General features: G+C 40.8%; 46 protein-coding genes and 3 tRNA genes (2 of these 49 running past the window's edge). 34 read left to right on the forward strand and 15 right to left on the reverse strand.

Going from position 1 to position 57,671, the window contains the following annotated elements; all coding sequences use genetic code 11:
* The 15 genes from B4G94_RS21165 to B4G94_RS21235 all read left to right on the forward strand — a co-directional run.
* Positions 1 to 158 carry the 3' end of a SusD/RagB family nutrient-binding outer membrane lipoprotein gene (locus B4G94_RS21165; protein ID WP_286861762.1) on the forward strand. 1,480 nt of this gene lie to the left of the window's left edge, so 158 of the gene's 1,638 nt are visible here — the last part of the coding sequence; its start codon lies beyond the left edge, outside the window; the stop codon is at positions 156 to 158.
* A gap of 96 nt (positions 159 to 254) precedes the next feature.
* Complete coding sequence (locus B4G94_RS21170; RefSeq protein ID WP_286861763.1) at positions 255 to 905, forward strand: N-acetylmuramoyl-L-alanine amidase; 651 nt, start codon at positions 255 to 257, stop codon at positions 903 to 905.
* A 434-nt stretch (positions 906 to 1,339) separates the two neighbouring features.
* On the forward strand, positions 1,340 to 2,584 hold the full coding sequence (locus B4G94_RS21175; protein WP_286861764.1) for an exo-beta-N-acetylmuramidase NamZ family protein: 1,245 nt from the start codon (positions 1,340 to 1,342) through the stop codon (positions 2,582 to 2,584).
* Between the two features lie 52 nt (positions 2,585 to 2,636).
* Positions 2,637 to 6,098 carry a SusC/RagA family TonB-linked outer membrane protein gene (locus B4G94_RS21180; RefSeq protein ID WP_286861765.1) on the forward strand — a complete coding sequence of 1,154 codons (3,462 nt, stop codon included), beginning with the start codon at positions 2,637 to 2,639 and terminating at the stop codon, positions 6,096 to 6,098.
* 11 nt (positions 6,099 to 6,109) lie between these two features.
* The gene (locus B4G94_RS21185; protein ID WP_286861767.1) at positions 6,110 to 7,966 is read left to right on the forward strand and encodes a RagB/SusD family nutrient uptake outer membrane protein; all 1,857 of its coding nucleotides are present in this window, start codon (positions 6,110 to 6,112) and stop codon (positions 7,964 to 7,966) included.
* Between the two features lie 155 nt (positions 7,967 to 8,121).
* Entirely contained in the window at positions 8,122 to 9,978 is a 1,857-nt protein-coding gene (locus tag B4G94_RS21190; RefSeq protein ID WP_286861769.1) for a PQQ-binding-like beta-propeller repeat protein, read from the forward strand.
* A 42-nt stretch (positions 9,979 to 10,020) separates the two neighbouring features.
* Positions 10,021 to 11,847, forward strand: a complete 1,827-nt coding sequence (locus tag B4G94_RS21195) for a glycoside hydrolase family 9 protein (RefSeq protein WP_286861770.1) — start codon at positions 10,021 to 10,023, stop codon at positions 11,845 to 11,847.
* A gap of 41 nt (positions 11,848 to 11,888) precedes the next feature.
* Positions 11,889 to 12,542 carry a polysaccharide deacetylase family protein gene (locus tag B4G94_RS21200; RefSeq protein ID WP_286861771.1) on the forward strand — a complete coding sequence of 218 codons (654 nt, stop codon included), beginning with the start codon at positions 11,889 to 11,891 and terminating at the stop codon, positions 12,540 to 12,542.
* Between the two features lie 21 nt (positions 12,543 to 12,563).
* Positions 12,564 to 13,376: an N-acetylmuramic acid 6-phosphate etherase gene (murQ, locus tag B4G94_RS21205; RefSeq protein ID WP_108634754.1), complete on the forward strand. Its 813-nt coding sequence runs from the start codon at positions 12,564 to 12,566 to the stop codon at positions 13,374 to 13,376.
* Between the two features lie 37 nt (positions 13,377 to 13,413).
* Positions 13,414 to 14,904, forward strand: coding sequence for a sodium:solute symporter (locus B4G94_RS21210; RefSeq protein WP_108634755.1), 1,491 nt, complete (start codon positions 13,414 to 13,416; stop codon positions 14,902 to 14,904).
* Positions 14,905 to 14,973: 69 nt separating this feature from the next.
* On the forward strand, positions 14,974 to 15,789 hold the full coding sequence (locus tag B4G94_RS21215) for a purine-nucleoside phosphorylase (RefSeq protein ID WP_286861775.1): 816 nt from the start codon (positions 14,974 to 14,976) through the stop codon (positions 15,787 to 15,789).
* Positions 15,790 to 15,812: 23 nt separating this feature from the next.
* Complete coding sequence (locus B4G94_RS21220) at positions 15,813 to 17,882, forward strand: putative porin (RefSeq protein ID WP_108634757.1); 2,070 nt, start codon at positions 15,813 to 15,815, stop codon at positions 17,880 to 17,882.
* Positions 17,883 to 18,021: 139 nt separating this feature from the next.
* Positions 18,022 to 18,099 (forward strand) — tRNA-Val (locus B4G94_RS21225).
* 9 nt (positions 18,100 to 18,108) lie between these two features.
* Positions 18,109 to 18,186, forward strand: a tRNA-Val gene (locus B4G94_RS21230).
* Positions 18,187 to 18,195: 9 nt separating this feature from the next.
* A tRNA-Val gene (locus tag B4G94_RS21235) sits at positions 18,196 to 18,270 on the forward strand.
* 103 nt (positions 18,271 to 18,373) lie between these two features.
* Here the strand turns inward: B4G94_RS21235 and B4G94_RS21240 are convergent.
* Positions 18,374 to 19,570 (reverse strand): acyloxyacyl hydrolase, encoded by a 1,197-nt coding sequence (locus B4G94_RS21240; protein ID WP_286861777.1) that lies wholly within the window; start codon positions 19,568 to 19,570, stop codon positions 18,374 to 18,376.
* Between the two features lie 231 nt (positions 19,571 to 19,801).
* On the opposite strand from B4G94_RS21240, the gene B4G94_RS21245 reads away from it, so the two are divergent.
* Positions 19,802 to 22,747, forward strand: a complete 2,946-nt coding sequence (locus B4G94_RS21245) for a M16 family metallopeptidase (RefSeq protein ID WP_286861779.1) — start codon at positions 19,802 to 19,804, stop codon at positions 22,745 to 22,747.
* Between the two features lie 191 nt (positions 22,748 to 22,938).
* Here B4G94_RS21245 and B4G94_RS21250 read toward each other — a convergent pair whose 3' ends face one another.
* On the reverse strand, positions 22,939 to 23,460 hold the full coding sequence (locus B4G94_RS21250; RefSeq protein ID WP_108634760.1) for an NADPH-dependent FMN reductase: 522 nt from the start codon (positions 23,458 to 23,460) through the stop codon (positions 22,939 to 22,941).
* A gap of 227 nt (positions 23,461 to 23,687) precedes the next feature.
* On the opposite strand from B4G94_RS21250, the gene B4G94_RS21255 reads away from it, so the two are divergent.
* From B4G94_RS21255 to lepB, 5 genes are all read left to right on the forward strand, one after another.
* Positions 23,688 to 24,485, forward strand: a complete 798-nt coding sequence (locus B4G94_RS21255) for a ParA family protein (RefSeq protein WP_108634761.1) — start codon at positions 23,688 to 23,690, stop codon at positions 24,483 to 24,485.
* A 1-nt stretch (position 24,486) separates the two neighbouring features.
* Positions 24,487 to 25,422: a ParB/RepB/Spo0J family partition protein gene (locus B4G94_RS21260; protein ID WP_165309293.1), complete on the forward strand. Its 936-nt coding sequence runs from the start codon at positions 24,487 to 24,489 to the stop codon at positions 25,420 to 25,422.
* Between the two features lies 1 nt (position 25,423).
* Positions 25,424 to 26,146 carry a DUF5683 domain-containing protein gene (locus tag B4G94_RS21265; RefSeq protein ID WP_286861784.1) on the forward strand — a complete coding sequence of 241 codons (723 nt, stop codon included), beginning with the start codon at positions 25,424 to 25,426 and terminating at the stop codon, positions 26,144 to 26,146.
* A gap of 172 nt (positions 26,147 to 26,318) precedes the next feature.
* The gene (gene dapB, locus B4G94_RS21270) at positions 26,319 to 27,062 is read left to right on the forward strand and encodes a 4-hydroxy-tetrahydrodipicolinate reductase (protein WP_108634764.1); all 744 of its coding nucleotides are present in this window, start codon (positions 26,319 to 26,321) and stop codon (positions 27,060 to 27,062) included.
* 16 nt (positions 27,063 to 27,078) lie between these two features.
* A complete protein-coding gene (gene lepB / locus B4G94_RS21275) occupies positions 27,079 to 28,647 on the forward strand; it encodes a signal peptidase I (protein ID WP_108634765.1) in 1,569 nt (522 codons plus the stop codon).
* Between the two features lie 286 nt (positions 28,648 to 28,933).
* Here the strand turns inward: lepB and B4G94_RS21280 are convergent, their stop codons facing one another.
* The gene (locus tag B4G94_RS21280) at positions 28,934 to 29,650 is read right to left on the reverse strand and encodes a pyridoxine 5'-phosphate synthase (protein ID WP_108634767.1); all 717 of its coding nucleotides are present in this window, start codon (positions 29,648 to 29,650) and stop codon (positions 28,934 to 28,936) included.
* 61 nt (positions 29,651 to 29,711) lie between these two features.
* Between B4G94_RS21280 and cdaA the strand changes: the two genes are divergently transcribed.
* Positions 29,712 to 30,506, forward strand: a complete 795-nt coding sequence (cdaA, locus tag B4G94_RS21285; RefSeq protein ID WP_181390572.1) for a diadenylate cyclase CdaA — start codon at positions 29,712 to 29,714, stop codon at positions 30,504 to 30,506.
* A gap of 138 nt (positions 30,507 to 30,644) precedes the next feature.
* Here cdaA and B4G94_RS21290 read toward each other — a convergent pair whose 3' ends face one another.
* The 5 genes from B4G94_RS21290 to B4G94_RS21310 all read right to left on the reverse strand — a co-directional run bounded on the left by B4G94_RS21290 (position 30,645) and on the right by B4G94_RS21310 (position 35,435).
* Complete coding sequence (locus B4G94_RS21290; protein ID WP_286861789.1) at positions 30,645 to 31,490, reverse strand: DUF2911 domain-containing protein; 846 nt, start codon at positions 31,488 to 31,490, stop codon at positions 30,645 to 30,647.
* Positions 31,491 to 31,711: 221 nt separating this feature from the next.
* Entirely contained in the window at positions 31,712 to 33,004 is a 1,293-nt protein-coding gene (gene gluP, locus B4G94_RS21295) for a glucose/galactose MFS transporter (protein ID WP_108634769.1), read from the reverse strand.
* Positions 33,005 to 33,285: 281 nt separating this feature from the next.
* Complete coding sequence (locus B4G94_RS21300) at positions 33,286 to 33,711, reverse strand: hotdog fold thioesterase (RefSeq protein WP_108634770.1); 426 nt, start codon at positions 33,709 to 33,711, stop codon at positions 33,286 to 33,288.
* Positions 33,677 to 34,225 carry a DinB family protein gene (locus B4G94_RS21305; protein ID WP_104383679.1) on the reverse strand — a complete coding sequence of 183 codons (549 nt, stop codon included), beginning with the start codon at positions 34,223 to 34,225 and terminating at the stop codon, positions 33,677 to 33,679. Before B4G94_RS21305 ends, B4G94_RS21300 begins: the two co-directional genes overlap by 35 nt.
* A complete protein-coding gene (locus tag B4G94_RS21310; RefSeq protein WP_286861793.1) occupies positions 34,206 to 35,435 on the reverse strand; it encodes a sensor histidine kinase in 1,230 nt (409 codons plus the stop codon). Before B4G94_RS21310 ends, B4G94_RS21305 begins: the two co-directional genes overlap by 20 nt.
* Before the next feature lie 119 nt (positions 35,436 to 35,554).
* Between B4G94_RS21310 and gltX the strand changes: the two genes are divergently transcribed.
* Entirely contained in the window at positions 35,555 to 37,075 is a 1,521-nt protein-coding gene (gene gltX / locus B4G94_RS21315; protein WP_286861794.1) for a glutamate--tRNA ligase, read from the forward strand.
* Between the two features lie 57 nt (positions 37,076 to 37,132).
* Here the strand turns inward: gltX and B4G94_RS21320 are convergent, their stop codons facing one another.
* From B4G94_RS21320 to B4G94_RS21330, 3 genes are read right to left on the reverse strand one after another with little or no spacing between them, the layout of a single operon-like run.
* On the reverse strand, positions 37,133 to 38,710 hold the full coding sequence (locus tag B4G94_RS21320; RefSeq protein WP_286861795.1) for an MFS transporter: 1,578 nt from the start codon (positions 38,708 to 38,710) through the stop codon (positions 37,133 to 37,135).
* Positions 38,711 to 38,716: 6 nt separating this feature from the next.
* Entirely contained in the window at positions 38,717 to 39,766 is a 1,050-nt protein-coding gene (locus B4G94_RS21325) for an HlyD family secretion protein (RefSeq protein WP_286861797.1), read from the reverse strand.
* 8 nt (positions 39,767 to 39,774) lie between these two features.
* Positions 39,775 to 40,002, reverse strand: coding sequence for a hypothetical protein (locus tag B4G94_RS21330; protein WP_286861799.1), 228 nt, complete (start codon positions 40,000 to 40,002; stop codon positions 39,775 to 39,777).
* 36 nt (positions 40,003 to 40,038) lie between these two features.
* On the opposite strand from B4G94_RS21330, the gene B4G94_RS21335 reads away from it, so the two are divergent.
* A complete protein-coding gene (locus B4G94_RS21335) occupies positions 40,039 to 40,848 on the forward strand; it encodes a helix-turn-helix transcriptional regulator (protein ID WP_286861801.1) in 810 nt (269 codons plus the stop codon).
* 10 nt (positions 40,849 to 40,858) lie between these two features.
* Here the strand turns inward: B4G94_RS21335 and B4G94_RS21340 are convergent, their stop codons facing one another.
* Together B4G94_RS21340 and dapF are read right to left on the reverse strand one after the other, a co-directional pair.
* Entirely contained in the window at positions 40,859 to 43,744 is a 2,886-nt protein-coding gene (locus B4G94_RS21340) for a DEAD/DEAH box helicase (protein ID WP_286861803.1), read from the reverse strand.
* 184 nt (positions 43,745 to 43,928) lie between these two features.
* Positions 43,929 to 44,708, reverse strand: coding sequence for a diaminopimelate epimerase (dapF, locus tag B4G94_RS21345; RefSeq protein ID WP_286861805.1), 780 nt, complete (start codon positions 44,706 to 44,708; stop codon positions 43,929 to 43,931).
* A 230-nt stretch (positions 44,709 to 44,938) separates the two neighbouring features.
* Here dapF and B4G94_RS21350 point away from each other — a divergent pair, with 230 nt between their 5' ends.
* From B4G94_RS21350 to B4G94_RS21370, 5 genes are all read left to right on the forward strand, one after another.
* Positions 44,939 to 46,495, forward strand: a complete 1,557-nt coding sequence (locus B4G94_RS21350) for a Do family serine endopeptidase (RefSeq protein ID WP_108634778.1) — start codon at positions 44,939 to 44,941, stop codon at positions 46,493 to 46,495.
* 449 nt (positions 46,496 to 46,944) lie between these two features.
* Positions 46,945 to 47,391 carry a low molecular weight protein-tyrosine-phosphatase gene (locus tag B4G94_RS21355; RefSeq protein WP_286861808.1) on the forward strand — a complete coding sequence of 149 codons (447 nt, stop codon included), beginning with the start codon at positions 46,945 to 46,947 and terminating at the stop codon, positions 47,389 to 47,391.
* A 122-nt stretch (positions 47,392 to 47,513) separates the two neighbouring features.
* Positions 47,514 to 47,861: a hypothetical protein gene (locus B4G94_RS21360; protein WP_121120779.1), complete on the forward strand. Its 348-nt coding sequence runs from the start codon at positions 47,514 to 47,516 to the stop codon at positions 47,859 to 47,861.
* Between the two features lie 3 nt (positions 47,862 to 47,864).
* The gene (locus tag B4G94_RS21365) at positions 47,865 to 48,623 is read left to right on the forward strand and encodes a peptidylprolyl isomerase (RefSeq protein WP_108634781.1); all 759 of its coding nucleotides are present in this window, start codon (positions 47,865 to 47,867) and stop codon (positions 48,621 to 48,623) included.
* 155 nt (positions 48,624 to 48,778) lie between these two features.
* A complete protein-coding gene (locus B4G94_RS21370) occupies positions 48,779 to 49,546 on the forward strand; it encodes an exodeoxyribonuclease III (protein ID WP_286861812.1) in 768 nt (255 codons plus the stop codon).
* Between the two features lie 143 nt (positions 49,547 to 49,689).
* Here the strand turns inward: B4G94_RS21370 and B4G94_RS21375 are convergent, their stop codons facing one another.
* Positions 49,690 to 50,751 (reverse strand): Mrp/NBP35 family ATP-binding protein, encoded by a 1,062-nt coding sequence (locus tag B4G94_RS21375; RefSeq protein ID WP_286861814.1) that lies wholly within the window; start codon positions 50,749 to 50,751, stop codon positions 49,690 to 49,692.
* A gap of 352 nt (positions 50,752 to 51,103) precedes the next feature.
* Between B4G94_RS21375 and B4G94_RS21380 the strand changes: the two genes are divergently transcribed.
* Both B4G94_RS21380 and B4G94_RS21385 read left to right on the forward strand, forming a co-directional pair.
* Complete coding sequence (locus B4G94_RS21380; protein ID WP_286861816.1) at positions 51,104 to 53,308, forward strand: transglycosylase domain-containing protein; 2,205 nt, start codon at positions 51,104 to 51,106, stop codon at positions 53,306 to 53,308.
* Between the two features lie 151 nt (positions 53,309 to 53,459).
* Entirely contained in the window at positions 53,460 to 53,999 is a 540-nt protein-coding gene (locus tag B4G94_RS21385; protein ID WP_108634784.1) for a phosphoribosyltransferase, read from the forward strand.
* A gap of 158 nt (positions 54,000 to 54,157) precedes the next feature.
* Here B4G94_RS21385 and B4G94_RS21390 read toward each other — a convergent pair whose 3' ends face one another.
* Positions 54,158 to 54,724, reverse strand: a complete 567-nt coding sequence (locus B4G94_RS21390) for a DNA-3-methyladenine glycosylase I (RefSeq protein WP_165309274.1) — start codon at positions 54,722 to 54,724, stop codon at positions 54,158 to 54,160.
* 120 nt (positions 54,725 to 54,844) lie between these two features.
* Here B4G94_RS21390 and B4G94_RS21395 point away from each other — a divergent pair, with 120 nt between their 5' ends.
* From B4G94_RS21395 to B4G94_RS21405, 3 genes are all read left to right on the forward strand, one after another.
* Positions 54,845 to 55,816 carry a DUF4271 domain-containing protein gene (locus B4G94_RS21395; RefSeq protein ID WP_286861819.1) on the forward strand — a complete coding sequence of 324 codons (972 nt, stop codon included), beginning with the start codon at positions 54,845 to 54,847 and terminating at the stop codon, positions 55,814 to 55,816.
* An 11-nt stretch (positions 55,817 to 55,827) separates the two neighbouring features.
* Entirely contained in the window at positions 55,828 to 56,598 is a 771-nt protein-coding gene (locus B4G94_RS21400) for a uroporphyrinogen-III synthase (protein WP_181390574.1), read from the forward strand.
* A gap of 437 nt (positions 56,599 to 57,035) precedes the next feature.
* Positions 57,036 to 57,671, forward strand: partial view of a cupin-like domain-containing protein gene (locus B4G94_RS21405; protein ID WP_108634787.1) — the 5' portion only. 234 nt of this gene lie beyond the right edge of the window; only the first 636 of its 870 coding nucleotides appear in the window; it begins with the start codon at positions 57,036 to 57,038; its stop codon lies beyond the right edge, outside the window.

The following is a 57,671-nucleotide window of genomic DNA, read 5'->3' on the forward strand; positions in this document are numbered from 1 at the left end:
TGTATACTCAATCTTATCCAAATCCAACAGATTGGCCGCGCCGTTTCGCTATGGCTAGTTATGAACTGAATTTTAATAAAGCTCAGTTGATAAAAGCTGCGCCTACTGCTGAACTTCCTACTTATTTGAACGAACCTATTTGGTGGGACAAAAAGTAACAAAATTTAGATCTTTTTAAAGGCTTGAAGGTTTTCTTCAAGCCTTTTTACTGGTGTTGTGGTTGTCCGCTTAAATTTTAAAATTATTAGATTTGTATGATGAGATCATTTTTGTTATTCTTTTACTGTCTGTTTGCGACAGTTTTGTTTGCTCAATCGCCCAAAATAGTTCAAAAGCCGATCACTTGGAATCAGGAGCGTATACAATTATCCCTGGATTATTTGAAAAATAGGCATGGTTTAAACCAGTCTGCACCGACAATACAGCCAAAAATGGTTGTCGTTCACTGGACTGCAAACAATAGTGTGAAAGCAACATTCAACACGTTCAATCCGGTGAAACTGCCGGGAAGACCCGAACTGACAAAAGCCAGTGCCCTAAATGTCTCTTCCCAATATGTCATTGACCGTGATGGAACGATCTATCAATTTTTGCCCGACACAATTTTTGCCCGACATACTATTGGACTCAACTACTGTGCGATCGGTATCGAGAATATAGGTAGCCGTCAGAATCCCTTGACTGATGCCCAATTAAAAGCAAATGAAGAACTTATTCGTTACCTCAGTAAGATGTATCCCATTGAATATGTGATCGGTCATCATGAGTACCAGCGTTTTAAAAAGACTTCCTGGTGGAAAGAAACTGATCCAAAATATATCACTGGAAAAGATGATCCGGGGGATAAGTTTATGCAGCGATTGAGAAAACATCTTGCTAACCTGAAATTAAACCCTCTGCCTTAATTTGACTTTCTCTTATAAAATCGGATTTTATAAGCTGTTTGCTTTTTTTTGCGCAAACAGTGAGGGCATGTGCTTAATGTGACAGCCTTATTATATACTTTGCAGGTTTGCCGTGTCATGCTGTATTGTTAAAGAGTTGTTAAATATAAATCTTGCTATTTTTTTCTGTTGTTTTATATATAGATAATTAAATAATGTATTGCTTTTAATTATCTGTATATAAGGCTTATGTGTCTTTAAGATTGATTTTTTTTTGCTTTCCAAGTTGCGGATTTAACACTCCTTTTTTTTATTATTTGTAAGTGTTCACTTACTTTCTTTTGCGTTTTTATAAGGAATTTTGTTTTAAAAACGAAAACTTCTACTTACTTTTATTCTGATTTTCAATTATTCATGCATAAAACTGCATTTATGTATGAGCAAATAGTCTATTTATGATGAAATATACCTTACTAATGTTAACCTGTGTGGTCTCTCTTCTTTCTCTAGCCTCTTGTGGTCAAACACGAAGATCTGTTCAGGTGGGCGATAAGAATGCGATTGGCACTGTGAACGATATTGCTGGTGTTGCTGTTACTCCCGGAGCTGATCAATTATCGTCTTATTTACCGCAGCTAAAAGGTAAGAAAGTTGGTATTATGGGGAATCAAACTTCCATCGTGGGGGTGGATAAAAGGCACTTAGTGGATATTCTGCTTGAAAATAAAGTGGATCTGAAGTTTGCCTTTGCTCCAGAGCATGGTTTTCGTGGTAATGTTGAACGTGGAGAGAAATTTGGTAATGATGTGGATCAAAAAACTGGATTGCCTTTGTTTACCCTGTATGGAGGAAATAAAAAACAAGATTCAATTGTCAATTCCATTGATGTGATGATTTTTGATTTACAAGACGTCGGTGCACGTTTCTATACGTATATTACTTCCTTGCACCGTGTTATGGAGTTGTGCGCAAAGCACAATAAGAAGTTGATTGTGCTGGATCGTCCCAATCCAAACGGTGATCAGGTAGATGGTCCTGTGCGGCACGACGATAAATTTAAGTCTGACGTTTCCTGGCATAAAATTGCTATGATCCACGGTTTGACCATTGGTGAACTCGCGCAGATGATCAATGGGGAAAAATGGTTGGAGAATGGGCGTCAGGCTGACCTAGAGATCATAAAAGTTCAAAACTGGGACCATAAGAAGATGTATGACTTGCCTGTAATTCCATCTCCGAGTTTACCTAATCAGCTTTCCGTGCGTCTGTATCTGTCTTTATGCTTGTTTGAAGGTACGGATATCTCTGTAGGCCGTGGTACGGACTGGCCCTTCCAAGTGCTGGGCTATACAAATCCAGTCTATGGGTCTTTCACTTTTACTCCAGGAGAGCGACATGGTATGTCGAAGCATGTGGAAGGAAAAGGCGCGACAAACTACGGTATAGATCTGCGTGATCTGAATCCTGATAATCAAAAATTTACACTAAAATATCTTTTAGACTTCTATCAGAAAACACCAGACAAGTCCACTTTTTTTGCGAGACCTGAGTTTTTTGACAAGCTGGCTGGCACAGATCAACTGCGCAAGCAAATTATTGCGGGGGAGTCCGAGGTGCAGATCCGGGATTCTTGGGCTACTGACTTGAAGGTTTACAAAGAAATGCGTAAAAAGTACTTGCTGTACAACGATTTTGAATAACGAATAACTAACAATATTAACTAAAATCATTTATTTTAAAACTCTATAATCAATGAGAAAATTTGTACTATTTTCTGTTGCTCTTGGATTGAGTTTTCCTTCTGAATCCTATTCTTTCGTAAAGAAAGAAGGCGCTTTGAGTAGCTCTAACTTATCGAGCGCTCTTCTTCGCTCTTCATCGAAGACTACGGTTCAAAATACAGTGCAAGGTACTGTAACGGATGGAAAAGGCCCAGTCTCAGAAGTAAGCGTTTCTGTCATTGGCGGAAGTGCGTCTACTAAAACCGATGCGCAGGGGCATTTCAAGATTACGGCTGCTGTGGGGAGTAAATTGCGTTTTTCATCCGTAGGGTATATTTCACAGGATGTCACTGTGACTTCGACTACGCTTAATGTGACCTTGCTTGATGACAATCAATCCTTGGAAGAGGTCGTTGTTGTTGGTTATGGTACACAAAAGAAAGGTAATCTGACCGGAGCTGTATCTACAATTAGTGTGAAAGATAATCTTCAAGGCCGTGCTATTGCGGATGTTGGGCGTGGTATTCAAGGTACAACACCCGGGTTGACTGTGGTGGTGCCAAGTGGAGAAGTCGGTTCCGATCCGGTAATGAAAATTCGTGGTCAAATGGGATCTATTGCAGGTGGGTCTAGTCCTCTTATTTTGCTTGACAATGTAGAGATCCCTAGTATTCAGCTTGTTAACCCTGCTGATGTAGAGTCTATTTCAGTTTTAAAGGATGCTGCTGCAGCATCTATTTATGGTGCTAAGGCCGCGTTTGGTGTTGTGTTGATTACAACGAAGAAAGGAGCCCAAGGTGGAGATACGTTTAATATCAACTATTCTAATAATTTTTCCTTCCAGAATTCGGCGGTGGATTATAATATGGGGGATGTTAATGCTTTAAAATATTCTTTGGAGGCTGCGGAGCGTGTTGGAGAATCTGAAACGGGTGCTTTTTATAAAATTAATCGCGAAAGCTACCAGCGTGCTTTAGATTGGAAACAAAAATATGGCGGATCCATCGGGGCAAATGATCCGACCGTTTATGGTCGTGACTGGTATGTAAATCCTGCCGAGCCTACGAAAAAATATGGTGTGCGTACATATAATGTAGAAGATTATATGATTCGCAAAGCTGCTCCTACCTCGCAGCACGACTTGAGTATTTCGGGAACATCTGGAAAGACCCAGTATAATCTGAGTATGGGTTTGTTGAGTCAGTCCGGTATGATGAAAACAACAGATCATGATAAATTCAATCGGACTAATGCGGCATTGCGTTTATCTTCTGAGATCAATAAATATTTGACAGTCCGCGGTGGTGCTATGGTGTCGCGTCGTAAAAAAGAATACCCTTATACGACCAATTCAACTACTGCAGATCCGTGGTTGTATCTTTACCGCTGGAGTTCTTTATATCCAATGGGTTATGATGAAAATGGTCGAATGATTCGTAGTCCATGGAGTGAGACTTCGTCTGCAAATACGGCAAGTTTTCAAAATAATTATATCAATTTGAATTTGGGGGCTACAGTAAACATCATGAAAAACTGGAAAGTGGATTTTGATTATACCTTCTCTAATCAGGAGGAAATCACGACGCAGCCAGGTACACGTTTTACTGCCGCGGATTCTTGGGTCGCTGGTGTAGCAAGAAAAGATGCTTCGGGGAACCCGATTTACGTAAATTCAGATGGTCAGTTGGTTGCAGCGGGGGTGAATGGAGCGATGCCCGCTTATGATTTGAATTATTATACTTATACAGCTAATGGAGCAAATCCGGATCATTATTTAAGGGCATCTGGTGCTCGTCGTAATAATACGATCAATGCATTTACAACATATAATCTAAATTTGGATGATGATCATGAATTCAAATTTATAGGTGGTATTAACCGTGTGACTTTGGATTATAACATGAACTCTTCGCAGACATTTAATCTATTGGATATTCAAAACCCTCAATTAGGTTTCGGGGTTAATACGTCTGCACAATTGGCTAAGGGTGATGCTGCTTGGGAGGCTCAATTGGGTTATTTTGGCCGTGTGAATTATGCTTATAAAAACAAGTATTTGGTTGAAGCAAATATTCGTTACGATGGGTCGTCTAAATTTCCGAAGGATTTGAAATGGCAATGGTTTCCGTCTTTCTCCGCAGGTTGGGTAGCATCGGAGGAAAATTTTATGGAATGGGCAAAGCCTGCACTGAATCAGTTGAAATTTAGGGGGTCATGGGGTTCAATTGGTGATCAGACGGTATTGCCAAGCTTATATACTTCAACTATGATTCCGGGAGATATAGCCTGGTTGGGGGCAGATGGTAGCCGTTATTATAGTATTGGGACACCTTCTGCTGTAAGAAGCTCGTTGAGGTGGCAGCGTATTGAGACCACGGACGTGGGGGTAGATATGCGCATGTTCAAAAATAAATTTGGTTTGGTTTTCGACTGGTATAGACGTGATACCAAAAATATGATCGTTCCAAGTGGGGATGTGAGTGCTACGTTTGGTGCGCCGGCTCCACAAAGTAACTTTGGCGCATTGCGTACGCAGGGATGGGAATTGGCGTTGGATTTTAATCACCGTTTTGAAAATGGGCTTGGTTTTAATCTAAGAGGAACATTGTCGGATGCAAAAACAAGTATTTTGCAATATACAAACACAAGGGTCATCTCTGGATATTATAACGGTAAAGATGTTGGTGAAATTTGGGGCTATCGTACAGATAGATTGTACCAGGCATCAGATTTCGTATATGGTTCCGATGGTAAGCTCGTTACGACTGACGTTTCCGGAAAAATAATGAATAAGCTTTCTGATCCAAATGGAGCATATAATACGTTTCCTACAAGTAGCAACTTTAAGTTTGGTCCGGGTGATGTGAAATTTGTTGATCTGAATGGTGATCGACAAATCAATTCCGGGGCAGGAACAGTTGAAGATCACGGTGACATGGAGATTATCGGTAATGAAACTCCGCGCTATGAGTATGGTTTCCGCCTAGGCTTAGATTTTAAGGGCTTTGACTTTTCAGCATTCATGCAGGGGGTTGGTAAGCGCCAGATCTGGGGCAATGGTTTCTTGACAATTCCTGGTTATAATGCGTCGGATGGTGCTATGCCTTCTGCGATTGCGGATAACTTCTGGTCAGCCGATAATATAAATGCATTTTATCCTCGTGCTTATAATAATGCGGCTAGTAATGATGCAAATAATATGGTGAAACAATCGCGTTATTTGTTGGATATGTCGTACTTGCGTGTTAAAAACATTACGCTGGGCTATACATTGCCAGCTTCATTGACAAGAAAAGCATTTATCAAAACGGCGCGCGTATATACATCGTTGGAGAACTTCTTTACGTTTGATAAGTTAAATGGTCTTCCGGTGGACCCAGAGGCCATCAATGGTTTTTCAATCTTCAATGAAACCAATTATAACTCGGGGCGAACTGGTGTAGGTACGCCTATGTTTAAGTCGGTGTCATTTGGTGTTCAAGTTAATTTTTAAAATTTACAACAATGAAATTTACAAAGAAAATAGCATTTCTGGCGCTTGGAGCTGCTTTGGTGTTATCATCCTGTAATAAAGATGTCCTTAATCGTGATCAGCAAACAAGTTTGGAGGACGAAAAAGGTTGGGGGAATGAGTTGGCGTTAAGGTTGTACGCAAATGGATTTTATCCCAACTATTTTACAGGTTATAATACGGGTTTTGCTACAGCTTATGCCCCAGTGACGGGTTATAATTTCGCGGATGATTTAACCAAGAAAAATATTCAAGATAATTTTGAGAATACGGTGCCTACTTCAAGGAGAGCAACCGGGTCAACTATTGCAGCTTTAGAACTGCCTGATATGTTGCGTCAGTATTCTGGTCCAACGTGGAATTTTGCATACGTGCGAAAAGCAAATATTTTTATTGATCGGATCGAAAGTAAAACCAAGCCCAATATTAATGATGAAACTTATCGTCATTGGATGGCTGTGGCTCGTTTCTTTAGAGGGTTTGAATATAGTCGCCTAGTTGAAGTGTTTGGTGATGTGCCTTACTATGACAAGGAGTTAAAAGATACCGAATTAGATCTGATGTATAAAGATCGTGATAGCCGGACCGTGGTGATGGATCATGTGTATGATGATTTTCAATACGTATTGGATAATATGCGTACAAACGACGGTAAGCAATATCTTAATAAATATATTGCCGCTTCTTTTATCTCTCGTCTGATGTTGTTTGAAGGGTCGTTTCTGTATTATCATAATCTGGATAAGGATCGGGCGAAGAAATATCTGGAAATGGCACAGAAGGCTGCTGAGGTTGTTATGAATTCTGGAGCGTATAGTTTTACGAGCGATTTTAAGAGTTTATTTGCGTCAGATGATCTGAGTGCTAATAAGGAAGTTATTATGTATCGCGCTTATGATGCAACCAAAAGTACCACACATAGTGTGGGTTCGTATAGTAATGGTACAGAGGGGCAAGGAAATGCGGCGAATTTGGTTCTGATAAAATCTTTTATATGTAATGATGGTAAGCCTTGGCAGGCGTCTTCAACTGCGAATGCCAGTAGTTTTACAATTAAAGACCTTGCTGTGAGCCGTGACCCGCGCTTCGAAGCAACGTTTTACGAAAAGCCATTGACTTCTTCAGCAACGCTATTCTATGCGTTTAAGTTTGCTTCTCGCGAAGCGTTGACTTATCTCGGCAAAACATATCCTGCTGCCTGGGGGTCGAATACAAATACTTCGGACGCTCCTGTGATTCGTTTGGCGGAAGTGGCTTTGAACTGGGTAGAGGCAAAGCAAATTCTAGCAGAGGGTTTTGGGGGTGCTGCGGTAACTCAGGCAGATATTGATAAGTCTATTAATGCCATTCGCAATCGCCCATTAGATGCAGCTGCTTTAGCAAAAGGGGTATCAAAAACGGCTCCTTTACAGGTTGGTTCAATTGCTAACGATGTTGCCAGAGATGCGGATGTCTCACCGCTAATGTGGGAAATACGACGTGAGCGTCGTATGGAGTTTGTGTTTGAAGGCTTACGTTTATTGGATATTAAACGGTGGAAAAAATTGAACTACATGGATTTTAGTAAAAATGGCGATTATTTCTTGGGACCGTGGATTAATGTGAAGCAGGATATGCCTGCTTTATTGGTCGATAGTAAAAAGGGATTATTGAAAGTTGTGGATATTCATGGTGATGTCATTGCTTATGATGGTACAAATGGCGATAAGCTAGTTGGTTACTATCGTGTTGAAGATGTGCAAAATCGGGAGCCGTTTACTGAGCGTTCTTATATTTCACCAGTGGGTTTGGAGCAGGTGAACGAGTATTCAGCTAAAGGATATAAATTGACCCAAACGAAGGGTTGGTAATTTGATTCCAAATAATAAAAAGCCTTGTCNNGACAAGGCTTTTTATTATTTGGTTCAATAGATAATCATTTTTTGTATCAAAATTATCATGCATAAAAATGCGTTAATATTTTTATTTTATGCATAAAAACGCTATTTTTAAGAAAACTTAATCCATGAAACCGAAGTTTACTGCTGTTATTATTGCATTATTATGCATTTTCAACTTCTCCTTTGCGCAATCCTTTAAATTTGCCCATGTGACGGATACCCACGTCGGTGGTGCAACAGGAGCGGAAGATCTGCGACGTACTGTAAAGGATCTTAATACATTGAAAGACATTGATTTTGTTATTCTCTCCGGAGATATCACCGAATTTGGTGCTGATCAAGAACTTAAACTAGCAAAACGGATTTTGGATAGTTTGCAGCTGCCCTGGTATGTAATCCCGGGCAATCATGATGGAAACTGGTCCGAAAATGGCGCCAATACCTTTCGTACGGTCTTTGGTGGGGAGACTTTTTTCTTCAAACACAAAGGCTATGAATTTATTGGGACTAATTCGGGGCCAAATATGCGGATGAGTCCCGGTCAGATCCCGCGTGAAAATCTAGTATGGATGGATTCTATCTTTGCCGCGAACCCGGACCGACAAACACCATTAATTTATATTAACCATTATCCACAGGATTCCTCGCTGAACAATTGGTTTGATGCATTAAAACGTGTCAAGACACGAAATGTTCAATTGGCGTTCTGTGGGCATGGGCATTCGAATAAGGCTTACGACTGGGAGGGTATTCCTGGCGTGATGGGAAGATCAAATCTACGGGCAAATAAACCTGTCGGCGGCTATAATATTGTTACTATAGGTGATGGTAAGGCTATTTATCAGGAGCGTAATCCAGGTGTAGGGACGCAAGAAAAACCTTGGCTGGAGGTACCTTTATTCGATCATCATTATGATAAAGAAACGGCTGTTTATCCACGGCCAAGTTATGCTGTCAATGAAAAATATGCGGGTGCTGTTCGTGTAAACTGGACGTTCGAAGATGCAAGCGACATAGGTGCTGGACTGACCATTGATAAAAACAAAGTAATTACTTCAAATACTGCTGGGGATATTTTTGCGCTGGATCTTAGATCTGGTAAAAAACTTTGGTCTTACAGGACTGGAGGGAAAGTTTACTCCACACCAGCAGTTTGGAAGGGTATTGTTGTAGCCGGTTCTTCGGATCACTTTATATATGCTGTCAATGCGGAAAATGGAAAACTCCTCTGGAAGGTGCAAACAGATAAAGCTGTCTTGGGGTCACCCTTAATTCAGGATGGTGTTGCTTTTATCGGAGGCTCAGATGGTAAATTTAGGGCCTTGGATGTAAAGACTGGGGAGTTAAAATGGAGTTTTGATGAGGTCAAGGGTTTTGTGTCTACTTTGCCAACGTATTATTTGGGTAATGTGATCTTTGGCTCCTGGGGGAATGGGTTTTATGCATTGAATGCAAAAACTGGAACATTATCCTGGGAATGGAATAACGGACACGCGAATCGGATGTTTTCAGCTGCTGCCTGTAATCCTGTCGGGGTGAATAACCGTGTTTTTGTCGTTGCGCCTGATCGCTTTATGACTGCTTTGGATGCAAAGAATGGTGCTGTTATCTGGCGCGAAAAGAAAGATACCATCCGTGTGCGGGAGTCTATGGGATTAGCGGTGAATAAAAAGCAGGTGTACGTAAAGACAATGGACGGCGATCTGTTGGGGATTTCTTCTTCAGATGATAAAATGGACGTAATTTGGAAAGCAAAACTAAAATTGCCTTATGAATTGACGCCTTCGGCAATTAAAACAAACCGTAAATTGGTGTTTGTGCCGAGTCATTCGGGTTTGCTTTCGGCTGTAGATGCAAAAACAGGCGCGGTTACCTGGCAGTATAAAATTTCCAATGGTATGGTCAATCCTGTTGCCATACATGGTAATAATGAGGTTGTTGCGAGTACGATGGATGGGAAAATAGTTTCTTTGCGATTCTAAACAACCGTTTGAGTTGATTTTATTAAAAATAAATGCCTTATTATGATAAAAGAATGTCTAAACTTCTTAAATTTACGTCAAGCTTTTTTGCTTGTTTTTGCATGTTTTGTTTGTAACTTTGCGGAAGCACAGCAAAATGCTTGGATTCGAATAAACCAATTAGGCTATACTCCGACAGGAAAAAAGGTCGCGGTATGGGGCGGGAAATCAATCAGGCAGCTTCGTTCTTTTGAAGTTAAAAATGCACAGACAGGTAAAACGGTATATATTCATCCAGTAGGGAAGGATTTTGGTGCCTATGGCCCTTTTGTTCAGAGTTTTCGATTTGATTTCTCGGCCATGCAGGATACCGGACGCTTTTTCATCCAGGTCGGGGAGGTTAAATCTCCTGACTTTAGAGTTGCGCCTGATATTTATAGGGGGGCGGCAGATTTTGTGTTGCGCTACATGCGTCAACAACGGACATTGTTCAATCCTTTTTTGAAGGATAGCTGTCATACGCACGATGGTTTTACGCTGTATGCTGGTAAGGTGGGGATTGCGGATAGTTCACGTATTGATGCTGGTGGAGGATGGCATGACGCTTCCGACTATTTGCAGTATGCAACCACCTCGGCAAATGCGACGTTTCATCTACTGGCGGCCTATCGGGACTTTCCACAGGTATTTGCGGATCAAAAGCAGGCCAATGGCTTAGATGGAAAGAACGGTCGTGCTGATGTGTTGGATGAGGCTAAATGGGGACTGGACTGGTTGTTGAAAATGCATCCAAAGGCGAATCAGATGTACAATCAGATCGCGGATGACAGGGATCATGCCAGTATGCGTATGCCTAAAGAAGATCCGTATTATGGCCGTGGATTTGAACGCCCGGTGTATTTTATAGATGGCGAACCGCAACAAAGGGGCAAGTTTATGAATAACACCACAGGGACAAGTTCTACAGCTGGGAAGTTTAGCAGTGCTTTCCGTTTGGGATCTGTGCTTTTTGGGAAAGAGGATAAAAAATATGCAAAATTGCTGTCACAGAAAGCGGAGACAGCTTATGCATATGCAAATATAAAACCTGGGGTGACACAGACGGTTTCGGTCAAATCACCCTATATCTATGCGGAAGACAATTGGGTGGATGATATACAGCTGGCGGCAGCAATGGGATTTTCGGCAACAAAGAAAAACAAGTTTGCCGAGGAGGCCATGCAGTATGCCAGGCAGGAAAAAATAACACCCTGGATGATAACAGATACAGCTGCACATTATCAGTGGTATCCTTTTATCAACTTGGGACATTATGAATTAGCAAAAAAATTAAAAGGACAGGATCGCGAGGAGATTGTTTCATATTATAGGCAAGGTATTGAAGAGGTTAATAAACGTGCGGAGCAAAATGCATTTTTGAGAGGGGTTCCTTTTATCTGGTGCAGTAACAATCTAACTGTTTCGTTCGCCATGCAATGCCTTTGGTATAAAGAGCTGACAGGAGATAATCAGTTTGATGAACTGGAACAGGCAAACTTTGACTGGCTCTTTGGTGCGAATCCATGGGGGACAAGCATGGTATACGGACTTCCCTCCCGGGGTGATACTCCGGTTGATCCGCATTCTGCTTTTACCTATCTGGGTAAGCACCCGATTGACGGTGGACTGGTGGATGGCCCGATCATGGCATCTACTTATCGGAACCTGATCGGTATAAAGCTGAATAATCCCGATAGTTATGCTGAATTTCAGAGTGACCTTGCCGTCTATCATGACGATTATGGTGACTACAGCACCAATGAGCCTACTATGGATGGAACGGCTTCATTGATCTACTTGCTAGCGGCTAAAGAAGGGAAGGCATTGGAGGAGCCTGTGGGAAAAAAGTAAACAGGGATGTATTCGGGGCTATTGTCCGCGGCGATTCTACAGTGAAAAAAGTGGCCCTACTTTTTACGGGGCACGATTTATCGGAGGGGACGGATGCGGTTTTGAATAGTTTAAAGCGGCATCATGTGAAAGGGAACTTTTTCCTTACGGGGGACTACCTGCGGAATGCAGTTTTCAAGCCTTATGTTCGAAGGATGTTAAAAGATGGGCATGTGGTGTCAGGGCATTCTGATAAGCATCTCCTGATCAGTGATTGGGGGAGTCGGGATGAATTGCTGGTCAGCCGGGATTCGTTTCTGCGGGATTTGAAGACCAATGTGGATGAGCTGGCACTTTCGGGGATTGATACATGTCAACTGCATTATTATATTCCTTCTTATGAATGGTATAATAGCCAGACGGTAGCATGGGCAAAGGAAATAGGGTTATCTTCAATCAATTACACGCCCGGAATACGGACTGCCGCAGATTATAGCTATCCAGAAATGGGTGAACGTTATCTGTCCTCCATTGCGATTTTGGAGGGACTTTGGTCGTATGAAGAGAAGTTCGGCCTGAATGGTTTTATGATTTTGGTCCATATGGGGACGGATGAAAGACGGAAAGATAAATTGTATCATCATTTGGATGATATGATCAATATATTAAAAAAGAGAGGTTATCAAATAGTGGATATACCCGGTTTATTGAATTAAGAAATACAATATATATTAAGAATGGTTAATACAACGGAGAAAGATTCGAATTATCAGGATTTGGACAAGATGTCTGTACATGAATTATTGACTAATATCAATAACGAGGATAAATCTGTGCCGCTAGCTGTTGAAAGGTCTATTCCTCAGATCGAAGCATTGGTTAAGGTTACTGTGGAGAAAATGAAGGCTGGTGGTCGGACTTTTTATATTGGAGCTGGTACAAGTGGTCGACTGGGAGTCTTAGATGCATCTGAATTGCCTCCGACTTATGGTGTGCCATTTGAGTGGATTATCGGGTTAATTGCAGGCGGGGATACTGCGATCCGCAAAGCCGTGGAATTTGCGGAAGATGATCTGGAACAGGCTTGGAAGGATATGGAAGCATATGATATAGACGAAAATGATGTCGTTATCGGTATTGCTGCGTCGGGTACCACACCTTATGTCATCGGTGGTCTGAAGACCGCAAACGAGAGGGGGCTGGTAACAGGATGTATTGTCTGTAACGGTGGTTCTCCGATTGCTGAAATTGCACAGTATCCTGTTGAGGTTATTGTGGGGCCTGAATTTGTGACGGGTTCTACCCGTATGAAATCTGGTACCGCACAAAAGCTTGTATTAAATATGTTTAGCACGGCGGTCATGATTCAGCTTGGGCGTGTGAAGGGAAATAAAATGGTCGATATGCAACTATCAAACCATAAATTGGTCGGTCGTGGCGTGCGGATCATCATGGATCAGACAGGAGCTACAGAAGAAGATGCGGCGGTTTTGCTGGAACAATTTGGCAATGTAAGGCAAGCGATCGAAGCTTATCAGGCGACACATTAAAATCATCAGCTATCAAATCACCTATTAAAAACAAACTATGTCACCAGTTATATTATTATCCTTTATTGTGATCTATTTTGCGGTCTTACTCGCAGTAGCGCACTTCACCTCAAAAGGATCTTCGGATAATTCCACCTTTTTTGTTGCCAACCGAAATTCGAAATGGTATATGGTGGCTTTTGGGATGATCGGTACCGCACTCTCCGGTGTGACCTTTATCTCAGTGCCGGGTGCCGTGGGGGCATCTGAATTCAGCTATTTTCAATTTGTTCTTGGAAATGCAGTTGGCTTCGTCATTATCGCTTATGTATTGCTTCCGTTGTACTATAGAATGAACCTGACCTCCATCTACACCTATCTGGAAGAACGTTTTGGACATACGACTTATAAAACCGGTGCGGCGATCTTCTTGGTTTCCCGTACCATCGGTTCGGCCTTTCGCTTATACCTGGTCGCAATTGTCTTGCAACACTTTATTTTTGATGCCTGGAATGTGCCTTTCGCAGTTACTGTAATAATCTGTCTGGTGCTTATTTGGCTATATACCAATAAAGGAGGCTTAAAGACGATTATTGTCACAGATACCCTACAGACGACCTTTTTAGTGACTGCCGTTATTCTTTCGATCTATTTTATGGCCAAAGGATTGGATTTTGGAATTGTGGATACGTTCGAAGCAGTCAAAGAAAGCAGCTATTCCAAAATCTTCTTCTGGGATGATTTTGTGGGCAGTAAGGCCAATTTTTGGAAGCAATTCCTGGGCGGAATTTTTGTTACCATTGCCATGACAGGGCTTGATCAGGATCTGATGCAAAAGAATCTGTCAATGGGAACGATCAAAGAAGCGCAGAAGAATATGATTACATTCACAAGTGTATTTGTGGTGATCAATATTTTCTTTTTGGCTGTGGGCGCTTTATTATATATCTACGCCGCAAAAAATGGTATTGATGTCTCGCAATTAGCGACCCGTGATTACCTGTACCCGGAGATTGCGTTGAACCACCTGGCGATTGTTCCGGCGATCATCTTTATGATGGGACTGACAGCGGCAACTTTTGCAACAACCGATAGCGCGCTTACGGCGTTGACAACATCGTTCTGTGTGGATTTTCTGAACTTTAATAAAAAGGAAAATCCAAATGATCCGGCTCTTGTCAAACAGCGTAACTATGTCCACTTTGCTTTTTCGATTGTTATGTTGCTTGTTATTCTCGTATTTAAGCTGATCAATGATGATTCTGTAGTAAATGCAATATTTACTGCGGCAAGCTACACCTATGGGCCACTATTGGGGCTGTTTGTTTTCGGAATCTTCACAAAATCTGCTGTGCGGGATAAGGCGGTGCCTTATATCTGTGTGCTTTCGCCTACGGTATTGTATTTATTGAAAACTTATGTGATTGAAGTATATACACCTTATGTGATCGGGCTCGACTTGATTATCATCAATGGTTTTATCACTTTCTTGATGCTTTTGATCAGCTCTCCAGGTAAAGCGGACGAAAAGGCGCTTTCTCATAACTAAGCTGCTATATTTGATTTGTGCGTACAAAAAAATTAAGTTAAGTTTGAGATACTTAGTTTTTTTGTACGTATGTATCATAGCATAAATGAAACGACGGAGTTTATCCGTAGAAAAATTGGAGATTTTACTCCAGAATTCGGTATCATCCTTGGTACTGGTTTGGGTAAATTGGTTGATGAGATTGAAGTCGAGTATCAGCTGATGTATTCCAATATCCCTAACTTTCCCATCTCTACAGTCGAATTTCACTCCGGTAAATTGATTTTTGGAAAATTGAATGGTAGAAATGTGGTTGCCATGCAAGGAAGACTTCATTATTATGAAGGCTATGATATGCAGCAGATTACTTTCCCCATCCGGATCATGAAAGTGCTGGGTGTCAAAAAGCTCTTTGTGTCAAACGCTGCCGGATCGCTGAATCCGGAGGTCAGAAATGGAGATCTGGGTATTATTGAGGACCATATCAATCTGTTGCCCGATAATCCATTGCGTGGGCAGAACCTAGGTGAATTCGGACCTCGTTTTCCGGATATGAGCGAACCTTATAACCGTGCGATGATTGAACAGGCGCTTGAAATCGCGTCAAATCACGGAATTACCGCACGAAAGGTTGTGTATGTCTCCTCGCAGGGACCAAATCTGGAAACAAAAGCTGAATACCGTTTCATGCGAATTATTGGGGGGGATGTAGTCGGTATGAGTACAGTACCAGAGGTAATTGTTGCCAATCATATGGCTCTTCCGGTGTTCGCGATTTCTGTTGTTACGGATGAGGGCTTTCACGATGTGTTAAAACCTGTCTCTTTGCAGGAAATCGTCGCTGTTGCAGAGAAAGCGGAACCTAAGATGACATTAATTTTGAAAGAATTGATAGCTTTGCAGTAAATTTAGACTATATACAATTTTAGATGAAGTTGATCGTACGCGTATTAGCCGCACTGTGTGTCTTACTTGTTTGTTCCATGGATGTTATTGCGCAAAGCAAGGAGGAGTGGAGCAGCGCATTGGATTCGGCGAGAGCCAAAGAAGATGGTAAAAAAGATTCGGTTATCCTGTCAGCAAAGTATATTCGTTATGCGACATTGGATATGCTGAAAAAAGGAACTTATACAAGGCAAATAGATACTTCACACCGTAATTATCAATATTATAATCCCCAAAATACGCCCTGGAATCCCAGTATAAATCTAGGGTCTTATGGTCTTGCCACACGCGACTTATTATTTCAGCCCAAAAAGACAATCGGATTTCAGTCTGGATTCACGGCCTTGGAGCGTTATCTATTGAACCCGGATTCTGTTCAATATTTTAGGGCAAGGGCTCGCTATTCGGAACTGTCGGCTGTGGGATTCTTTTTCAATGATCAGGTCTTTCGGGCCCGGGTGGCGCAAAATATCAATTCGCAATGGAATATGAATGTTGATTTCCATTCAACGAAAACAGATGGATTTTATCTAGGTCAGAGCTATGCTGATTTGAAAGCATCTATTGCCTCTTGGTATGAGTCGAAAAATAACCGGTATAATCTCTTAATTAATGCTGTATTCAATCGTTTGGATGCAATGGAAAATGGGTCTATCATCGAAGACCGGCCATTTGCTCCTGAAAATAGACAGGCTCCGGATCGGTTTATTCCTAAGTTTTATGACGCAGGTAGAACCGGGATACCACGATCAAAATGGTGGGATAATTCGCTGTTTCTGCGGCAGTCGCTCTATGTTGGTCGTATTGATACAGTAGATAAGGGGAAGCCTACCCAGCAGATTTATCCGACAAACAGCATGGCGCACAATACAAGGATCCGGAAGCAGACGTATAACTTCTTTAAAAATATGAATGACCAAAATGCTGCGTTACCTTACAATAATCAGGCATTAAGCTTGAATAATGATAAAACAGGCATTACTAACGTTTCCAATGAGTTTGAGTATAACTTTTTTCTTCGGGGCAAATCGATTTTTAAAAATGAAGCTAAGCTAAATCTGGCTTTCCAGCATGATATGAATTGGGTAGAGCAAAGTCAGGTAGACTCCCTGCGTTACTATACCAATCAGGCCGCTTACCCTGAGCCATTGAAAAAATTGCCGGATAGTACAACATTTGATCGTTTCTATCAGAATGGAATCGTTAAGGGGGAACTGGGCTACAAATTTTCGGATCGACTGGATTTTAGCCTGAAGGCCAATCAAATTGTTTTCGGACATAATATTGGTGATTTTCTCTATGAAGCAAAGGCGGATATTTCCATGGGAGATAAAATCGGAAAGGTGACACTTTCGGCTTATTCACAAAATAAATCACCCGAAATGGTGTTCGAAAACCTGAATTATACCTATGCAAAATGGAATGATCTGGATCTAAAAAAGACTAAAATTCAGAATGTGGCCTTTCAATACCGCAACCCGACATTGGGGTTCAATGGAAAGGTCGAATATTTTCGGATGAATAATTATACTTATTTTGAGGAATTATCGAATCCACAGAATGACCGGAAGAAAGATAAGTGGATCAATCCTGCGCAATTGGATAACGCTAATTTGCTGAAGGTAAGTGTGGGGCAGAAGTTTAAGCTTAATCATTTTACCCTGGACAATCTGGTGGTTTATCAAAAGACGGATCAGCAGAATATACTGGCGGTTCCCGAACTTTATACTTGGCACAGTCTTTACTACAGTAATCTCTTTTATAAAGTGATTGACTATAGTATTGGTATTGATGCTAAATTTAATACGCCTTATGCCAATCCGAATTATTCGATAGGGACGGGACAGTTTTATAACGCTTATCAGCAGATCGAATTTTCGACTTATCCGATTATGGACTTATGGATCACTGCAAATATACAGCGGGTCAATATGTTTTTAAGTTATAATTTCCTAAACCAAAATTTTTATCCGAATGGCTATTATACTGTTAGACGTTATCCGATGAATACAGCAAACTTTAGATTTGGTATTTCGTGGAAGTTTTATGATTAATTTCTGTGAAAATTATATGGGTGTTTCTTAGCTTGTTGCGGTTTTTGATGTAGAAAATCTTCGAAAATAATTTTGAGAATAGAATTTTTAAGCTATATTTGCACACGCAATTAGGGAACGGCGTTCTTTAAAAAAGTATGGAGGCTTAGCTCAGCTGGTTCAGAGCATCTGCCTTACAAGCAGAGGGTCACTGGTTCGAATCCAGTAGCCTCCACCATACAAAGACGGAGAATTAGCTCAGCTGGTTCAGAGCATCTGCCTTACAAGCAGAGGGTCACTGGTTCGAATCCAGTATTCTCCACCAATCCAAAACGGAGGCTTAGCTCAGCTGGTTTAGAGCACTACCTCGACAAGGTAGGGGTCACTGGTTCGAACCCAGTAATCCCCACAATAAAAAAAGCGTTCTTATGAACGCTTTTTTTATGCAATCTAAGGGATATTTACAATGTCCTTTATTTTTTTAACACGTTGTCAGTTTCCTTTAACAACTGTTAATTGCTGGCTGGATTTGCCCGTTTCTTACCCAGCTTAAATCCATACCCTGTTGTCCATTCGATAAAATCTGCTTTACCGCCATGTGCTTTAATGGAAACTCCAGCAAAGAAATCTTTGTACACTTTATAGCGTACACCTGCCCTTAGATAGACAGGTGTGCTTTCACCATTGAATTTATTACGGTGTAAATATACACCGACATTTCCATTGATATATAGCCTGGAATTTAACACATGGTCAATGTAGAACGCAGGGCCATAGGAAAACAATGCTCCAAAGCTCCCTGCTTTGTCACCTGCGATTTTCTCGTCGTTTCCGCTTGCTGAATAAAAAGCATCCATTCCAGCGCCAAGACGCCATTTGTATCCCAAATGCCTGCTATAATAAGCTCCCAAGGTTGATTTAAAATATTGACTGTCATGCTCCCGATCGATCTGTTTGAATCCAAAAGCGTAATTGAAATGTAGTTCTTCTGTTTCTTCCATTTTTGGAACACTAGTTTTCCTGTAGTCGAAAGGCCTGCTTGTTGGTGTATACGAAACAGAAAGACTTAAAGGGAGCAGGTTTATGCCTGTATTCGGCAGTGCTAGGGCGCCATTGCTGAAATGATGGAACGCAATACCTGCACCAACTTGGAATTTTTGACTTAGACGGTAATTGGCCTGAAGTCCTAAGTCAATAAATACATTGTTTTTACTTCCTATTAATAGATTGAAAGGGTTGTCCTCTTCATTATATGGATTGAACCGTCCGGAGAGGCCTAGTGCGATCCGATAGTTGAAGTTCCACTTGCTATTGACTTTCGGTTTTATAGGGATCGCGACAAAGCCATAGAATGCGAAAGGCCGGCCAAGATGTTCCTGGCCAAAAGTACTGCTATAAATTCCTACCCCATAAATGGGGTAATTGTATATCTCGTTGTAAATGCTCTTCAATGAATCTTGGAACTGTGTCTGGAAGCCAACCCGAAAGTTAAGTCCGCTATAGTAAGAATCTGCAAGGGTCTCTTTGGAGCGTTCATTGAATTTGAGTTCACCACCACTTTCATGTTCAAGCTGAAATATTAGTCTAGTTTTTGCCGGTGTACGGCTATTTAATGTGTCTTTCTGATTTTCTATTCTGGGGGTGACCTGCGCATTTGTACGAAAGGAAAGAAGCGCGAAGATCACAAAAACAAGTATGCTTGATCTCATGAATTAAAACGTTAGCGTTTTTTAAAATTTTTGCAAAAGTAAGAATGATAAATCATTGTAGCAATTTTCCTTTAACAGTTGGTTAAATTACGGAGTATAAATTGACGCTTCTCAGCGACAAAGAAACACGTACAACAACAGCGGAGCGTAATAATTGTTTTTAGATGTTCGTGATAATATTGCATATCCACAGCAATTTATCTAAGTTTGAGTTGAAAAGAAAAAGGAAATATGATTAAAAATCTATTTAAAATTACCGCTGTAACGTTTGCTCTTACAACAGCGGGGGGAGCTCTGTTTGCCCAAAATGCCAAATTTGAATGGAAAGAAGCTTCTGAGGGTGGGTACGCCTACAAGTATGTGACCAATGACCCCACTCATTCAAGATTCTATAAACTTAAAAATGGCCTAACCGTTATTCTAAGTCCGACCAAAAAGGAGCCACGTATCCAGACCTACATCGCTACAAAAGCAGGAAGTAAAACCGATCCCAAGGATCATACTGGTTTGGCGCATTATTTGGAGCATATGCTCTTCAAGGGGACAGATAAATTTGGATCCAAAGATTGGGCGAAAGAAAAGCCTTTATTGGATGAGATTGACGCGCTCTATGAAAAGTACAACGGTACGACTGATGAGACACAGCGGAAAGCAATATACAAGGAAATTGACCGCGTGTCCGGTGAAGCTGCAAAGTATGCAATCGCAAATGAGTACGATAAGCTGATGGCATCCATGGGGGCCGAAGGAACAAATGCGTTTACCTCATTTGAACAGACGGTATACCAGGAGCAGATTCCAAGTAATGTAATGAATAAATATCTTGCTGTACAGGCTGAACGTTTTAGAAACCCGATACTGCGTCTGTTCCATACGGAGCTCGAGGCAGTATATGAAGAGAAAAATATCGGATTGGATAAAGATAGCCGAAAGGCTGTTGAGGCTATGTTTGAAGCCGCATTCCCAAATAATAACTACGGAAAGCAGACTACCATCGGTACTGTGGAACATCTGAAAAACCCCTCATTAAAAGCAATCCGTGAATATTTTAATACCTATTATGTGCCCAATAATATGGGGGTGATCATGTCCGGTGATTTTGAGCCTACAGAGGTCGTCAAAAAGGTCGATAAGAGTTTTGCTTTTATGCAGCCAAAAGAAGTACCGCCATATACTTTTGATCCTGAGAAACCTATTTTAAGCCCGATTGTTCGCGAGGTCAAAGGGCCGGATGCGGAATTTATGTTTATGGGATTCCGTTTCCCCGGGGCGGCGACCAAAGATGCACAACTATTAAATCTGATGAGTCAGATTCTGACGAACGGTTCCGCCGGTCTGATCGATCTGGATTTGGTAAAGAACCAGAAATTATTGGGCGCGGGGGCCTTTCCTTATGTATTAAAAGATTATTCCTTATTGATCCTTCAGGGGAATCCAAGTCAGGGACAGCGCCTGGAGGAGGTGCAGCAGTTATTGCTTAAAGAACTGGACAAATTGCGAAAAGGTGAGTTTTCGGATGACCTGATAGGTGCGATTGTCAATAATGCAAAAAAAGATGAGATCAAACAGCATGAAAGTTACGGTGACCGTGCTGAAGCTTTGATGGATGCTTTCACATCAGGTCAGGACTGGGCGTCGGTAGTTAGTTATTCTGACGGACTAAATAAGATTACAAAACAGGATATCGTCGATTTTGCCAATAAATATCTAAACGATAATAATTATGTTGTTGTTTATAAACGCAAAGGGGTAGACAATAATGTCGTTAAGGTTGTGAAGCCGGAAATTACACCAGTCACTGTCAATCGTGACGATCAATCTGATTTTCTGAAGGCAGTGGAAGCAATGCCTGAGGATAAAATCCAGCCGGTATGGGTAGACTATAATAAAGATGTTCAGAAAGCTACCGCAAATGGCCTGCCTGTGCTTGCGGTGAAGAATAATGATAACGAACTATTCTCGCTGTCCTATCGTTTTGATGTAGGTAAATGGAATAATAAATTACTTTCGCTGGCAGCAGGTTACCTGGAGTTTTTGGGTACAAAAGATAAATCCAGTGAGCAATTCAGTAAGGATTTTTATCAATTGGCGTCTGATTTTTCGGTGTCTGCCGGAAACGAGGAGACATTGGTTTCAATTTCGGGTTTAAACTCGAATTTTATCGCTACACAATCTTTAATTCAGGACTTATTGCGCAATTGTGTTTCTGATCAGGAAGCTTTCAAAATGTATATTACGCGTCTTAAGAAGTCCAGAGCCAATGCAAAGGAAAATAAAGGGGCTATCATGGAGGGGTTAAAATCGTATGCAAAATACGGAGCCAAAAATCCGTTCAATAATGTGTTTACAGATGCGGAACTGGATGCGTTGAAGGCGGAAGATTTGGTGAACGCACTGCATGATCTGGCCAATATGAAGCACACCATGCTTTATTTCGGGCCGTTGAGCGCCAGTGAATTTGTGGCAAAGGCAAAACCATTGAAACAGGGCACGGGTGACTACGTGAAGGGTGCAAAAGGTTTGGTGTTTACTGAGCTGCCAACGACTAAAAATCAGGTGCTATTTGCTGATTTTGATATGAAGCAAGCCGAAGTATTCTGGTATAGAACATCCGGCCAGTATTCGAACCCATTAACACCAACAGTGTCGTTGTTCAATAATTATTTTGGAGGTGGCATGGGAAGTATTGTCTTTCAGACCATTCGTGAATCAAAAGCGCTGGCCTATTCTACTTACGCATTCTATGGACAGCCCTATAAAAAAGAAAATCATTATACAGTAGGTGCTTATGTAGGGACACAGGCCGATAAATTCAATGAAGCGATCAAAGGTATGAATGAATTATTGGATGTGCTGCCTGAAAGTGCGAAAGGGCTGGATATTGCTAAAGTGAGTTTACAGAAGTCCATCGCCAGTGAGCGGGTGCTGAACGCATCTATTTTAAGTAGCTATCTGGCGGCTCAACGCTTGGGTAATACAACAGATATCCGTAAAGCTGTCTATGAACAGGCGCCTAAGCTGACTTATGGCGACTTAAGTATGTTCCACAAGAATGAAATGAGCCAAAAACCTTACGTATACTGTATTGTAGCGAAAGAAGATAGCCTTAAATCGGAAGATCTTGCCAAATTGGGCGAAGTAAAAAAACTTGACTTAAAAGAATTGTTTGGGTATTAGTTTTTTTAGCTATTCCTATTTTAGATAGGGGATTTGAAGCCTTCGCTGTGTCGAAGGCTTCTTTTTTTGCGATTCGGTTACCTGTATATTCTTGTCTTGGCAGATGGTCCGAATTGTTGCACGTAAGATATATGAAAAGCTCCAATGTGCCTGTTGGGGTACTCTCCACGGCGAATACCTGCAATGATGGATTAAAACCGTATAATTTCCTCAATCTGTTCGTTGATAAACTGGAGTGTGTCTTCTTTAAATAATTCCCCGTTTTCGTTCAGTTCCTGCTGCACATTGGGGAGGAATATCTTGAGCGGGAGGACATGCATTCTGAGGTAGTGACATATTCCGGTGAGATGATCTATCCCGCGTAGGTTGCCATATCTTCCGGAAGATAATCCTACCAACGCAACTTTTTTGTGGTAAAAACTGATCGGGAAAGTGCAGCAGTCAATAAAAAGTTTGAGCGCACCGGGGATGCTTCCGTTGTATTCAGGGGCGACAAAAATAAACATATCGGCTTGGCTGACCTTTTGCTGGATCGGTTCAAAAGCGGAACTTCTTTTTCCGTAAAGGTCTGTTTCTAAAATATTTGCAGGGAGATCTGATAGCGAAAGGATCTCGTTTTCAACGGATTTACGATGAAGTAGCCGTTGGTAGCATTTTGCTATTTTTAACGTCTTACTATGAGGACGGTTTGTTCCGGATATTATTAAAATCATTGTGTTGTTGATACTTATAAAAAGCACTATTTCAAAGTGGATACATATCTTGATTTTTTGTATCTTAGCATCCTGAGGATATGTGCTTTTGATCAATCAAAAGTACGAAATATGCTGAATTTGTTAGGCTAATTTAAATTTAGCGTAAATATTTGGACAAATTGATCTTCAGGAAAGTGAAATGTAGTGTAAAATGACATTTTAATAAAGAAAGGTTTTCATTCAAGATGGGAAAAGTAATCGCAATCGCAAACCAAAAGGGTGGGGTCGGAAAAACCACAACGTCAATTAACTTGGCGGCTAGTTTGGCGGTTTTAGAATATAAAACATTGTTGGTGGATGCGGATCCTCAAGCAAACTCTACTTCTGGGATTGGTTTTGACCCTCGTACGATCAATGAAAGTATATATGAATGTTTGGTCAATGATCTGAACCCAAGAGACGCTATTCAGTCTACTGAAACGCCTAATCTTGATCTTTTACCGGCTCATATTGACCTGGTAGGTGCGGAGATTGAAATGATCAATATGCACGAGCGGGAGTACAAGATGAAAAAGATCTTGGATCAGGTAAAAAATGATTATGATTTTGTTATCATTGACTGCTCACCTTCATTGGGATTAATTACCATTAATGCCCTGTCAGCATCCGATTCAGTAATCATACCGGTTCAATGTGAGTATTTTGCATTGGAGGGGCTGGGAAAATTGCTGAACACAATTAAAATTGTTCAGAACCGTTTAAATACTAGTTTGGAGATTGAGGGTATCTTATTGACGATGTATGATGTGCGTTTAAGGCTTTCCAATCAAGTTGTTGAAGAAGTGAAAACGCATTTTACGGATTTAGTTTTTGATACCATCATTCAACGTAATACCCGTTTAAGTGAAGCTCCTAGTTTCGGTATTTCTGTTATCATGCACGACGCTTCCTGTAAAGGTGCGATCAACTATTTGAATCTGGCGCGTGAAATATTGCAGAAAAACGGGCATTTTAATGAAATGAATACAACAGTAACCGCATAATATGGCAGCACATCAGCGTAAAACAGGACTGGGAAGAGGTTTAGGTGCGCTATTAAATGATAGTGTAGAAGCTCCTGCTAAAAATAATCAGCAAGTAGAGGAGGCTCCTCTAGTGACGCCCTCTACAGCAAATACAACAAAAGAAAATGGCAGTATCAGCCACGTCCGGGTAGAGGAGATATCGGTGAACCCGTTTCAACCTCGTACGGAATTTGACCCGGTCGCGTTACAGGAATTAGCTGAATCCATTACCTTACAAGGGTTAATCCAGCCGATTACCGTACGAAAGATTTCGGACGGAAACTACCAGTTGATCTCTGGGGAACGGCGTCTTCGGGCGTCAAGACTGGCGGGCATAACTGAGATTCCTGCCTATATCCGTACGGCCAATGATCAGCAGATGTTGGAAATGGCTTTGATCGAGAACATCCAACGTGAAAACTTAAATGCTATCGAAGTGGCTTTAAGCTTCCAGCGCATGATCGAGGAATGTAATTTGAAGCAGGAGGAATTGGGCGAGCGTGTCAGCAAAAACCGCTCGACAGTAACGAATTATTTGCGCTTATTAAAACTTCCACCGGTCATTCAAGCTGCCATACGTGATGGCGCTCTGACTATGGGGCATGCACGCGCGTTGATCAATATTGCAGAAGTAGATAAGCAGCTCTATATCTTTAAATTGATCATCGACCAAGGTCTTTCGGTTAGAAAAGCTGAAGAGCTGGTTCGTGAGCTTCAAAAAGGGGGCAAGAAAAAAGCGGGTAAGGACAAAACTCCAATGTCCTTTCAGTTACAGAAAATTGAAGATGATCTGGCTTCGAAATTTTCGTCAAGAGTCAAATTGAATTTAAAGAGCACCAAAGGCAAGGGGGCTATTGAGATTCCTTTTGAATCCGAGGACGACCTGAGCCGTATTCTTGAACTTTTAGATTGGTAATATGACCAAGTTAATAAGTTTGTTCTTTGCCTTATTTGCTGTACTCATCGTGCATGGACAGACTGTCGATACAATTTCCAAAAAACCGGTTCAAACGCTCAAAACAGAAAGTTTGAAACCAAAGTCAGCGCAGGATACAGTAAAAAAGGAATCCCGAAAAGAACGTAAAAAGCGTGAAAAGGAGGAAGCCAAAGCGAAGGAGAAGGTCGTATTTAAAGATTCTACGCGTTTAGCGATTGAAGCAAAGAATAAACAGGCCTGGAAGCGTTCTTTGGTACTTCCCGGTTGGGGGCAGTATACCAACGGTGGTGTATGGTGGATAAAAGTTCCTGCGATCTATGGCGGATTGGCGACTACAGTGCTCGTCTTCGATTTTAATAATAAATATTACAAAGAACTTCTGGGGGTGCTAAAAGCGAGGGAAGACGGATCGGCGGAGGATCCCTTTTATCAGGGCCGTCCAACAGAAACAATTATTCGTGCAAAGGATAATGCAAGGCGAGACCGGGATCTGATGGTATTACTCACTCTCGGTGTGTATGGATTGAACGTCGCCGAAGCTTATATCGATTCGATGCTAAAATATCGCTGGAGCATCGGCGATGATAAGCCCAAAAAGACGGCTTTTTCCATTGGACCTACATTAATGGATGCGAGTCTTGCATCTGGTTCGTTTACTTTTAAACCTACTGTTGGATTAAAGTTGTCCATGAAATTCAATTAAAACTGCGGGCCGCAGTCCGTATGAAGCGCCGTTGGATGGCAATTTAATGTCTTTATTGGTCTTTGAATAGGGACACTTTTAATAAAAAATCGTTGTTAACCACGGTTTTGTGTCTGTTTTTCACTGGAATTTTTTAATTTTAAAAATAAACTATACTTTATTTTCTAGATATATGAACATCATTCTCTTGGGATATGGCAAAATGGGGCAGATTATCGAAAGGTATGCACTGAAAAGAGGCCATCAGATTTTTTTAGTTGTGGATGAAAATAATCGTCCCAGCCTGACAGTTGATGATATTAAGGGAGCTGATGTAGCGATCGACTTTAGTGTGCCATCTGCTGCTCTGGATAATATGAATCTTTGTCTGGAAGCTGGTGTGCCGATTGTCGTAGGGACAACGGGCTGGTACGATCAACTGGAAAGTGTCAGAGAAAAATGTTTGGACTTAGATGGAACTATTTTATATGGTTCAAATTTTTCGATCGGCGTGAATGTATTTTTCCATATTAACCGTATGTTGGCACAGGCTTTACAGCCTTATAAACAATATGATGTTCAGGTTGAAGAAATTCACCATATCCACAAATTGGATGCACCGAGTGGTACAGCGATTACCATAGCAGAAGGTATCTTGGACCACAGTGATGTGAAGACAAACTGGGTCAACACCGTTGTGGGGGAGCAGGATGAAATTATTCCTAAACCACAAGAACTTCTCATAGAGAGCCATCGCATTGAAGAAGTCCCGGGTACACATACCGTATTGTACAGTTCCGAAGTCGATCAAATAGAATTTAAGCACACTGCACATAGCCGTGACGGCTTTGCTTTGGGAGCAGTAGTTGCTGCTGAGTGGCTGAACGGTAAAAAGGGATTTTATCAAGTGACGGAAATTTTCGATTTTAATAAATAGTACTAATTAATAGATTATGTGGTTAATTATCTTTGCGGTTTTAACGGCAATAGCAGGATATGGATTGTGGCAATTGTTTGTTAAAGCTGGCAGAAAAGGCTGGGAAGCAATCGTACCTTTTTATAGTCAATATATTCAAGCCAAATTAACGGGGCGCCCAACCTGGTGGGTGATCTTATTGCTGATTCCGATTGTTAATATTTTTGTTTTCTATAACCTGTACCTCGACTTTATCCATTGTTTTGGCAAGCGTCGTTTCTGGGAAAATGCGGCAGCTGTTTTGGTGCCGTTTATTGTACTGCCAATGTGGGCAAAAGATAATAACGTACGTTTTCTAAATGGCTTGTATGCGAAAAATCTGAAGACCGCCGCACAGGAAGGTGTTGAATTGACTGAGGAAAAGCGCGCAGAAATTGAGCAGGAGTCCTATAGGGAATACAAGATTAAATATCCGTATAAAAAATCTATGGTACGTGAATGGGCTGACGCCATTGTGTTTGCAACTGTTGCCGCATCGCTTATTCGTGGATTTTTAATTGAAGCTTACATGATCCCTACCGGATCAATGGAACGTACTTTATTGATCGGTGATTTTCTATTTGTGAGTAAATTGAACTATGGACCTCGTGTACCTAATACGCCAATAGCATTTCCTTTTGCGCATCATACCATGCCAATAACTGGCGGTAAAGCCTACTCTGAGCTTATCGAGCTGCCTTACAAACGTCTGCCGGGTTTTCAAAAGATCGAACGAAATGATGTTGTTGTCTTTAATTTCCCTGCAGGGGACACAGTGGCCCTAGAAAATCAGAATGCCAGTTACTATGACCTGGTAAGGGCATATGGCTGGCAAACAGTGAATGCGCAATTTACGATTCAGGCCCGCCCAATAGACAAACGTGAAAATTATATCAAACGTTGTGTGGGTTTGCCGGGAGATAAGATCTCAATGAAGGATGCAAAACTCTTTGTCAATGACCAACCTGGATTTGATCCGCCTGAAAGTCAATTGGATTATCTGGTGCTGACCGACGGAACTCCATTGAACATGGATCGTCTACGGGAATTGAGAATAGAGGCCGTAGGCTCGGATCAACAGCCCGGGGTTTATCAACTGTTTATGACAAAGGACGAGCTGGCATTGGTGAAATCCTGGTCAAATGTAAAAGAAATCAGAAGAAGTCCAGTTGGGGAAGGTGCCTATCCATATGACCCTCAGTATAAGTGGGATTTTGATAACTTCGGTCCAATACTCATTCCTAAAAAAGGCTGGACGGTTGCGCTGAACGCGCAAACACTACCAATTTATGAACGTGCAATTCACGTTTATGAAAATAATAAATTGGAGAAACGGGCTGACGGGATTTATATCAATGATGTCAAAGCGGATAGCTACACTTTTAAAATGGATTATTTCTGGATGATGGGGGATAACCGCCACAATTCTCTGGATTCAAGAGGATGGGGCTTTGTTCCTGAAGACCATATTGTGGGTAAGGCATTATTCACCTGGATGAGCTGGGATGAAATCGGTTCGGGCTTTTCTAAAATTCGCTGGAACCGTATATTTAAGGGAATTCATTAATCCTTTCATAAGAAGTTCATCTTCTTTTGATGGTGGATTTAAAACAAATAGAAAAAGGCTTTNNAAAGCCTTTTTCTATTTGTTTTTTCCTTATTCTGGAACCCCTCTTTAGTCTTGTTTTTTGCGAGGAGATGCAACTGTGGCTTACGGTACCCGGCTGTTTGGACAAAATCCTGGCGCTAACCGGAACGCTCCCCCCAGTAGAGATGTACTTATTTATCAGGTACCTTTAGCGACATGTACTTTAGCTGTGCTTAAACAGTGTAGCCAGCCTTCCTCGTATCGTTTATTTTAAGCAGGCCAGATAGCGTTTGATTGTTTCTTCAAGTCCGAGGTATAGCGCGTCTGAAATTAAGGCATGGCCAATGCTGACTTCCAGTAATTCGGGTATATGCTGATTAAAATACTGGAGGTTGTTTAAATCCAGGTCATGACCGGCATTCAGACCTAATCCAACTTCACGTGCTTTCAGTGCAGCTCTGAAATAGGGGCTGATGGCCGCATCTTTATCAAAACCATATTCGCTGGCGAAGCCTTCTGTGTATAATTCGATACGATCCGTACCTGTTTCAGCTGCTGCCTCGACCATCTCCTCAACTGGGTCCACAAAGATCGAAACACGTATACCGGCATCTTTGAACAATTGGCACATATCCTTTAAGTAGGCTTTGTTTTTGATCGTATCCCAACCATGATTGGAGGTCAACTGTCCTTCAGCATCCGGCACCAAGGTGACTTGTGCGGGCTTATTGGCGAGGACAAGATCAATGAATTTCTGTTCCTGGCAATTGCCTTCGATATTGAGTTCGGTCTGAATTTCAGCTTTTAAGTCAAATACATCCTGATAGCGGATATGCCTTTCGTCCGGTCTTGGGTGGACAGTGATGCCCTGCGCTCCAAAACGTTCGCAGGCTAATGCAGCAGCCACAAGATTAGGATTATTGCCTCCTCTTGAATTTCTGAGTGTTGCGATTTTATTGATATTTACTGAAAGTCTAGTCATTTTTACTATATGTTATAGGGTAAAAATACGAATAATATCTATTTTTTTTTAACTTGCATATATGGATGGAATCGATTATAGCTTGTTTAGTGGCTTTCGCCTATTGGACGTTATCGATATTATATTGGTCGCGATTATTATCTACTATATCTATAGTCTGATTCGGGGTACCATTGCGGTGAATATTTTGATCGGGGTGGCCTTATTTTATGGGGTTTATATTGTCGTCAAACAGATGCACATGCGTCTATTGACCGAAATATTCGGGGGATTTATATCTGTAGGTTCCATTGCGCTTATCGTGGTATTCCAGCAGGAAATCAGGCGCTTTTTGCTCCATGTGGGCAAGAATATATCGATGAAACGAAAGAAGGTTTTCTGGTCTTTTTTAGGAAATAAAAAAGCTATACAGAAGGATCTGACCGAGGATTTAAGGCCAGTTGTGGAGGCTTGTAGAAGCATGTCGCGTACACGCACCGGGGCGCTATTGGTTTTCTCAAAATATTTTGATGAGGAATATTACCAGAGCAGCGGCGAATATATTGACGCTCATATTTCGAAACGACTAATCGAGAGCATCTTCCATAAAAATAGCCCCTTGCATGATGGTGCAGTAGTGATTGTCGATTTTAAAATTATGACGGCTTCCTGTGTATTGCCACTTTCGGATAGTGAGGATTTACCGCTACAATTTGGGTTGCGGCATCGTGCGGCGATCGGGGTGACAGAAATTTCCGACGCCATAGCGGTCATTGTCTCCGAAGAAACCGGAGAGATATCTTTTGCAAAGGACGGCAATGTGAATATGAATGTTTCGCCTGAGGAATTGGAACAACTGCTGAAAGATGAGTTATAAAAATGAAGTTGGCCAAGAGTAAAGCGAACTCGCTGCCGATTGAATAAAGGGAGAGGCTGGGGGACACGAATGAAATTAACAAAAAGCGGGGGTATCCAATCTTTTGGATCCCCCCGCTTTGCTTCTGGTTATCACTGCTTATTTTTTTGCCGCATTGATAATCTGCGTATTCAATTTGATGTATTCGCTATTTTTACCCTCCGTAGCGACTTCAACTCCTTTCGTAGCCGTTTCTATGGCACCTTTCTTATCGCCGGCTTTGAGCTGCGCTTTCGCCTTCCAGTACAATACATGGGCTGCTTTAGGCTGTGCTTTCGCGGCTTCGTCAAACCAAGCTAATGCTTTCTTCTCGTCTATATTATTGTTGAAATAATATTGGGCAGCAGCGAAATAAGGTTTTTTCTCACCTTTCATTGCTTCCTCTATGGAGGCGATGATTTTTGCCTGTTGATTGACTTTAAGCGCTACTTTTATTGCTGTTTTCTCCCATGCAAGACTTAATATGGCATCTGTTGGTGTGACATTGTCGAAAGAGATCGTAAATGTTTCAACCGGACTACTTAAATTCTGTGGCTTAACATTGAAACGAAGTGCATCTTCGGACTGATTATAAGTGTAGGCACCCCATTGTTTGATATTCTTGCTGATAATTACAGTCCACTCGTTCTTGTTAGGGATGGTGAATAATGCATAGGTTCCTGCAGCGAGTTTATTTCCGTTGATTGTAACATCACCTTCAAAGGTCAAGGTTGTATTGGTATTGGCACCTGTACGCCATACCTCATTGTAAGGTACAAGGTCACCAAAGATCTTACGGCCGTTCATGCTCGGACGGCTGTAGTTAAGGGTTACATTTTCAATCCCTAATCCCTGTGTAACTGTTTGGGCACTACTTGCTGCCGGAAATTTTAACTGGGCATAGGATTCATTGGCAGTAAACATTAAGGCTGCTGCAAATGCAATGGCAAAGAATTTCTTTTTCATTTGTTCGATAATTACTTTTTGGGCCAATTAGCCCGGTGATTTATGAATATAGAATTTTGCTAATTAATGGCTAATGCTTTTTTAGTTCGTATAAAGCATGTCGCATAGTCTGTAATCGAGTAAATCCGTGCTGCAACTGAACTTGGATTTATCTTTTAAAAATAGGAAGAATTTCACAAAAAAGGGCNNGCCCTTTTTTGTGAAATTCTTCGGTACTTTTCTTACGCTTTTTTTCCAATTTTATGACCTGCTATTGAAAAGTACATGATATATAAATATCCGGGAATCATGGCATAAAGAAATGCATGTTGAAAATCAATATGCAAATGATCTTTTAAATAACCATAGACTAATGGCCAAATCGCACCACCTGCGATTCCCATGATCATGATGGCCGATCCGGTTTTTGTGAATTTTCCTAGCCCTTTGATTCCTAATGGGAAAATTGCTGGCCACATTAAAGAGTTTGCAATTCCTAATAAAGCAACAAAGACAAATGATGTGGTTCCGGTTGTAAAAACAGATATAAGCGTAAATGTAATTCCTATAATGGTACAGATTCGTAGTGCCATCTGTTGAGATACATATTTAGGAATCGAGATGATACCGATAATGTACCCGATCAGCATACACGAAAGTGTAAAAGCTGTGGCGTATGTTGTAAAGAACGGATCTACTTTTAGCTCCCGTGCGTAGACACCAATGATATCCCCTGCCATTACTTCAACCGCAACACAGAAGAAAATGGCCAGTGCTCCTAAGAAGAGGTGTGGAAATTGAAAGATCGACGTTTTTTTCGCTATGACATTGCCATTTTCTTCTCCACTTTCTTCTTCTGCATCAACGTCGACTTCTGGAAGATGTGTGAATTTCAAGAAAATTGCGAATGCAACAAAGATTACAGCCAGGGAGATGTAAGGCGTGTGAACGCGTTGGAGGAGGTCATCCAAAATGGCATTTTTTTGCACTAGATCTACTGTAGCTTCTAATTTAGCCGTTACATTTTGTGCGTCTTTCAAAAATAGTGTTCCAAATAATATCGGTACAATAATTCCTGCGGATTTATTAAAGAATCCTGCTATCGAGATCCGTTGTGCAGCACTATCTATTGGGCCAATAATACTCAAATAAGGATTAACAGCAGTTTGAAGTAGGGCCATACCCGATCCCTGAATAAATATCCCCGTTAAAAATAACCCATAACTTCTGCTATCGGCCGCAGGGATGAAAATCAAGGATCCCAAACCTAATATAACAAGACTGACTACTAAGCCATTTTGGAAGCCTATTTTTTTTATAATAACTGAACTTGGAAGTGCCAGAAAAAAATAAGCAATATAGGATGCGAAGGTTACAAAAAATGCCTGTAAATCTGTTTCTAAATTACAAGCAATCTTTAAGAACGGAATTAACGTTCCGTTTGCCCAGGTAATAAAACCGAGGATAAAAAATAATCCACAGCAAATGGCCATAGGGCGAAAAGCTGTTTTACCAACGTTAGGATTAGTGGTCATGTTTTATTTTATATATTTAGTTAAGTTATCGTTCACGGATTTGTCAATCAGTACAAAATAGCTTTAGGCAAACGATTGCATGCTATTTTTGTTGATTTTTAAAATATCCATCTTACAAGACTACTTAATTTTCTTGAATATCGGAAATAAATAAAGCGGGATTTTGATAATTATTTGGCAAAAAAAAGAAGAATAAATTGTTAAAATTATTCTTCTTTGCTTGTTAATATTGTTGATTTCGAATTACATGGTGCTAATAAATCGAGTTAGCAAACTCGGTCTTATTTGGGCACGATAGCTACTGTAAGTCTTGAGATACAATTCAGCTTATCGAAGCGATCATACATTTTTATCTCCCAGATATGTGTCGATCGACCAATGTGAATTGGGCTGCATTTTGCCGTAATGATTCCGCTGCTTACCGGCCGGATATGATTTGCATTGACTTCGAGCCCTACACCGCGATATTTATCTGGGTCGACGACTAAATTAGATGCAATGCTGCCTAACGATTCTGCGAGTACCACCGATGCACCACCATGTAGGATACCATGAGGTTGTTTCACATTATCTGTGACGGGCATGGTTGCCGTAATGCTGTTGTCATCAATTTCGGTCGCGCTGATTTCCAATAAACCGGATAGGTATTTATTGAAAAAGACATTTATTTCCTCAATGTTGTAAGGCTGAAACCAAATTTTTGACATCGTCTGAGTTTAAATAACGTTCCTGAATTATAATGCGGTGATGGTTAAGATGTCCAGCAATCACATATAATAATGCTTTGACACTGGTCAGTCGCTCTGAGGCCATGCCTTTGCGTTCTAACTCAGCATCGTTGAAACTGTTGAACAGCATGAGGTTGGCCTTACGCAGATAAGTAAACTCTTTGCTTAGGCTTTCCAATGTACGGTCATTGTAACGGGAGTGTTGAATAAAGTAGTCCTGATCATAACCGGCCAGCTCTTTCAGATCGTTGCGTGAAAATCGCAAGGCACGGTAAGCCATGATGCGCTCATTGTCAATAACATGACCGACTACTTCTTTAATTGTCCATTTGTCTTCGGCATATTTGAAATTACCTCTTTCTTCTGGAATGGTATCCAGAAATGCCGGAAAAGAGAGCGTTTGTTCTTCCAATACATCTAATACATTATCGACTACAGTCTCAATATAAGGAGCATATACTGCCGGATATTCGTCAGATTTGAGTGGCTTCATATTTTAAGTTGCTTTTTAAGATTATTCGAAAAGTTGTTCCTTTACCTATTTCAGATTCTTTAACAAAGATTTGTCCTTGATGATACCGCACCATTCGTTTGGTTAAGCTAAGGCCAAGTCCCCAACCTCTTTTACGTGTTGTAAAACCCGGCTGGAAGACAGATTCAAAATTTGATCTTGGAATTCCTTTGCCCGTATCACTAATGTCTATAAAAATTTCTTCTTTCGCAATATTTTCTGAAATATTAACAGTTATCTTTCCTTCTGTGCCAATTGCATTTACGCCGTTTTTCAATAAATTTTCGATAATCCAGTCAAAAAGTGGAATATTAAGTTTGGCTTCTACATGGGTATCTCCCGTTAATTCGAATGTAATTTTATTACTGGTCCGTATCCGGAAATAATCCACGTAATTTTTGATGACCTCATAGAGGTTGTGATTGGTCAGCACAGGTGTTGAACCTATTTTTGAAAAACGATCGGCGACGATCTCCAATCGTTTAATATCATTTTCCATTTCATTCAGCGTATCGTCTTCCTCAGCGTCAAATTTGATGCGAATCAGCTCCAGCCAGCCCATTAATGAAGATATGGGGGTTCCCAATTGATGGGCGGCTTCTTTTGTTAGCCCTACCCAGACAAGGTTTTGCTCGGATTTTCGAATGGAATTGAAAACGGTATAAGCAATAATCAGGAAGAGGGCAATAAGTGATAACTGAACATAGGGGAATACACGCAATTGCTGTAAAAACCAAGAGTCTTTATAGTAAACATGCCATTTTTGACCATTTTCCAATTCCAAAGTAATGGGCGGATGACTCTTTTTCATAAAGGCAAGCTGTTTATGGAAATAATTTGGGTCATATTCCAGCTGCTTTGTAACACTGTCATTATGGATTGGCTTGATATTGGTCTTGGTGGAATCCAGATTGCGCCAAAAAATAATATCGTCTTTATCGTCGGTGATGATTGCAGGTAGATTTAAACTATCTCTGACAGCATAGATGAATGTAATGAATTCATCGTCCACATCGGGCATGGTCATGATATTTTTGGTGCTCATTGCCCATACCTCGGCTTTGGAACGTTCGGCATGGGCGAGATTCCGGACAAGATAATTGGTATAAACCAAGGATGCGATGGCAATGATCGCCGCAAAGATGAGCAAAATAAATTTCCAGCGTTGTTGGCTTATCTGAGAGGGTTTCATGATTCCGTATTTTGTACTCAGCTGCAAATTAATGAATAAATGTCTGTTTTATGCACTTTTATTTTACCTTAGAAGTCATCCTGTTATCCAAATCAAAAATTTTGTGGTAATTTTGCGGCATGAGTTCAGAAAGAAGAGTAAGAGTGCGCTTTGCACCGAGTCCTACTGGTGGTCTTCACCTTGGAGGAGTACGTACAGCTTTGTTTAATTTTCTCTATGCACGTCAGCATCAGGGAGATTTTATTTTACGTGTCGAGGATACGGACCAAACTCGTTTTGTCCCGGGAGCGGAGGAGTATATCAACGAATGTTTAGCTTGGTGTGGCCTGACTCCGGATGAAAGCCCGTTGCAAGGTGGTCAATATGGCCCTTACCGTCAAAGTGAACGAAAACCATCTTACCGCAAATATGCAGAACAGTTGATCGAGAATGGATATGCTTATTACGCATTCGATACAGCTGAGGAATTGGAAGAGCAGCGTAAGCTGCAGCCTAATTTCCGTTATAGCCATGAAAACAGGTTGCAATTGCGTAATTCTTTGAGCTTAAGTGATGCTGAAACACAACGATTACTGGATGCGGGAACACCGCATACCATCCGGATAAAGATCCCTACGGAGGAAACTGTATCATTCACGGATATGATCCGTGGGAAAGTTGCCTTTGATACCAACCTTGTCGATGATAAGGTATTGCTTAAAGCTGATGGAATGCCTACTTATCATTTAGCTGTTGTTGTGGATGATAAGGCAATGGAGATATCCCATGTCTTCCGTGGTGAAGAATGGTTGCCTTCTGCTCCGATCCATATTCTGTTGTGGGAATATCTGGGATGGGGTGAGCGCATGCCGCAATGGGCGCATCTTCCGCTGATCCTTAAACCTGATGGCAATGGAAAATTAAGTAAACGTGATGGTGACCGTTTGGGGTTCCCTGTTTATGCCATGAACTGGACGGATGCCAAATCTGGTGATACGACAAAGGGGTTCCGTGAAATGGGTTTCTTGCCTGAGGCTTTTGTCAATATGCTTGGTGTATTGGGCTGGAATGACGGTACTGAACAGGAATTATTCTCGTTGGAGGAGCTGATCCAAAAATTCAGCGTCGAGCGCATTAGCAAAGCCGGAGCAAAATTTGATTTTGAGAAAGCAAAATGGTTCAATCACGAATGGATTAAACGTTCTTCGAGCGATTCTTTATTACCTCAGATCAAGGAGGTGCTGGCTCATCATCAAATAGAAGCAGAAGAAGGTTATGTAAACCGCGTATTGGCAGCGGTCAAAGAGCGTTTAACTTTTGTTGAAGATTTTTGGGGCCAAGCTGCTTTCTTTTTTGTACAGCCTGTTGAATACGATCTGAATTCCGTAAAGCCAAAATGGTCTGCGGAGAAGACAGCATTTTTTGAAAACATCATCCCGTCATTTGAAGGCTTTTCAGATTGGAAAGCAGTTGAGCTGGAGGCATTTTTTAAAGAAGCGATTCAGAACTCAGGAATGAAGATGGGGGAATTGATGATGCCATTCCGGATTATGCTGGTAGGTGGTAAGTTTGGTCCCGATGTATTTCAAATCGTTGAATTACTCGGTCAGAACGAAGTTATCGAGCGTATAAAGAAGGCTCTTCTAGCGTTTAACGCCTAGTGACTAAAAATATACCGTATAGGAAAGCTGTTGCAAACTCGTTGCAATGGCTTTTTTTTATAAATATGGTATTCTCAACCGCATAAACAGTGCCTTGGCGGGAGCAAATAGAAAAATGATTAAGGTGATGGCTCCTCCCAAGATCCCGAGATAGGTAAAGATCTCCATATTACTGATCAGGGATGCTTGCTGGGTAATTGTTGTCTGAAGACTTTTACTGGCAAGATTCGTTGCCAATTGATCACCGGATGTTCCCAAGTATTTTTCGACCAAAGCGCTCCAATAGGTGACTGTGATCGGATTGCTCGTATTTAAGTGTTGTTCGATCTGGATAAAATGTTTTTGATTTAAGGTGTAAGTGATGTTTTGAATCAGCGCAAAGCCAATATTGGTGCTCCAGAATCTAACGGTCGTGCCCATTAAACCTGCATTGCCCACATGATGTGGAGCAACTCCTGTTAGAATATAGATCACAAGTGGCGTAAAAAGCCAGCCCTGTCCGATTCCCTGGAGAAATAGTGGCAGGCCTATTGCCCAAACAGTGGTATCGGGATAGAACGTAGGGACAAACAAAAAGCAGGATGTGGTCAACACCAGGAAGCCCAGTCCAAAGATGTATTTCGGTGATACATCGCGCAATAAGAGTATTCCTGAGCTACTTACTCCCACTATGGTCCCCACTACATTAATGTATTGGATGTCAACAACGTAATGCCAAGGCCACCGCCATACATTGGACATGACAGCGTAGACATTATTGAGACTGCTCCGGATCAGATAAAATAGAAAAAATAGGAAAACGCCAAAAATAACGTTCTTATAGCTCAAAATTTCAAAATGAAACAGTGGTCTTCTTACGAGATGTTGTTTGATTACAAAAAGAGCCCCGAAAATTAGGAAAAGTGCGAGGTTAATTGTGATCGTGTTGTGTTCGAACCAATAATATTTACGACCATAAATCAACACATATGAGCCACAGCTTAACGAAATCAGCAGAAAGAGACAGCTGGCCAGATCCAATTGATAAAGTGGGAATTTCCGGCTTAATCTCCTGTTGTTCAAAAGTAGTAAAGCAATCGCGATGACCATCAAATGCCAATAGAGCACAACATGAATCATATCCTCCCAACCATAATCCATAATACTTTCTTTTAAGAGGGATGTTGTTATTGTTCCGCCTGTCAGCATAAAAGTATACAAGAAGAAATAGGCAATGGTGCGGCTTTTGGAATGCCTGATCTGCATCATCAGCAAGGGAAGAAAACAAGCGCCTTCAAGAACACAAAAAATACCCTCGATCACCCGGAGCACCGCAATGAGGAAGGGATCTCTGGTCAGAGAAATGGCCAATAAAATGAGGATGGATACCGTGCAGGTCAGCAGGATATATGTCCTTACCCGAAAGAAGGCAAATAGCCGTTGGAATATCAACAGCGCTACGACAATAGCACCATACATCAACGAAAGAAAATATTGAATATCTTCCATTTCGATTGCCAATGTAGAAGCGGTAAAAGCGGTGTTCGAATGAAACAGGGACATCAGCATGAGATGTGGAAACATGGCCAACATCATCATGGGAAGTTTAATCCATTCGGGAACCCAGCTGTAATATAAAGATTTGTTTGAACTCATGAATAATTAAGATTGGTGGGCCGCATGTACCACAACGTTCATTCCTGCACGTAGTTTTGTCAGATCCTGTTTTGGTGCAAAGACAATTTTGATGGGTATGCGCTGCTCGATTTTAACGAAGTTTCCGGTTGCATTATCTTGGGGTATGACGGAAAATCTGGATCCTGATGCCGGAGAAAAGGAATGAATTTTTCCCTTCAAATGTAATTTCGGAAAAGCGTCCACCTGTATGGTGACTTCGGTTCCTTCGTTTAGGTCCGCTAACTGTGTTTCTCTAAAATTGGCATTAATCCATTTCTCTTCGCTGACGACATTGACTAAAGTCTGTCCCTCTTTAACAAATTGGCCCGGTTGGATCGTTCTTTTTCCAACAAAGCCGTCATAAGGTGCCGTCACTACGGTATAGGACAGGAAGACTTCGGCATTGTTTTTTGCTGCTTTTTTAATATCGATATTGGCCTTCGCAGGTAGTTCGCTAGCTTTTTCTTTGCTTGTATTTAATCGTGCCGAGTTGTATTCTTCCTGAATGGCATTGAGCTGAGCCAAAGAAATGTCATACGCTGCCTTGGCATTATCGTATTGTTGTCTGGTTGCAGCATCTGCTTCATACAAATTTTTAAATCGCCTGTAATCTTGTTCAGTTTGCCATACACTTACTTTGGCTGCTTCTAATCTTGCTTTTTGGACGGAAATGCTATTGGCGGTGACATTTGCGCTTTTGGCAATTACTTCGGCATTCCGTTGACTACTTCGAAGTTCGGCATTCGCCATATCTACTTTGGTCTGATACTCGCTGGCATCTATGCGTAATAACGTGTCTCCACGATGTACATATTGATTTTCCTCAAACCTGACCTCCTTCACAAAGCCTGATATTCGACTTGCTACTGGCGTTACATATTGATCAACTTGAGCATCGTTTGTCGTTACGTGTTGACTTGTAAATAACAGATGTTTGCCCAAAATACCGATTCCGGCAAGGAGCAGGACCGCGGCAAATACAACTAAAACTTTATTAAATCCTTTTGTCCTGTCTTTATTTTCTTCTTTACCCATTCTTATTTTTATGAATATTTTATTGCTTTTCCATCTACGCTCCAGTAAATCTGCCGGTTGTGGTTTGGATGATTGGCTCCCAGTGCTTCGAACGGCAATTTCAGAAAAGGCTGACAAATTGTTGTTGAATCAGGGTCGCCCGGATATATAGGCTTGAGCATGGAGGAAAACTTTGCACAAAGATACTGCTGGAGGTAGAGGTTTAGTTTTGTATAGTCGGACGGATATTTGTTCATTTGCGCCATATAGTAAAAAAAGTGTAATTTTAAATTATGGAACAGGAACAACTGGTGGCTATAGATGACGACCGGAACGACTTTTATGTGTGTCATACGCATGTAGATCGGATTGATCCGCGTGAATATATACATCGGAAAGCGCGCTTACTTTATGCTGACGGTGGCATTATACATGTGTTTACTGCGATGAAGCATTGGTATCTGCCGGGCCGGTTTTATATGTGGATACCGGCAAATACGGCCTACCATCTGGAAAGTTCCAGTTCCCGTATTCACCTGTATAGTTTTTACTTTAAAGAGCAGCCGGGAGTTCACCCTGTTCTGTTGGAGCCGAACATATTTCTGAGCAATGATCTAATGCGGGAGATGTTTTTGTTTGCGCAGGATTGGGAAGGCGGGGTCGGTAAAAAAGACAACTATTCAAGGTATTGTCTATTGCGGGCGATGATGGCTATTATTCCGGAGATGAGTCCGCCGATAGATGCTTTCCCTATGCAGCATCCCTATCCTAAGAATGAAAAGCTTCGGCGTATAGCGCGGTATCTAAATACGAATATTGATCAGGCCTTTACAATCGAACAGGTAGCGGCACAGTTTGGCATGAGTAGCCGGTCCCTTTCACGGCTGTTTAAGGAAGATATGGGGATTAGCTATATCCGTTTTTTGAGAGCCATACGCATTGCAAAGGCTTTGGAACTGATGGCTGAAAATACCTATTCCATCCTGGAAATTGCGATGCGGATTGGCTACAATGAACTGTCGTCCTTCAGTAATATCTTTACACGTGTTACGGGTATCCGTCCTTCGGTTTATATGTCGAAAATCAACGAATACAAAAATTGATTGGACTGGATTACGCCAAAAGTTCGTGTAGATCTTCCTGAGAAAGTGATTTTATAAAACTTTCTTCAGTTGTAATAAGGGTTTGTGCAATAGATTTCTTCCGGTTCTGTAGCGCCAATATTTTCTCTTCGACGGTGTCTTTGCTGATGAATTTGTAAATAAATACATTTCGTGTCTGTCCAATGCGATGGGAACGGTCTACCGCTTGTTGTTCTACGGCGGGATTCCACCAAGGATCCAATATAAAGACATAGTCTGCTTCGATCAGGTTAAGACCAACACCGCCGGCTTTGATTGATATCAAAAAAAGTTTGGTGTTATTGTTTTTACGGAACTGACTAACAGCTTCGTCGCGGTTTTTAGTTCCGCCATCGAGGTAGGCATAGTTTGTTCCTTTTTTATCAAAATATTGTTTGAAGATATTAAGCTGTTTGACGAATTGGGAGAAAATAAGAACCTTGTTTCCTCGCTGCATCACCATTTCAAGGGTTTCTATGACAGCGTCAAATTTTCCCGAATCACCAACAAAGTCCTCGTCGACCATTCTAGGATGATTGGCTAGCTGGCGAAGCTTTGTCAATCCCTGTAATAAGGCAATCTGGGTTGACTTTGGCTTGTTGTCCAATTGCCCGTCGAGAATGGCGTTGCGATATTCGGATTTGACTTTTTCATAAAGTTCCGATTGCTTATCGGTCATTTCACAGTACAGTACCTGTTCTGTTTTGGGGGGCAGTTCTGTTGCGACCTGATCTTTTGTACGCCTTAAGATAAACGGTTTGACAATCGCCTGAAGACGTTGTGCTTTTTCTTCATCCTTTTTCTTTTCAATGGGCTGCACAAACTCTTTTTGAAAGTAGGTGTAACTTCCCAATAAACCGGGATTGGTAAAATGCATTTGTGCCCAAAGATCAGAAACAGAGTTTTCAACAGGAGTCCCGCTTAATGCGAGTTTATTTTTACTCTTCAGACTTTTTATGGCCTTAAATGATTTTGAGGTCGGATTTTTAATATTCTGGCTTTCATCGAGGATTATGTAATTGAAATAAAAGCCACTCAGTATTTCCTCATCAATACGTGCGATGCCATAAGTTGTAATTACCAGGTCATACTTAGCAAATAGTGTGGCATCTTTAATACGGTTATTTCCGGTATGCAAATGGATCTTGAGTTGTGGGGCAAACTGCTGTGCTTCCTTTTGCCAATTGTAAACGAGTGATGTTGGTAACACCAGGAGTGAGGTGTGTACTTCCTGCTGATCTGTAATTTGCTCTTTTTGTTGCTGCAACAGGGCTAAAGTCTGTATGGTCTTTCCCAACCCCATGTCATCTGCGAGACAACCACCGAATTTATACTGCTTTAGAAAGTTAAACCAGTTATAGCCTGCCTTCTGATAGGGGCGAAGATTTCCTTTGAAATGTTTTGGTTCCGGAATATCGGCAATTTCCTCAAACGTCGCGAGATTTTGCAATTTACGGTTGAAGACCAATTTGGTATGTTCGCTGATCTCAAAGAGCAGACCGATATGTACTTTGTTTAATTTAAGTTCATGTCTATCGGCAGAAAACTGAAAGAGATGGTTGTATTGTGCAAACCATTCTTCAGGGATCATGGCGATTTCCCCATTAGGTAGGGTGAATTCTTTGATATTGTTTAGAATATGGTTTCGTAAGTTTATAAAAGGAATTTCGTAGGGGCCGAATTTAGCAATGGCACTGATATCAAACCAGTCATTATCTTCGTCAATGGCGATGTCCAATGAGGTATGTCCGATGAAAAAGCGTTTCTGTTCGCTGTTTTGTATGATTTCAAATCCCAAGGCTTTTATTTGTTCCTGATGATTATTTATCCAGTCAAATATTGAAATGCGTTTTCCGAATTGGATAGATGGTGCAAGTAATCCAAGTTGGCGGTCCAGATCTTCCAGTCCCAGGGCTTTTAAATTCTCGTGCTGCTGTTCTTCCCATTGTAAAGAACGTTTGACCCGATGGAAGATATATAAGTCTTTCTCTTCATGATATTCCATCCGGACAGTCACTTTATTTTCCGCTCCCGCAGTAAATGTATGTGGGCCATATCTGAATTGCAACTGTAATTGCGATGCGCCATCTTCTACATAAATTAAATGCAGCAATGGGATTGCCTGGTGTTGATGCGTTTGTATTTCAAAGCCTTCGGCATAAACATGATAACGTTCAATCAATCCGCAGACAAAAGTTTCAAAATATTTTTTTTCGGTACTTCTCCCCACAGAGATATATCGCTTATTGAGAAAGGGACTAAGCTTTTTCCCTTCCAGCGCTTGATCGAAATAGTATAAGGTATTGTTTAAGAGTAGCCATGCCTGTGCATTGGTCAATACAATGGCATTTTTAAACATAAATTCCAAGCGTTGATTCTCGTACTTTATGGTTGGAAAGTAACGTGTCTCTTCCTCATTACGGCGAAAGTGGAAGAGGATAGAGGCAGCTGACGTTGCCGGTTTAATTTCCTGGTCTGCCGGGTAACCGTCTTTGCTCATCATAAAGAGCGGTTTATTCCCAATAGACTCAAAAAATTGAATCATCTTTTCATCAATTTTGGGTCGCAGCAGGTCGTAGAGCTTTTTGTCAAAGACTTTGGAGAAAAAATCTACAGGTCTGATTGCTTTTTTATAATATTTCTTGATGAGGTTTGTCTGTTCGATATCGTCGAGCAGTCGGATCAGCTTGTAATCTAACTCATCCAATTCTGCGGCATAGGCATCTACGGTATTGCTAAATATACGTTGGTATCGTAGTGAGTAGGTTCCGTTCGGATTGAGTTTGACCATGTGTGGCTCAATGAGATAGCCAAGATAGGGATGCTCACAAATAGAATAAACGATTTTATATATTGGAAATGACTTTGACTGTTGCATTAAAAATAGCGGACCTTGTAAATAAAGGTATCTAATATACAATAAAATATACCATTAAACGTAATTTGCCGAATGAAATTTAAAAAAATGTAGATTATAGAAATAGCCTGCAATATTTTAGGTAATAAATTGGCATCGTATCAAGACTATATTGACCGGCAATAGTAATATGTCTTTCCAAATACTAGAAATTGCCCTCAAAAACAAATTGAGCAGGGCCTTTGAGAAAAACATTTGTAAAGCTATTTCCTTTTTTATGAAAAGAGATATACAATTGTCCACCTAGTACGCGAATAGGAATAACGATCTCGCCTTCTAGGTTCATTTGTAGGGCCACGGCCATTGCCGCAGCGGTAGCACCGGTACCACAGGCGTAAGTTTCGTCTTCTACACCACGCTCGAATGTGCGTAGGAAATAACCATTTTCCTCCTTCTCGATAAAATTGACATTGATGCCGTCGTTGGCATAAGTAGCGTTGTTGCGAATCGAGTAGCCATCCTGAAAAACATTTTTTTCTTTTAGGTTTGTAACGAAGCTAACGTAATGGGGTGACCCGGTGTGCAGGATGTAAGCATCGCCATCTCGTCCAAATTCATGTACGTCGATCATTTGCAGGTTGACAAGTTCGGCAGAAAGGAAAGCATGGTGTGCGCCGTCGACTGCCAAAAAGTCAGTTTTGTCAGTAATGATGCCTAAATCATGTGCAAAGGCCACGATACAGCGCCCCCCATTGCCGCACATACTTCCTTCTCGACCATCAGCGTTATAATAGATCATTTCAAAATCGTAATTTTCTTTGTTTTGAAGCAGCATGAGACCATCCGCGCCTATCCCAAACCTGCGGTCACAGAGGCTTTTCACCAGAACTTCGTCTGCGCGGTTAAATGAATTGTCGCGATTATCGACTAGGATGAAATCATTGCCAGCTCCCTGATATTTTGAAAATCTTATTTTCGATGCCATTCTATTGATTTGAAGTAACAATAATACGTTTTTTTGTTACAAAAAAGCGGTAGGAAGTTAAGATTTGTTAAAATTATTGCATTTGTCTAGCAATTAACATTTTTTAACGTGTCGGATTTTCCGAAGGCCTTTAAATGGTATTACATTTGAACATATCCGAATAAAATCGGTAATTTTAAGAGCAAAAATTATCAGCTTATATTAAGACATTTTAAAATAGAAATAAGTTTATGAATAAGGTCGGTTTAACGCTATTAACAGCTGTTTTCGGTGGAGCAGTAGCATTAGGTGGTTACAAGCTTATTGAAAATAAGAAACTTGATAGTATGTCTTTTGAGGACAAACAGAAAGTTTATTTTGCTAATAACCCTACAGGAGTCATGTCTTCAACGGGCAATCCTGATTTTACACAAGCATCTGCGGCGGTGGCTCCGGGTGTCGTACATATTAAGACAACATATAGTAGAAAGGGTTCGCAGCAATCCGAAGGTTCTCCATTTGATATGTTTGAAGAATTCTTTGGTATGCCCCAAGGCGGGGGACGCCGTCAGATGCAGGCGCAACCTGTGCAAGCGTCAGGATCAGGGGTCATTATCTCTGACGATGGGTATATTGTTACCAACAATCACGTCGTAGAGGATGCGGATAAGATTGAGGTGGTGCTAACAGACAAGCGCACTTATGAAGCGAAATTGATCGGTCGCGACCCAAATACGGATATTGCTTTATTAAAAGTAGCAGGAAAAGGTCTTCCTGTTGTAAAGTTGGGTAACTCAGATAATGTAAACGTGGGTGAATGGGTATTGGCCTTTGGTTATCCACTTGGGCTTCAATCAACCGTAACAGCTGGTATTGTCAGTGCAACAGGTCGTGATATTGGTATCTTAAGAGAGGGACAGCAACAACGTGGTAATCCTTTTGGCGGAGCTACTGAACAGCCACTTGCAAGCTCTGCTATCGAGTCTTTTATCCAGACTGATGCGGTGATCAATAAGGGGAATAGTGGTGGCGCATTAACTAACGCCTCCGGTGAATTAATCGGTATCAACTCTGCTATTGCATCACCAACAGGGGTGTATGCAGGTTATGGTTTTGCTATTCCTGTCAATTTAGTGAAAAAAATTGTGGATGATTTTGTGGAATTTGGTAATGTAAAACGTGGCTATATTGGTGTTAGTTATGTGCCGATAACTTCAGAACTGGCCAAAGAAAAAGGGATCACCGATGTTAATGGATTATATGTGGAGGATGCGGTAGCCGGTGGAGCTGCGGCAGCTGCAGGGATTAAAAAAGGCGATATCTTGACTAAGATCAACGGTAAGACCATCACTGGCTCTCCGGTATTAAGTGAAACTATTGGCCGTCTGCGTCCGGGTGATAAAGTAAATATTACGTACAAACGTGACGGTAAAGAAAAACAGGTTTCGTTGACATTGAAAGGTGAGGAGTCGCTAAAATCAGCTTCAGGTGCAAGTGGAAAAGCTTCAAAAAGTGCAACTGAAATCTACAACAAATTGGGTGCAAGCTTTATTCCTGCTTCTGCTGCGAAGAAGAAAGAACTGGGTGTAAACTCTGGTGTTGTGGTGACACAAGTAAACCGTGGTGGTATATTTGATTATTTTGGTGTAGAAAGAGGTTTGGTGATCACTGAGGTCAATGGGAAAGCCGTAAACAGTGTTGATGATATCGAGTCGGCATTGGGAGCAACACAACGCAATATCGTTCGCTTAAAAGGTGTCTCTCCACAAGGAGGTGCTGTCCAGTTGAGCTTCCCAGTGGAATATTAAAAATTGAATTAAGAATTGGTTGATTAATATAGTTTAGGTGGTTCTAACCGTAAGGTTAGTCCACCTTTTTTATTTATTAAAGACCTTATTGGCTAGAGATGAATAAAGGTCTGTTTGTGCGGTATTGAAATCATGGAAACAGAATTGTAAATGTCCAGTCATCAAAAATCATCCTGAGGTTGAAGTTGCGATAAGAAAATATGATTTCATCAGGATTGTTTCTTTAATAGTTTAAGTTTAGTTATTTTGTGCAATAAAATCTGATAGACTGATTTTGTTTGGTATCATAGTCAGGGATGAGGTCTATGATTTATTGTTACATAGTACCTGTTATGGACATTTAAAGAGTTTTTACAATTAAAATGCGATCTGTCCAAATGTCGGGAGCATTCAGCTAGCCGATTTGTCGTATTGCTCTTTATGGTTCATAGCTTTAAAAAAATATTTTAATGAAAATTTTAATGGTTTGTTTGGGAAATATCTGTCGTTCGCCACTGGCACATGGGATATTGAAGCAAAAAGTAAAAGATAAACAATTAAACTGGATCGTAGAATCCGCAGGCACGGGTGATTGGCATATTGGTGAAGCGCCAGATCGAAGGGCAATTTCGATTGCAAAGAAATATGGGGTCGATATATCCGGCCAAAGGGCAAGACATTTTCAGCCGGCGTTTTTCGAAGAATATGACCTTATTTTTGTCATGGACCGTCAGAATTTTGCAGATGTATGTGCACAAGCTGCCAATAAAGCTGACCTGGAGAAAGTGCAATTGTTTTTGGCTGATGATATTGTTCCGGATCCATATTTTGATGATAATTTGTTCGATCCGGTTTTTCAGATGATTGACAAGCGCTGTATGGAGGTGATCGAGAAAATGTCAAAGAAGAAGGAATAATATTGGGTTTGTCATTGCGCTTGCCTTATGGGTAATGACGTTAATGTGTGGTTTTTTGTATCGGAGACATGTAACTTGTATGCCAAGTTGAAATTGTCTTCGTTTGTTTAAAGGGAAAAAAAATGAAAGCAGCAGAAGTAAACAAGAAATGGAGCACGCTACAGCGTGAAATCGCGTCTCTATTTGATATGGAAAAACCTGACATCAAGGTATGTTTATTCCTTATCGGTGTACAGGAATTGGGAAAAGGCCCGCAGAGTTTCTCGAAACGGCAGAAAGAGGAACTGATGCATATTGCCACATGCCGTCTGTTCAGTTCGATGGGGTTTTATAATCTCAAAGGATTGGATGAGGAAGGATGGCCGCATTGGGAACTGGTAAAACCTATTCCCAACTATACATTATTGGAGCAAGAACTTATCATGAAGTCCTTGATTATTGATTATTTTGAAGAATTAAACGTCATCTAAAGCATGAGATTTTTAAAAGTTTGTTTAGTAGCACTATTTTGCTTTTTACAGGTTATGGCGTTTGCCGCTAAACCTGAGTATAAATATGTCCAGATTATTACGGATAAGGGAACCTGTGTATTGCGATTGTATAATGAAACGCCTCGACATCGGGACAACTTTGTGAAATTGGCAAAAAGTAAATATTATGATAGCACATTGTTCCATCGGGTTATTCAGAACTTTATGATCCAAGGGGGCGATCCGGATTCAAGAAATGCAGTCGGTGGTGCTCAGTTAGGAAATGGAGGACCTGGTTATACGATTCCTGCAGAAATCCAAGATGGATTATTCCATAAAAAAGGTGCTATCGGTGCTGCCCGGGACAATAACCCAGCAAAAGCGTCTTCTGGGTCTCAATTTTATCTTGTTCAGGGCAAGGTGTTCACTCCCGAGGATCTTGACCGCCTGGAGCAGACGCGGATGAATGGAAAGAAGTTTTCTGAAACACAGCGTCAGGCTTATACAACAATCGGTGGTGCTCCGCATCTGGACTGGAATTATACCGTATTCGGTGAATTAGTGAATGGAATAGAAGTGATCGACAAGATTGCGGAAGTAAAAACAGACAAGCATGACCGGCCGGAGGTGGATCAGAAGATGACCATGCATCTGTTGACCAGACGAGAGGCACTTAATCTGGAACGTGAACTGAAAGGTCTAAAACCACAGACTGGATTCTTTACAAAGATTGGTGACCTATTCTCTTCCAAAGATTATTAAATTGTCGTTGATTGAATTATGTACTGCGAAAGAACGCACTGAGTTTTTCCGGGTGTTATCGGATCACAACAATTAAAATATTGCGCTGTATTGTAAGTCTCAGACTTACAGATGTAAAATTTTAACTATAATATCTCAATACTCATATCTAAACAATGAAAATAGTAACCTATAATGTGAACGGTTTGCGAGCTGCTTTAAAGAAGGATTGGTTAGGCTGGCTGAAAAATGTGGATGCAGATGTCATATGTCTTCAGGAGATTAAAGCTACTCCGGACCAGATTCCAGAAATTGCGCTACTGGAGGAGATGGGGTATGAACATTACTGGTATCCGGCTCAAAAGAAGGGATATAGCGGTGTTGCTCTCTTTACCAAAATTTCTCCAACGCATGTTGAATATGGCTGCGGTCATGAAGACTATGATTTTGAGGGACGTATTATTCGTGCTGATTTTGATAAAGTTTCGGTGATGAGTACTTATTTTCCATCTGGAACAACAGGAGATGTAAGACAGGATTTTAAATATCGTTTTTTGGACGATTTTCAGCTGTATAGTGACAAGCTGTTGTTAGAGCGGCCAAATTTGGTTGTATGCGGAGATTATAACATCTGTCATCGTGCTATTGACATCCATAATCCGAAATCAAATGCAAACTCCTCCGGATTTTTGCCCGAGGAACGCGAATGGATGGAAAATTTCATTAATTCAGGATATATCGACTCTTTTCGTCATTTGAATGCGGAGCCGCATAACTATACCTGGTGGAGTTACCGTGCGGGTGCGCGTGCACGAAATCTGGGTTGGCGTATTGATTATAATATGGTCTCAAAACCATTGGGAGCGCAAATCAAAGCTTCGCAAATTTTGGCGAATGCGGTCCATTCGGATCACTGTCCGGTTTTGTTGGAATTGAACGTTTAACTAAGAACTATTACTCAATAAGAAAGGCTTTCAGTTAACTGAAAGCCTTTCTTATTGAGTAAACTGTGGTAAATCACGTTTAAATAGAATCGTATGTGCATTAAGCAGCCGCCATGTTGGGCAACTGCTTCCAAATGTAGTGCTTAAACCTGACTCTGGATAATGGAAAGTTGTTGTGCAACTTTCTCTGCAATTGTTAAAAAGGATTTTGTCACGGGGTCTTCTTGATCTGTTGCAATCGGGAAACCGTTGTCGCCTGCATCGGAAATGCCTTTAAGCAATGGTATCTCACCAAGGAAGGGGACCTTATATTCTTCGGCCAGGCGTTTTCCTCCGTCTTTACCAAAAATATAATATTTATTGTCCGGTAGTTCTGCAGGGGTAAAATATGCCATATTTTCCACAACTCCCAAGAGCGGAATATTGATACTGTCCATCAAGAACATTCCGATTCCTTTGACTGCATCGGCGAGTGCTACATGCTGTGGTGTCGTGACAATGACTGCTCCTGCAATTGGGAAGGTTTGTGATACCGTGATATGGATATCACCGGTCCCCGGAGGCATATCAACCACAAGGTAATCCAACTCTCCCCAATTAGCATCGTTAAATAGCTGTTTGATGGCTGAAGTGGTCATTGGACCACGCCATGGGATAGGTTGGTTGGGATCGGTAAAGAAACCGATGGAGAGTAATTTTAAACCAAACTTTTCAAGAGGTTCAATTTTAACCTGACCGTCAGGCATTTCAACAGAACCGGGTTTCGCACCTTCCAGTCCAAACATAATCGGAAGCGAAGGGCCGTAGATATCGGCGTCCAATAGACCCGTTTTTGCACCCTTGGCGTGAAGCGCCAAAGCTAGGTTGGCTGCAACTGTCGATTTCCCGACACCACCCTTGCCCGATGAGACCAGAATGATATTTTTAATCCCTGAAACCTGAGCTCCCTGTTTACCGATCACATTGGAAGTCATGTTTATCTGTACTTCAAGATTTTTATCAATAAAATGTGCTATAGCATTGCGGCAAGCATGCTCAATATGGTCTTTTAGTGGACAGGCGGGGGTAGTCAATATGACATCGAAGGCAATTTTTTGGTCTTCGATCTGAATATTTTGAATCATATTCAATGTTACAAGATCCTTTTTTAAATCAGGCTCTTCAACATAGGATAATGCATTTAATATTTGTTCTTTGGTAACCATCTATTATTCATTTGAAATCATGGAATACAAAACTACTCATTGCCGATCAATTTCATGTCATTTGTTTGTTTTTAATGGAGTTCAATTAGGTCCCTGTCCCTAATGAATGGCTCTGCCGCCTTAAAGAAAATTGAAGCGAAGTCATGTCGACTGGACAATGCGTTTCCATTTTGGCTTTGCTAGCAAGGTTTTCTTTACTTTAGGAATTGGACCGACAATTCAGCGCTCAGTTTGACTAGCTTTAATAACGAGCCATACCCACGCGGGTTTCGGTGTAATTATAATTGTATATAAAGGCAAATTTATCTAAGTTTGACTATTGATATGCATGGATTTGCATGAAATTTTAATTATGTCCGATCGATTTATAACATCTCTGAAGTCGCGCAAGTGGCGATGGCTTTATATTACTTTGGCTGTTTTCTTGATTTTGGTAATCGCGGTAGGTGTTTATGCTTACCAAAAGAGAGATGGGATGCTCATGGGGGCGATCAATAAAGCAAAAGCGAAACTGCTGGAAAAGTATGACATGGATTTGAAAATCCAGTATTATGCTTTTCAGGGGATTAATGCGGTGCAGTTTAAAAATATACAGTTGCTGCCTAAAAATAGAGCACCTCTGGCGCAAATTAATGACCTGACCGTATCCGTTAAATTGTGGCCTCTTTTATTCGGTGATGTGAAGCTCGGTGAGGTTATTATGGATAATGCCACCGTATCATTGGTCAAGAAAGATTCGATCAGTAACTATGATTTTTTGTTTAAGAAACAAAAGAAGGATACCATTGAGAATGATAACCCAAAGCAGAATTTGGCCGCATTGGCGGATCGTCTGCTCAAAAATGTATTCTTTAAGATCCCGAATGATCTCGATCTCAAAAATTTTGAGCTTTCCTACAAAGACGACAGTACCTCACAGCGTATTGTTATTCCTTCCGCCGTTATCGATGGTGGTGACATGGAATCCAAATTCTTGTTGAACGATCATGAGGCAGCTTGGAACCTAACAGGGACGATAAATTCGGACAATCAGGAATGTGACCTACGTCTTTTTTCGGATAAGAAGGAAGTTAACCTTCCTTTATTACAGCGTAAATTTGGTCTGGCAGTTAGTTTTGATGAGATATCCTTTCGATTGGATAAAGCTAATCGACGAAATAAGGAACTGTTGGAATTGCATGGACAATGGGGATTTAAAAACCTGAAAGTAAATCATTGGCGTATTTCCAGTAAAGACGTTATTTTTCCTGAAGCGATCATGCAGGGGGCGCTCAACATAGGAGCCTCTTCTATCGAGGTCAGTAAAGAAAGTACCGTACAGGTAAAAGATTTTGTTTTTTCTCCTTATTTAAAATATATACACAGGCCTGAAAAAGAAATTTTTCTAGCTATTCACACGGATAAAATCAAAGCGCAGGATTTTTTTGATGCCATGCCCGTTGGGTTATTTCCGGGGCTTGATGGAATTCAGGTTGAGGGACATATTCAATATGATCTAAATTTTGCTTTGGAATTAAAAAGACCCGATAAACTCCTTTTTTCTTCCAAAATGGACGACCGCGATCTGCAGGTGGTGAAATGGGGTGAAGCTAATATTGGGATGCTAAATACCCCTTTTACCTATACGGCCTATGAAGATGGAAAACCCATGCGTGAGATTGTGGTCGGCCCGCAAAACCCAAATTTTACGCCATTGGATCAAATTTCCCGTTATATGCAGATCAGTCTGATCAATACCGAAGATCCATTTTTCTTTAAACATAAAGGATTTGAGGAGAAGGCTTTCAAACTCTCTATTGTCACAAATATTAAAGAGAAAGGTTTTAAACGTGGCGCAAGCACCATATCCATGCAATTGGTCAAGAATGTGTTTCTAAACCGGAATAAGACCGTGGTTCGAAAACTGGAGGAAATTTTGTTGGTTTGGCTGATGGAACGTTCGCAGCAGGTAAGTAAAAAACGGATGTACGAGGTTTATCTCAACGTGATCGAGTGGGGAAATAATGTATATGGGATTACTGAAGCTGCTCGCTACTATTTTGGAAAAACACCGGCGCAACTTGGGCTTGGAGAAAGTATATTTTTGTCCAGTATCGTGCCACGTCCGAAGAAAGGGCTTAACTTCTTTGACTGGACAGGGCATCTGAAAGGAAATATGTTGCGTTATTTTAACATTTATGGTCATATCATGACTAAGACTGGGCAGATAGGTGTTGACTCGACCACATCGGCCTATGGTTTCTATGAGGTCGTATTGCAGCCACATCTGCGTGCTGCCAGACCTGCTGTTGTAGATTCGATAGATACATTGGATATGGGCGATGATCCGCTGCTGTTCGATGACCTGGGCAACGGGGCAGCAGTTGATAATCTGGAAGGCGTTTCCCTCCCTAAAACGATAAAAAAGATGTCTCATCCTGAAAAGCAGGACGAGGAAACGGCCGAACCGGAAAAACATAAGAGATCTATTTTCGATAAGATCCTGGGCCGAAACAAAGAAGAAAAGGAAAAAACGGAGACGGAGACGACCAAAAATCCCAAAAAAGAACAGAAGTAGCTGACTGAAAAGTTTGTGGTTGGTTGCCTTACTCTTAAGAAAGCTTTTGATATATTGACATCAGGTGTGGACGCTAAAAATCAGCTGGTATAAAACTTCGGAAACTCCCTCTCGGAGATGGAAATATTATCGATAAAAATAATTTAGTGGAATGAAAAAAATAGAAATTGACGGATTGCTTTTTGAACCGCTTTTTGAAGAAGAACAGATTCAGAAAAGGGTTCGTTTGATGGGGATAGACATCAGTCTACGATATGAGCATAAGCAGCCTGTTTTTATAGGCGTTTTGAACGGTTGTTTTATGTTTATGGCAGATCTGCTCAAACAGATAGAAGTTCCCTGTGAGATGTCTTTTATTAAATTAGCCTCCTATATCGGTACAGGCCAGTCTGAGTTGAATGAGCTATTGGGACTGGGTATTGATCTGGAAGGGCGTGATGTCATTATCGTGGAAGATATCGTCGACTCCGGACATTCGTTAAAGCATACGCTAGATGCTGTGAAGCGGTTAAATCCGGCCAGTGTCATTGCTTGTGCACTTTTGGTAAAGCCTGAAGCGTTACAATACCATTTTGAAGAACTGACCTACGTTGGTTTTGAGATTAGCAAAGAGTTTGTTGTTGGGTATGGGATGGATTTTAACGGTCTTTGCCGCAACTTACCAGATATCTATAAGAATGTTCCTGCTTAGATTTTAGGATTAAGATATTGTGATGAGAGATCTGAGTAGGGAGATTTTGATTTGCTCAGATCGACTTAGCTGTTGAAATTAGATCAAGGAACGATAGCAGCATTCTTCCGCAAAGGTCGTTTGTCTTTTATCTTTTTTTCCTTGATCTATAATGCAGTTTAATATTTGAACGAACAGCTTTCAATATGGTCATTGACCATGCCTACCGCCTGCATATAAGCATAGCAAATGGTGGAGCCAAAAAACTTGAAACCTCTTTTTTTCATGTCTTTTGCTATTTTATCGGAAATCACAGTCGTCGCCGGCACCTGTTGTAGACTAGGCCAGTGATTGACTAGGGGTTGCTGTTCGGGTAAAAATGTGTATAGATAATTGTAAAAACTACCATATTCAATCTGGATTTTTTCGAACAGTTGCGCGTTGGTAATGGTCGACTCAATTTTATTTCGATGTTTAATAATACCAGAGTCTTTTAAGAGTGCCTCGACATGAGCTGCCGTAAAATCGGCGACTTTATTGACATCAAAATTAGCAAAGGCTTCTTGATAAGCCGATCTCCGACGGAGGATCGTAATCCAGCTCAAACCGGCCTGTGCTGATTCGAGCACCAAAAATTCGAAAAGGGTTTTATCATCTTTTACCTGTCGCCCCCATTCTTTATCGTGATAGGCCACATATTGTTCGTCAGATCCGCACCATTGACAGCGTATTATTTCTTTTGGCATGTTCTATAAAGATTTTTTGAATGCAATATAACTTTTTATCCTAACTTTACGACCATAAAAGAGTTTCGAATCTAAGCGGTCCATGATTTCTGAATGGCCGATAAGGAACAATTTATTTTAATGAAAGTTAACGTCTTTAGATATTATATTGTATTTGTAATCCTCTTTGTGTTTTCGGCTGTACAGTTGAGTGCGCAGCGACGGATATCGCGACAGGCTGTTCGAGAAAGTGTTTCTCTGCCTGATAGTACACTGATGCTAAGAGATTCAGTGGCGTCGTCAAACCAGGAGATGCTGGCATCTTTGAATCCGGCACTTCAAAAACAATATCGGATTGTTACGGTGGAGGCAGAAGGGCTGGTTATTCACAATATGTATGACTATAATGTAAAACAATATTTTAAAGGAGAGAAAAGCGGTAATGCCCTGGAACGGCAATATGGAACACCTAAGCCGCATCGGGATAACTGGATATTATTTACTGCGCTCTTTTTGATATTTGGCGTTGGGTTAATCCGTGTATTTTTTCCTTCCGATATAAAATTGGTATTTCAGGGTTATTTTGATGACAGGGTATTGTTGTCCGTTAGTAAAGAGGATACGATCCTGACTTCATGGCCGTTTATTTTCCTTTTTGTATTATTCTCGGGAGCGATAGCTTTGTTTGTCAGTCTATTTTATGCTTACGAACTGAATCGCTTCGATTTTATTACCTTTCCCAATTATATGAAGACCGTTTGTATGGTGGGCGGCCTGTTTGCTTTTAAAATTGGATTTATCCGATTCTTGTCTTTTGTTTTTGAAATCAGAAAACTTGTCAAAGAATATGTGACCGTATTATATCTGATTTATTTTAATACACTTTTCCTGATGCTTCCGGTGTTATTGATATTGAGTCTTGTCCCTTTATCCTCCGTTGGCATAGTCTTGCATCTGGCGATTATTGGAGCCATCTTGCTGTTCCTATATAGATTTCTCAAAACAGCGGCTCATATTATGTCGATGTATAAATTTTCAATTTCCTATTTAATTTTGTACCTTTGTTGCCTAGAAATAGCACCAATATTAATACTGTTAAGATTATTGAGCTAAAACTGGTTAATATGCAAACTTCAGACGTAGAAAGAGCAAAGAAGGTAAAAAGTGTACTGGTGACTTTACCAAAGCCTGAAAACGATAAGTCCCCTTATTATGATTTAGCAAAGAAATACGGGTTAAAATTAGACTTTCGAGGTTTTATACACGTAGAAGGAGTTCCCGCCAAAGATGTGCGTAGGGATAAAGTTAATTTAGCAGATTATACTGCGGTAATATTTACAAGCAGAAATGCTGTAGATCATTATTTTAGGATATGTGAGGAGATGCGATTTGAAGTGTCTGCAGAAATGAAATATTTCTGTATTTCGGAAACAATCGCCCTCTATCTTCAAAAATATATTCAGTATAGGAAACGCAAAATATTCTTCGGTAAACAGACAGCTAAAGATTTAGAAGAAGTGCTGAAAAAGCATAAAGCAGAAAATTTTCTGTTCCCTTGTTCAGATGTTGCCAATGAAGAAACAAGCAACTGGTTGCAGCAGAACGGCTATAGATTTACACCTGCAGTTCTGTTTAGAACAGTAGTAAGTGACTTGAGTGATCTTAAAGATGTATTTTATGATGTAATCGTATTCTTTAGTCCTTCCAGTGTTCAGTCGTTATATGATAACTTTCCGGACTTTAAGCAAAACAATACGCGTATAGCTGCGTTTGGAGCTTCAACACAACAGGCCCTTTTGGAGCATGGATTGATATTGGATATTCCTGCACCTACACCAAAGGCACCTAGCATGACAATGGCCGTAGAAGAATATATCAAAAAAGTGAATAAATAATACCTATCTTAGGTCAATAATATAAAGGGGTTTTTCAAAACCCTTTTTTTGTTGAATAGGGAATCTGCAAGGTAAATGATACTTGAATTGCATTTGTCCGCATAGTGTGATCACAATAAAAATATTCGTTTCGTTTTCACACCGTTGATAAGGAAAGGTGACGAACGTATGATAGGTACATATAGTTTGTGGATAATTGGAAGAACTGATAGGTGATACCGCCGATTTGTTAAAATGATTTTTTAATAAATAAAGAGTCGGATTGTTGTAAGGGAGAAATGTATTAAAAGTGACAGATGTCATTGAGATTTTAAATATATTTCCATTAAATTGTATTTGGGTTATTTGTTCCGATTAAAAATAAAGTGTATGCGTTATTTTTAAAATTTGGTAGAAATATTTTTTTTATGTTTGTAATTAAGCAAAATTAGTCAGTCGTGAAGTTAAAGCAAGTTGATAAAATTTCGGGCATTCGATCAGAGGACTTTTTAAAAAAATATCTGAAACCTGGGTTTCCGGTGGTTATAAAAGATTTTATTAGTGCTGATAGTCCTGCATGGAAGAAATGGAGTTATGATTACTTTAAGGAAATAGCCGGTGATATTAAGATTGATGTCTATGGAAAAGAAGAAGATTCGATGGATCGTGCTGCCAGTGCTCCTGTGGGGCAAATGACATTTGCGGAATATTTGGATCTTATTACTAAAGAACCTACCGAGTTACGATTGTTTCTGTTCAATCTGCTCAAGATACGTCCCGAACTAAAGCAGGATGTTATCTATAATGATGTAACAGGTGGAAAAGTATTGCAGTGGCTACCCTTTATGTTTTTCGGAGGTGAAGGTTCAAGTACACGGAATCATTTTGATATCGATATGTCCCATGTGTTCATATCACAGTTTCAGGGACTTAAACGTATTTGGCTTTTTCCAAATGATCAATCTGATCTGATGTATAAGCTACCCTATAACTTCCATAGTATTGCTAATCCAAAGTATAGCAATGTGGAGGAATTTCCGGGGATAGAATATTTGGAGGGGTATGAGGCGGTGATCCACCCGGGAGAAACGCTC

Origin of the sequence: Sphingobacterium sp. UBA7625 (assembly GCF_002484085.1) — a bacterium.
In the GTDB taxonomy this organism is placed as follows: domain Bacteria; phylum Bacteroidota; class Bacteroidia; order Sphingobacteriales; family Sphingobacteriaceae; genus Sphingobacterium; species Sphingobacterium athyrii.

Excerpts from the sequence above, each read along its gene's own strand:
- B4G94_RS21170 (WP_286861763.1), top strand. The coding sequence starts at position 255 with ATGATGAGATCATTTTTGTTATTCTTTTACTGTCTGTTTGCGACAGTT.
- B4G94_RS21175 (WP_286861764.1), top strand. The coding sequence starts at position 1,340 with ATGATGAAATATACCTTACTAATGTTAACCTGTGTGGTCTCTCTTCTT.
- B4G94_RS21180 (WP_286861765.1), top strand. The coding sequence starts at position 2,637 with ATGAGAAAATTTGTACTATTTTCTGTTGCTCTTGGATTGAGTTTTCCT.
- B4G94_RS21185 (WP_286861767.1), top strand. The coding sequence starts at position 6,110 with ATGAAATTTACAAAGAAAATAGCATTTCTGGCGCTTGGAGCTGCTTTG.
- B4G94_RS21190 (WP_286861769.1), top strand. The coding sequence starts at position 8,122 with ATGAAACCGAAGTTTACTGCTGTTATTATTGCATTATTATGCATTTTC.
- B4G94_RS21195 (WP_286861770.1), top strand. The coding sequence starts at position 10,021 with ATGATAAAAGAATGTCTAAACTTCTTAAATTTACGTCAAGCTTTTTTG.
- murQ (WP_108634754.1), top strand. The coding sequence starts at position 12,564 with ATGGTTAATACAACGGAGAAAGATTCGAATTATCAGGATTTGGACAAG.
- B4G94_RS21210 (WP_108634755.1), top strand. The coding sequence starts at position 13,414 with ATGTCACCAGTTATATTATTATCCTTTATTGTGATCTATTTTGCGGTC.
- B4G94_RS21215 (WP_286861775.1), top strand. The coding sequence starts at position 14,974 with ATGTATCATAGCATAAATGAAACGACGGAGTTTATCCGTAGAAAAATT.
- B4G94_RS21220 (WP_108634757.1), top strand. The coding sequence starts at position 15,813 with ATGAAGTTGATCGTACGCGTATTAGCCGCACTGTGTGTCTTACTTGTT.
- B4G94_RS21240 (WP_286861777.1), bottom strand. The coding sequence starts at position 19,570 with ATGAGATCAAGCATACTTGTTTTTGTGATCTTCGCGCTTCTTTCCTTT.
- B4G94_RS21245 (WP_286861779.1), top strand. The coding sequence starts at position 19,802 with ATGATTAAAAATCTATTTAAAATTACCGCTGTAACGTTTGCTCTTACA.
- B4G94_RS21250 (WP_108634760.1), bottom strand. The coding sequence starts at position 23,460 with ATGATTTTAATAATATCCGGAACAAACCGTCCTCATAGTAAGACGTTA.
- B4G94_RS21255 (WP_108634761.1), top strand. The coding sequence starts at position 23,688 with ATGGGAAAAGTAATCGCAATCGCAAACCAAAAGGGTGGGGTCGGAAAA.
- B4G94_RS21260 (WP_165309293.1), top strand. The coding sequence starts at position 24,487 with ATGGCAGCACATCAGCGTAAAACAGGACTGGGAAGAGGTTTAGGTGCG.
- B4G94_RS21265 (WP_286861784.1), top strand. The coding sequence starts at position 25,424 with ATGACCAAGTTAATAAGTTTGTTCTTTGCCTTATTTGCTGTACTCATC.
- dapB (WP_108634764.1), top strand. The coding sequence starts at position 26,319 with ATGAACATCATTCTCTTGGGATATGGCAAAATGGGGCAGATTATCGAA.
- lepB (WP_108634765.1), top strand. The coding sequence starts at position 27,079 with ATGTGGTTAATTATCTTTGCGGTTTTAACGGCAATAGCAGGATATGGA.
- B4G94_RS21280 (WP_108634767.1), bottom strand. The coding sequence starts at position 29,650 with ATGACTAGACTTTCAGTAAATATCAATAAAATCGCAACACTCAGAAAT.
- cdaA (WP_181390572.1), top strand. The coding sequence starts at position 29,712 with ATGGATGGAATCGATTATAGCTTGTTTAGTGGCTTTCGCCTATTGGAC.
- B4G94_RS21290 (WP_286861789.1), bottom strand. The coding sequence starts at position 31,490 with ATGAAAAAGAAATTCTTTGCCATTGCATTTGCAGCAGCCTTAATGTTT.
- gluP (WP_108634769.1), bottom strand. The coding sequence starts at position 33,004 with ATGACCACTAATCCTAACGTTGGTAAAACAGCTTTTCGCCCTATGGCC.
- B4G94_RS21300 (WP_108634770.1), bottom strand. The coding sequence starts at position 33,711 with ATGTCAAAAATTTGGTTTCAGCCTTACAACATTGAGGAAATAAATGTC.
- B4G94_RS21305 (WP_104383679.1), bottom strand. The coding sequence starts at position 34,225 with ATGAAGCCACTCAAATCTGACGAATATCCGGCAGTATATGCTCCTTAT.
- B4G94_RS21310 (WP_286861793.1), bottom strand. The coding sequence starts at position 35,435 with ATGAAACCCTCTCAGATAAGCCAACAACGCTGGAAATTTATTTTGCTC.
- gltX (WP_286861794.1), top strand. The coding sequence starts at position 35,555 with ATGAGTTCAGAAAGAAGAGTAAGAGTGCGCTTTGCACCGAGTCCTACT.
- B4G94_RS21320 (WP_286861795.1), bottom strand. The coding sequence starts at position 38,710 with ATGAGTTCAAACAAATCTTTATATTACAGCTGGGTTCCCGAATGGATT.
- B4G94_RS21325 (WP_286861797.1), bottom strand. The coding sequence starts at position 39,766 with ATGGGTAAAGAAGAAAATAAAGACAGGACAAAAGGATTTAATAAAGTT.
- B4G94_RS21330 (WP_286861799.1), bottom strand. The coding sequence starts at position 40,002 with ATGAACAAATATCCGTCCGACTATACAAAACTAAACCTCTACCTCCAG.
- B4G94_RS21335 (WP_286861801.1), top strand. The coding sequence starts at position 40,039 with ATGGAACAGGAACAACTGGTGGCTATAGATGACGACCGGAACGACTTT.
- B4G94_RS21340 (WP_286861803.1), bottom strand. The coding sequence starts at position 43,744 with ATGCAACAGTCAAAGTCATTTCCAATATATAAAATCGTTTATTCTATT.
- dapF (WP_286861805.1), bottom strand. The coding sequence starts at position 44,708 with ATGGCATCGAAAATAAGATTTTCAAAATATCAGGGAGCTGGCAATGAT.
- B4G94_RS21350 (WP_108634778.1), top strand. The coding sequence starts at position 44,939 with ATGAATAAGGTCGGTTTAACGCTATTAACAGCTGTTTTCGGTGGAGCA.
- B4G94_RS21355 (WP_286861808.1), top strand. The coding sequence starts at position 46,945 with ATGAAAATTTTAATGGTTTGTTTGGGAAATATCTGTCGTTCGCCACTG.
- B4G94_RS21360 (WP_121120779.1), top strand. The coding sequence starts at position 47,514 with ATGAAAGCAGCAGAAGTAAACAAGAAATGGAGCACGCTACAGCGTGAA.
- B4G94_RS21365 (WP_108634781.1), top strand. The coding sequence starts at position 47,865 with ATGAGATTTTTAAAAGTTTGTTTAGTAGCACTATTTTGCTTTTTACAG.
- B4G94_RS21370 (WP_286861812.1), top strand. The coding sequence starts at position 48,779 with ATGAAAATAGTAACCTATAATGTGAACGGTTTGCGAGCTGCTTTAAAG.
- B4G94_RS21375 (WP_286861814.1), bottom strand. The coding sequence starts at position 50,751 with ATGGTTACCAAAGAACAAATATTAAATGCATTATCCTATGTTGAAGAG.
- B4G94_RS21380 (WP_286861816.1), top strand. The coding sequence starts at position 51,104 with ATGTCCGATCGATTTATAACATCTCTGAAGTCGCGCAAGTGGCGATGG.
- B4G94_RS21385 (WP_108634784.1), top strand. The coding sequence starts at position 53,460 with ATGAAAAAAATAGAAATTGACGGATTGCTTTTTGAACCGCTTTTTGAA.
- B4G94_RS21390 (WP_165309274.1), bottom strand. The coding sequence starts at position 54,724 with ATGCCAAAAGAAATAATACGCTGTCAATGGTGCGGATCTGACGAACAA.
- B4G94_RS21395 (WP_286861819.1), top strand. The coding sequence starts at position 54,845 with ATGAAAGTTAACGTCTTTAGATATTATATTGTATTTGTAATCCTCTTT.
- B4G94_RS21400 (WP_181390574.1), top strand. The coding sequence starts at position 55,828 with ATGCAAACTTCAGACGTAGAAAGAGCAAAGAAGGTAAAAAGTGTACTG.